The following is a 57,070-nucleotide window of genomic DNA, read 5'->3' on the forward strand; positions in this document are numbered from 1 at the left end:
GGGGGAGGTGTATAAGAGACAGCGGACGGCTTCGGCGATGGCACATCGGCGAGGAAGTCGAGCAGGCTGCCCACGGGCTCCCGCCGATAGGGCGGCTCGACGGGCGGGGTGGGCGTCGGCTCGGGCGGGGTGGACGTCGGCTCGGGCGACTCGGCGTGCCACGTGTCCGTCCGAGGCGTCCGCACCGGCTCTTGGCGCGCCACGATCGGTTCGGTGTCGTCTTCCTCGACCCCGAAGGCGACAGGCGCGACGGAAGCGACCGGAGCGACGGAAGTCACGGGCGCGGCCGGGGTGGGCGCGTTGACCGGTGCGGGCTCGTCGTGCGCCACGGTGAATTCGACGTAGTGATCGTCGTCGACGTAGGGATCGTCGTGGTCGTCGCCCCAATGGTCGTCAACCAGGTCGGGACGCTGCGGCATCGGGGCGGCCGGATTGGCGAAGCCGAGAAGGAACAGCGCCGCAACCACCCCGAAAAGCGCGACGAACGCGGGCAGCAGCAAGGACTGCGACATCGCGGCCGCAAACGGTTCGTGCAGGTAACCGGGCAACAGGGTGGCTGCACCGTCGCCGCCGGGTCCGTCGGCGGCCATCGGCAGCTCGGCGCTGATCCGCGTCGTCATGAACGCGGCCATGCCCGCACTGCCCAGCACCGAACCCACCTGCCGGGTGGCGTTGTACACACCCGAACCGGCGCCTGCCACATCCAGTGCGAGATTGCGCGTCGCAGTCGCCGCCAACGGCGACCAGATGAAAGCCATGCCGACGCCAGTCGCCGTCAGCGGCAACACGATTCGCCAGATCGGCGTGTCTGGTGTCATGTCGACCGACAACCACGTCAACGAAATCGCCAGCATCGAGAAGCCGAACCCGATGATCGGCCGGGGGTGGTACCGGTCGACGATCCTGCCGACCCACGGCGCAAGCACGCCGGACGCGATCGCCATCGGCGCCGTCAGCAGCGCCGCGCGCGTCGGCGAGAGGCCGCACACCGCCTGCGCGTAGAACATCACCGGCACGATCATCGCGGTGACGACGAAGCCGATGGTCGCGACGCCGAGGGTGGACAGGCCGAAGTCGCGGTCACCGAACATGCGCAGTGGCACCAGCGGTTCGTTGCGGTTGGCCTGTTGCCAGAACACGAACGCGGCCATGAAGCCGACACCGCAGGCAAGCGTGCCCCAGACCCACGGCGCCCAATCGTGGCTCTGCCCTTCCTGCAGGGCGAAGACGACCATGAACATTCCGATGCCGGACAGCAGCACGCCGATCGGGTCGAAACCGTGCTTCTCGGTCGCGAGTTCTGGAACAAACCAGAACGCCAGGCCCAACCCGACGATTCCGATCGGCACATTGACGAAGAAGATCCACTGCCAGCCAAGCCCGTCAACCAGAACACCGCCCGCCAACGGCCCCACCAACGTGGCGACCCCGGCGGTGGCGCCCCACACGCTCATCGCCACGCCGCGTCGCTCGGCAGCGAAGATCCGGGTGATCGTGGACAGGGTCTGCGGGGTCAGCAGCGCAGCCCCGATGCCCTGCACCACCCTGGCCGCGATGAGCATGCCGATGGTCCCAGACAGGCCACACCACAACGATGCGGCCGTGAACACGGTCAGCCCGATCAAGTAGAGGTTCTTGGGCCCGTATCGGTCGCCGAGTCGGCCCGCCAGAAGCAGAGGTACCGCGAAGCCGAGCAGGTAGGCGCTGGTCACCCAGATCACAGCGTCGTAGCCGGCGCCCAGCTTGACCATGATCGACGGGTTGGCGACCGCGACGATCGTCGCGTCGACGAGGATCATGAAGAAGCCGACCATCATCGCCCAGAGCGCGCGCCACGGGTCAGCGGCCGGCGCGGTCGCACCCGCGAACCTGCCTCGCAGCGCCGTGGTCATATCCCCACCTCGTCTCGGCTCCTACCGATGGTGTCGACTTCTGCCGCCCAACGCCAGCGCATCAGGCCCATTCATGTGGACTTTACGAAGCCTGGCAGCCGGGGCGATTCGCCCGCCCGACGCGGCGAGCAAATCCCATCAGCGTCCGCCAATCACTGGCTGACGCGACGCTGACGTGCTTCAAGATCCCTGATTCGATTAGGACGTCCTCGGACGCAGCTATGCGGCCGCGCACCCGATCAGCGATTCACTCCGCCTGAAGGGATTTGCCACGACGGTACGGGCCGATCGCGACCCCGACAACTACGCCGGATCGGCGAGCGCGCCCCCGACAACGGTGTCGTCGGCGTCGTCGGTTGTCGAAACGCCGACCGCGAGAAGCGCCAGCAGCGCGACCAGCGTGCTCACCGCCATCACCACCGACAGCGCCAACTCGTCGTTTCCGAGCACGCCGACCAGCGGAGCCACCGCGGCACCCAGGCCGAACTGCGCAGCGCCCAGCAGCGCCGCCGCGGTTCCCGCAGCGTCTGGGTGCCGCGACAGCGCGACGGCAGGCGCGTTGGGAATGACGAGGCCCATCGCGGCGAGAATCGCCCACACCGGCACCACAAAGCCGGCAAGCCCGCCGACATGCGCCGCGGAAAGCCCGACGAAGACGCCGCCGGCCAGCAGTGCGGCGGCCAGTGCCCACAGCGTGATCGTCTGCGGCGAGAACCGCCTCAGCAGCACGACGTTGAACTGCGTCGCACCGATCAACGCGACCGCGCCTGCGCCGAACACCAATGCGAAGGCCTGCTGGTCGAGTCCGTAGATGCCCTGCAGGACGAACGACGCCCCCGCGATGTAGGCGAACAGGCCGGACATCCCCAACGCGGCGACAAGCACGAGGATGACGAACCGCTTATCGCGTAGTAGTTCCACATAGGTTGCGGCGATGCCGCGCACGCGCAACGGTCTGCGGTGCGACGGTGGCAGCGTCTCGGGCAGCGCCAGCGCGGCCACTAAAAGCAGCACACCGGCCAACACCACCAGCGCGGCGAAGACCCAGTGCCAAGACCCGTGCAGCAGCACGGCCGCTCCAAGCGACGGCGCGACGACCGGCGCCACTCCGAGCACCAGCATCAGCCGAGAAAGCACGGTAGCGGCGGCGTTATCGGCGAACAGGTCACCGACGACGGCGATCGCCACCACCATGGCCGCGGCCGCCCCGGCGCCCTGCAGGACACGGGCCAGGCCAAGCACGGCCAGGCTCGGCGCGAGCACGCAGAGGAGCGACGCCGCGATGTGCAGCACGATGCCTGCCATCAGCGGGCGCCTGCGGCCGAGCGAGTCGGACAGCGGGCCGACGATCAACTGGCCAAGCGCCAATCCGGCCAGCGTGCCCGTCAGGGTGAGCTGCACAACCGATGAGGACACCGAAAGGTCGTCGGCGATCTTCGGCAGAGCGGGCAGATACATGTCGATGGTCAACGGGCCCAGCGCGACCATGACACCGAGCACCACGATCATCCGGGTGCGGCTGGGTGTCTTGACGTCCACAGCGAGGGATGTTGCCATGCAAATGGTTAGCACGCTAAATCAATATTTTCTTCCCGAGGCGGCCGCGGTGACCGGTATCACCGCGTTGACCGCGCACCTCGGGCGCGCGGCGGGCACCACCAGCCTCAGTCGTTCGTTGACCAACCGTTAACCTGAAGAAACGCCCACGCCCATCCCAGGAGGCCGCCATGAGCGCTCGGTCCAAGGACAAGAGCCAGCTCCCGGCTACCAGGACCAACACCGACGAGCATCCCGGGGCCGCCGCGCGTGCCTTGTCGGAGATCATCGAACGCGGCGCCAGGGTGCAGGGCCCAGCGGTCAAGGCTTACGTCGAGCGCATGCGGGACGGCAACCGGGACGCGACACCCGCCGAGATCGTCACCAAGCTGGAGAAGCACTACTTGGCCGCGGTGATGGCCAGCGGCGCAGCCGTCGGTTCCGCGGCGGCCTTCCCCGGCATCGGCACGCTCGTCGCGCTTTCGGCGGTGGCGGGTGAGACGGTGGTATTCCTCGAAGCGACGGCCGTGTTCGTGCTTGCCGTGGCCGAGGTGCACGGCATACCGGCCGAGCACCGCGAACGCAGGCGCGCGCTGGTGTTGGCAGTGCTGGTCGGCGAGGACAGCAAGAATGCCATCGCCGACCTCCTCGGCCCCGGCCGGACCAGCGGCGCGTGGCTCAGCGACGGCGCGGCAACACTGCCGCTGCCTGCGGTATCGCAGCTGAATTCGCGGCTGCTGCGGTTCTTCGTCAAGAGATACGCCCTCAAGCGGGGAGCGATCGCCTTCGGCAAGATGTTGCCGGTGGGCATCGGCGCGGTCGTCGGCGGCGTCGGCAACCGTTTGATGGGCAAGCGCATCATCTCCAACGCCCGCATGGCTTTCGGGTCCCCTCCTCCGCGCTGGCCGCAGAAGATCCACGTGCTGCCGTCACCGCAGCGCTGAGAACGGCTCGGCGATTAGCGCTCTTGTTGCGTCCGCGCATTCGCGAAAGCGCTAGCCTTTAGGCGGCGTAGATGCGGGGTAACCGCAGGCTGGAAGGAACACAGAGGGGCAGGTGTCCGTTCGGGCACTTGCCGAAGGCGAAGGAATCGAGGCGAGTAGCTGCCGTGAGCAGTTCAACTTCACCATTCGGACAGAACGAGTGGTTGGTCGAGGAGATGTACCGCAAGTTCCGCGAGGACCCCTCCTCGGTTGATCCGAGTTGGCATGAGTTCCTCGTCGACTACGCACCCGAATCAACGTCAGGCACGACGAGCGACACCGGCGACGGACGAACATCGGCACCTTCCGCGCCGCGCGAACCGGGGCCCGCGCCGAAGGCTGCCACCGCCAACGGCGCCCCCGCCAAGTCCGAACCCGCCAAGTCCGAACCCGCCAAGGCTGAGCCCGCCCCCGCCAAGTCCGAACCCGGCAAGGCTGAGTCCGCCCCGGCGAAGGCCGAGTCCGCGCCTGCCAAGAAGCCGGCACCGCCTGCCGTGACGCAGCCGCCGGCCGCCAAAACCGATGTGACACCAGCCAAATCCAAGCCCGCGGAAGCGAAGTCGGCCACGCCGGCCGCCGAAGGCGACGAGGCGCAGGTGCTGCGCGGCGCGGCCGCCGCTGTCGTCAAGAACATGTCGGCGTCGCTGGACGTGCCGACTGCGACGAGCGTGCGCGCCATTCCGGCCAAGCTGATGATCGACAACCGCATCGTCATCAACAACCACCTCAAGCGGACCCGCGGCGGCAAGATCTCCTTCACCCACTTGATCGGCTACGCGCTCGTGGCTGCCGTCAAGAAGTTCCCGAACATGAACCGCCACTTCAGCGAGGTGGACGGGAAGCCGAACGCGATCACCCCCGCGCACACCAACCTGGGGTTGGCGATCGACCTGCAGGGCAAGGAGGGCACCCGCCAGCTGGTGGTGGCCGCCATCAAGGGCACCGAGGCGATGCGCTTCGGTCAGTTCATCGCCGCCTACGAAGACATCGTGCGGCGCGCCCGCGACGGCAAGCTGACCGCCGAGGACTTCTCCGGCGTGACGATCTCGCTGACCAACCCCGGCACCATCGGCACCGTGCACTCGGTGCCCCGTCTGATGCGCGGCCAGGGCGCCATCATCGGCGTTGGCGCGATGGAGTACCCCGCCGAGTTCCAGGGCGCCAGCCAGGAACGGATCTCCGAACTCGGCATCGGCAAGCTGATCACGCTGACCTCCACCTACGACCACCGCATCATCCAGGGCGCGGAGTCCGGCGATTTCCTGCGCACGGTGCACGAGCTGCTGCTCTCCGACGATTTCTTCGACGAGATCTTCGTCGAGCTCGGCATCCCGTATGAGCCCGTGCGGTGGCGCACCGACAATCCCGATTCGATCGTCGACAAGAACGCACGCGTCATCGAGCTGATCGCGGCCTACCGCAACCGCGGACACCTGATGGCCGACATCGACCCGCTGCGGTTGGACAAGAGCCGGTTCCGCAACCACCCCGACCTCGACGTCACCACCCACGGGATGACGCTGTGGGACCTGGACCGGGTGTTCAAGGTCAACGGCTTCTCCGGCGCGGAGCACAAGAAGCTGCGCGATGTCCTTGGCCTGCTTCGCGACTCGTACTGCCGCCACGTCGGCGTCGAATACACCCACATCCTCGAGCCCGACCAGCAGAAGTGGCTCGAGGAGCGCATCGAGGTCAAGCACGAGAAGCCCACCGTTGCGCAGCAGAAGTACATCTTGAGCAAACTGAACGCCGCAGAAGCGTTCGAGACTTTCCTGCAGACCAAATACGTTGGGCAGAAGCGGTTCTCGCTCGAGGGCGCGGAAACCGTCATCCCGATGATGGATGCGGTGATCGACCAGGCCGCCGAGCACGGGCTCGACGAGGTGGTCATCGGCATGCCCCACCGTGGCCGGCTCAACGTGCTTGCAAACATCGTCGGCAAGCCCTACTCGCAGATCTTCAGCGAGTTCGAGGGCAACCTCAACCCGTCGCAGGCGCACGGCTCCGGTGACGTGAAGTACCACCTCGGCGCCAACGGCACCTACCTACAGATGTTCGGCGACAACGACATTGCGGTGTCGCTGGTTGCCAACCCGTCACACCTCGAGGCGGTCGACCCGGTGCTCGAGGGCATCGTGCGGGCCAAGCAGGACCTACTGGACAAGGGCGACGGGCCCGACGGTTTCACGGTCGTGCCGCTGATGCTGCACGGCGATGCGGCCTTCGCAGGACAGGGTGTCGTCGCCGAGACACTGAACCTCGCGTTGCTGCGCGGGTACCGCACCGGCGGCACGATCCACATCATCGTCAACAACCAAATCGGTTTCACCACTTCACCTTCCGACGCCAAGTCGTCGGAGTACTGCACCGACGTCGCGAAGATGATCGGTGCACCGATCTTCCACGTCAACGGTGACGATCCCGAAGCGGCGGTGTGGGTGGCACGGTTGGCGATGGACTTCCGGCAGAAGTTCAAGAAAGACGTCGTCATCGATATGCTGTGCTATCGCCGCCGCGGACACAACGAGGGTGACGACCCGTCGGTGACACAGCCGGCGATGTACGACGCCATCGACACCAAACGCGGTGTCCGAAAGACCTACACCGAATCGCTGATCGGCCGCGGCGACATCTCGATGAAAGAAGCCGAGGACGCCCTGCGCGACTACCAGGGCCAGTTGGAGCAGGTGTTCAACGAAGTCCGCGAGCTCGAGAAGCACGAGATCGAGCCGAGCGAGTCGGTGGAGAGCGACCAGATGCTCCCCGCAGGCATGAACACCGCCGTCGACAAGTCACTGCTGGCCCAGATCGGCGACGCCCACCTCGCGGTGCCCGACGGCTTCACCGTGCACTCGCGGGTCAAACCGGTGCTGGAGAAGCGCCGGGAGATGGCCTACGAAGGCAAGGTCGACTGGGCCTTCGGTGAACTGCTCGCGCTGGGCACACTGATCGCCGAGGGCAAGCTGATCCGACTGTCCGGCCAGGACACCAGGCGGGGCACGTTCACCCAGCGGCACTCGGTGGTCATCGACCGCAAGACCGGCGCCGAGTTCACCCCACTGCAGCTGCTGGCGGTCAACGCCGACGGCCAACCGACCGGCGGCAAGCTGATGGTCTACGACTCGGCGCTGTCCGAGTACGCAGCGGTGGGCTTCGAATACGGTTATTCGGTCGGCAACCCCGACGCGGTCGTGTTGTGGGAGGCGCAGTTCGGCGACTTCGTCAACGGCGCGCAGTCGATCATCGACGAGTTCATCTCCTCCGGCGAGGCCAAGTGGGGTCAGCTGTCCGACGTCGTGCTGCTGCTGCCGCACGGTCACGAGGGCCAGGGTCCCGACCACACCTCGGGCCGCATCGAGCGATTCCTTCTGCTGTTCGCCGAGGGCTCGATGACGATCGCGATGCCGTCGACTCCTGCGAACTACTTCCACCTGCTGCGCAGGCACGCGCTGGACGGCATTCACCGCCCGCTGATCGTCTTCACGCCGAAGTCGATGCTGCGTAACAAGGCCGCCGTCAGCGACATCCGCGATTTCACCGAGCAGAAATTCCGCTCGGTCATGGAGGAGCCGACCTATACCGACGGCGACGGCGACCGCGACAAGGTCAAGCGAATTCTGTTGACCAGCGGCAAGCTCTACTACGAGCTGGTGGCCCGCAAGGCCAAGGACAACCGCCACGACGTGGCGATCGTGCGCATCGAGCAGCTCGCGCCGCTGCCCAAGCGGCGGCTCAACGAGACACTCGACCGCTACCCCAACGCCGAGCAGTACTTCTGGGTGCAGGAGGAGCCTGCCAACCAGGGCGCGTGGCCGAGTTTCGGCCTGACGATGCCCGAGCTGCTGCCCGAGAAGTTGACGGGGCTCAAGCGGATATCGCGGCGCGCGATGTCGGCGCCGTCGTCCGGCTCGTCCAAGGTGCACGCCGTCGAGCAGCAGGAGATCCTCGACGAGGCGTTCAGCCCCTAACCCCTTCCCCGCGAGCGTGCGTGTCTGCACCCGACACGCCGCGAAATGGCGGCATTCTGCGCACGCTCGTGGCCGACGAGAGGCCGGATTAGCCGCTACCGGCGGTACCGATTAACCTCTTCCCGAGTTAGTTCACACCTGGGGGTGCGTGCATGAAGGGTTTCACCGACAAGGTCGCCGTCGTGACAGGCGCCGGGTCCGGCATCGGCCGGGCGCTGGCGATCGAGCTCGCGCGCTCCGGTGCAAAGCTGGCGATCAGCGACGTCGACACCGAAGGCCTCGCGGCGACCGAGGAGCGGCTGACGACCCTCGGGGCGCCGGTGAAGGCCGACCGACTCGACGTCACCGAGCGCGAGGCGTTCGAGCGGTACGCGGACGCGGTCAAGGACCACTACGGCACCGTCAACCAGGTCTACAACAACGCGGGCATCTCCTTCATGGGCAGCATCGAGGCCAGCGGATTCAAGGACATCGAACGGGTGATGGACGTCGACTACTGGGGCGTGGTCAACGGCACCAAGATCTTCCTGCCGCACCTGATCGCCTCCGGCGACGGCCACGTCATCAACGTCTCCAGCGTTTTCGGGCTGCTCGCCGTGCCAGGGCAGGGCGCCTACAACGCGGCCAAGTTCGCCGTGCGCGGCTTCACAGAAGCCCTCCGCCAGGAGATGCTCGTGGCAGGCCATCCGGTGAAGGTGACATGCGTGCATCCCGGCGGCATCAAGACCGCGATCGCCAGGAACGCCGCCGCCGTCGAGGGCGTGGATCAGGAAGAGCTGGCGAATTTCTTCGACAAGAAGCTGGCGAGTACCTCGGCGCGGAAGGCCGCCCTCGTCATCCTCGACGGCGTGCGCAAGAACAAGGCGCGGGTGCTCGTCGGCTATGACGCGAAGGCTCTCGACCTTCTCGCCCGCGTAACCGGTTCGGGATATCAGCGGGTGGTTGCGGCGGTCACGTCGCGCCAAGGACCCACCAGCAAAATGGCGTAGGCATGGCCGACTTCGCGCAGAAGGTCGCCGCGGTCACGGGTGCCGGTTCGGGCATCGGGCAGGCGTTGGCGATCGAGCTGGCGCGCCGCGGTGCAAAGCTCGCGATCAGCGACATCGATATCGAGGGGTTGGCGCGCACCGAGAAGTCGATTCGGAGCATGGGCGCGCCGGTGAAGACCGACCGCCTCGATGTCACCGAGCGCGAGGCGGTCGTCGCATACGCCGATGCCGTTCAGGCACACTTCGGTGTCGTCAACCAGATCTACAACATCGCGGGCATCGCCTTCATGGGTGATATCGAGGTGACCGAATTCAAAGACCTCGAGCGCGTGATGGACATCGATTTCTGGGGTGTCGTCAACGGCACCAAGGCTTTCCTTCCGCATCTCATCGCCTCGGGCGACGGTCACGTCGTCAACATGTCCAGCATGTACGGTCTGTTCGCCGTCCAGGGCCAGGCCGCCTACAACTCCGCGAAGTTCGCGGTGCGAGGGTTCACCGAAGCGCTCCGCCAGGAGATGCTCGTCGCAGGCCACCCGGTCAAGGTGACGTGCATCCATCCCGGCTACATCAAGACACCGCTGATTCAAAATGCCACTGCCGCAGCTGGTTTGAACATCACTGCGTTAGACCAGATCTTCCAGAAGGTGGCGGTCACCGGCCCCCAGCGGGCCGCCACGATCATCCTGAACGCGGTCGCCAAGAACAAGGCACGGGTCCTGCCGGGCGCCGACGCCAAACTGTCCGACTTCGTCGTAAGAGCAACGGGGTCGGGATACATGCGAGTGTTCGTTCCGCTGTACCGACGACTGCTTCCGCCCAGCCGGTAGCGCTCGTCGGCCGCGAGCGCGCGCAAAATGCCACTGATCCGCGGCGTGTCGTGTGCAAACACTCAGCTCGAGGTGCCGAGGTGGCCGCTGAACGGCGTCAGCGGCTGGTGGCGCCCAGCGGGTGCTCGGCCAGAAATTCGTCGGCGACGTCGGCGGGATCGTCGCCCGCGGCGAGCCGTCGGCGCATCTGCACCAGCGCCGCGGTGTCCAGGACGCCGGCCACCTCGTTGAGTGCGAGCAGTTGCATTTCGGACAGCCCGTTACGGCGATACAGCGGCACGACGTTCTCGGCGCGGATCAGCGATGTGCGATCGGCCAGCACCACCGCGTCGGCAGGGATGTCCGGATCGGCCGTCGACGTCCACGCCGCATTGACCTGACCAGTTCGCAGCGCCTCGAAAAGGGTTGCGGCGTCGGGATATCCGCGCACATTGGCCGAACATGTCCCGATCGCCGACGGGCGCGGTGCATCCGCAACCCCGCCGAGCTTGAGCCTGTCGCAGTTGCGCACCGCCGCCGTCACGTCCCGCCCGCCCCATGCGTCGACGGTAGCCTCGGTGACCGCGAGCGCCGGCTTGTCCTCCGCCGATTCGGCGTAGTCACCCGCGGCGACGCCTTCCGGCAGAGCCGACACCATGTCGCGGTAGACCTGAACCGGTGCACGCGCCTTGCCGCCGGGCACGAAGGAAACCAGCAGCCGTCCGGTGAAACCCGGCGCCACCACGACGTCGCCGGTGTCCAGCCCGGTCACCGGATCGGGCACCACTTCGACGTGCGCGGCGGTGCCGTAGGTGTGCAGCGCCGCCGCATACAGGTGAGCCAGCAGCGTCGATTCCGCGTCGTCACGAGCCCCCACGGCGATCGACTGGCCCGTGGTCGTGCCGCCACACGCCGCCACAAAAAGCAGGGCGATCAGCGAGACGACGAGCCGACGGGCGGCGATCGAGCCGATCAGACGGCTCCCACACTCGATGCCGCCGCCACCGCCGCGGCCACGGCAGGCCCGACGCGCGGGTCCAGCGGGCTCGGAACGATGTATTCACGGGAAAGGTCGTCGCCGACGACACCGAAGATCGCCTCGGCGGCAGCGACCTTCATCTGCTCGGTGATCCGCCGGGCACCTGCGTCCAACGCGCCTCGGAACACACCGGGGAAAGCCAGCACATTGTTGATCTGGTTCAGAAAGTCGCTTCGGCCGGTCGCCACCACAGCGGCATACTTGGCAGCGATCTCGGGATGGATCTCCGGATCGGGGTTGGACAGCGCGAACACGATGCCGTCGGGCGCCATCGTCGCGATCAGCTCCTCCGGCACGATGCCGCCCGAAAGTCCGAGGAACATGTCGGCGCCCTTGAGCGCTTCGACCATGCCGCCGGAGAGCCCATCGGGGTTGGTGCGCCGTGCCAAATCGGACTTAACCGGCGTCAGGTCATCGCGGTTCGGATGCAGGATGCCGCGTGAGTCCAGCACCGTCATCTCCGAAACACCGGCGGCAAGAAGGATGTTCGCGCATGCCATGCCCGCCGCGCCGACGCCCGAGATGACAACACGCAACGAGGAGATGTCGCGGTCGAGGACCTTCGTCGCGCCCATCATCGCCGCAAGCACGACGATCGCGGTGCCGTGCTGGTCGTCGTGCATCACCGGGCAGTCGAGGGCCTCGATGAGGCGCCGCTCGATCTCGAAGCAGCGTGGCGCCGAGATGTCCTCGAGGTTGACCGCGCCGAACGTCGGCCGCAGCCGGACCAGCGTCTCGACGATCTCGTCAGGGTCCTTGGTGTCCAACACGATCGGGATCGCGTCCAGATCGCCGTACGCCTTGAACAGCCCGCATTTACCCTCCATCACCGGCAGCGACGCCGACGGGCCGATATCGCCGAGGCCGAGCACGGCGCTGCCGTCGCTGACGACGGCCACCAGCCGGCTCGCCCATGTGTAGCGGGCGGCCAGCGTCTGATCGGCCGCGATCGCCCGGCTGACCTGCGCTACCCCGGGGGTGTAAGCGATCGACAAGGCGCGCTGGGTGTCCAGCGGAGATTTCAGCTCGACGGAGAGCTTGCCGGCCACGTGGGCCTCGAAGATCTCCTCGTCCGTGACGACTATCTGCGGGTTTTCTGACTTCTCCGTCACGGAATCGAGGCTAACGACGAACTGGTAGGTAACCTAATCGACTTTTAGTCAGATCAAACCGAGCTCTTTGACCGCTTTGCGCTCGTCGGCCAGTTCTGCGGTTGACTTGTCGATCCGGCCGCGGGAGAACTCGTCGATCTCCAGCCCAGCCACGATCGACCAGTCGCCGTCCTTCGTCGTCACCGGGAACGACGAGATCAAACCCTCGGGGACGCCGTAGCTGCCGTCGGAGACGACCGCCATCGAGACCCAGTCGTCCTTCGCGCTGCCCAGCAGCCAGTCGCGGGCGGCATCGGTGGTGGCCGACGCGGCCGACGCGGCCGAGGAGGCGCCGCGTGCGTCGATGATCGCCGCGCCGCGCTTGGCGACCGTCGGGATGAAGTCGTTCTCGATCCAGTCCTGGTCGTTGACGACCTCGGCGGCGTTGCGGCCGCCGACCTCGGCGTGGAACACGTCGGGGTACTGGGTGGCCGAGTGGTTGCCCCAGATCGTCATCTTCTTGATGTCGGTGACCTTCGCACCGGTCTTGCGGGCCAGCTGGCTGATCGCCCGGTTGTGGTCGAGGCGGGTCAGCGCGGAGAACCGCTCGTGCGGGATGTCGGGTGCGTTGCTCAACGCGATCAGCGCGTTGGTGTTGGCCGGGTTGCCGGTGACCCCGATACGGACATCGTCGGCGGCGACCTCGTTGAGCGCCTTGCCCTGCGCCGTGAAGATCGCACCGTTGGCCTCGAGTAGGTCACCGCGCTCCATGCCGGGCCCGCGCGGCCTGGCACCGACGAGCAGCGCGAGGTTCACGCCGTCGAAGATCTTGTTGGCGTCCGCGCCGATCTGCACACCGGCAAGCAACGGGAACGCGCAGTCGTCGAGCTCCATGACCACACCCTCGAGCGCCTTCAGCGCAGGCTCGATCTCGAGCAGTCGCAGCTCGATCGGGCGGTCCGGGCCGAGCAACGAACCGCTCGCCAAGCGGAACAGCAGGCTGTAGCCGATCTGGCCGGCGGCTCCGGTCACCGCGACCTTGAGGGGAGAAGTGCTCACGTCGAAGGCTCCTTGGGAAGACAATGGTCCGCGACGAAACTAGCGCACCGCCGTCAGCCTCAAACCGCCGGTCCACAACCGTGCGCGCGTAGCATTTGTCCGAGGCTGAATCGGGCCGCGGCGAGGAGGTGAAGCGATGCCTTCATTCCGGGGCGCATTGCCTCCCGCCCTTCGCCCCGTCCGGACCAAGCACACACATCCCGACGCCAAATCCATCCATGTCCCCGTCGCGCGGGCGATGGTCGACTGCGCTGTCTACGTCGATGGCAGGCGGCTCACCGGCAAATACACCCACGCCGCAGCGCTGAACAAGGTGCATGAGCTGGAATCCGAGGGCAAGGAAGCATTCGTGTGGATCGGCCTGCACGAGCCCGACGAGCACCAGATGCAGGCCGTCGGCGATGTATTCGGCCTGCATGAGCTGGCCGTCGAGGACGCGGTGCACGCACATCAGCGGCCCAAGCTGGAACGCTACGACAAAACCCTGTTCATGGTCCTCAAGACGGTGAACTACATCGAGCACGAGTCGGTGGCCAAGGCCAGGGAGATCGTCGAGACCGGAGAGATCATGGTCTTCGTCGGCGCCGACTTCGTGGTGACGGTCCGGCACGGGGAGCACGGCGAACTGGCCGGGGTGCGACGGCGGGTCGAGGCCTCACCCGCGCTCCTCAAGCTTGGTCCATACGCGATCATGCACGCGATCGCCGACCACGTGGTCGACAGCTACCTCGACGTCACCGATCTCATCGAGGTCGACATCGACGCGATGGAAGAAGACATCTTCTCTCCCGTGACACACACCAACATCGAATGCATCTACCTGCTCAAGCGGGAGGTCGTCGAACTGCGCAGGGCGGTCAACCCGTTCACGCTGGCACTTCAGCGTCTCGGCACCGACCACAACGACCTGATCTCGATCGAGGTCCGGCGCTACATGCGCGACGTGCTCGACCACAACATCCAGGCCTCCGATCGCATCACCAGCTACGACGAGCTGCTCAGCTCGCTGGTGCAGGCTGCGCTCGGCAAGGTGGCCATGCAGCAGAACGTCGACATGCGCAAGATCTCGGCCTGGGTGGCGATCGCCGCCGTGCCGACCGCATTGGCCGGCATCTACGGAATGAACTTCGAGCACATGCCCGAGCTTCACTGGACGTGGGGCTATCCGGCGGTGCTGGTAGTGATGTTCTGCGTGTGTTCCCTGCTGTACCGGACGTTCCGTCACAACCACTGGCTCTAGCTCGCGAACGGAATTCCGGTAGGCCTCTTCTCGGGCGGATTCAGCTCGGCGCCGACGCGGGCCGCCCCGGGTCGAGCACGTCGACGCCATCGGTCCGCCACGCCTCCCGCATCGCTTCGGCGCCCTTGAGGCGGACCCAGGCCGCCTCCGTCGGGGTGATCGGAGTCGCCGACAGCACTGTCACCGGATCGAGTGGCGCGGGTAGCGCGATATCGCCGATCTCGGAGCGGTCCAACAGGAATGCGGTGAACGGCGCACCCTCCCACAGCGGTGAGCCGAGATCGACAAGCGAATCGGGAACCAGGACCAGCCCCTCCACGGCGGGCGCGGCGGCCAGCACCGCCACGCTGCGGGCCAGTCCCGACGGCGTTGGCCCGCGCAGTGAAACCGCCACTTCCGCGCGGGGGCCGCGCACCGGGTCTGCGGCGAGCTCTGCCGGGTCGGTCATCGGTTCGCGTGAACACCCAAGCGACACATAGTGAATGACGCCGCGGCCGTCGGGTCCGAACCGCAACACATCGAAGGACTGCGTGCCAAGAAACGTCACGCTCGCGGCGTCGGGTTCCCGGTCGAAGTGCGCGCTCAGCCGGGCGCGGACCTCCGCCAGGACATCGGTCACTCCGCGCCAGGCGCGGTCTGCTCTTCGGCGTCCGAAGGCGACGATGGTGGTGGCGGCGGTGGCGGGGCAGCCTGCTCGTCGCGCGCGCCCGCAGGCGGGATGGAGAGGTTTGCTCCGGTGTCGGCGTCGAAGATCACCATTTTTGTGGTATCCAGCGCAAGCTCGATCGTCTGACCAGGCGTCACCTTCGACTCGGTGGAAACCCTTGCCACGAACTCGTTTTCGCCGATACCCGACTCGGCGGCCAGCTCCGCGAGCTGCTGCGCCCGAGCACCGGCACCCTCGGCGGTGAAATGGACGTACTTGTCTGCGCCGAGCGATTCGACGAAGTCCGCCGTCACCTCGAACGTCAACGCACGGATCCGCGCATACGTATCGATCAGCGAAGCGTCCTCGAGATGCTCGGGCCGGATACCAACGATCACGTTGGGTGGGGTGTTGTGCTTGGCGAGCAGGTCGTGCACCTCTTGGGTCAGCGTGACGTCGCCGAACGGCAGTCGGACGCCGACATCGGTCATCGTGGCCGGGAAGAAGTTCATCGCAGGCGATCCGATGAAACCCGCGACGAAAAGATTGGCCGGCCTGGCGTACAGCTCCTCGGGTGTGCCGATCTGCTGCGCCTCCCCCGCGCGAAGCACGACGACGCGATCCCCGAGCGTCATCGCTTCGGTCTGGTCGTGTGTCACGTAAACCGTTGTGGTGCCCAACCGGTTCTGCAGGCGAGCGATCTCCGAACGCATCTGCACGCGAAGCTTGGCGTCCAGATTGGACAGGGGCTCGTCCATCAGGAAGGCCTTGGGATCGCGCACGATCGCCCGGCCCATCGCGACACGCTGGCGCTGACCGCCCGACAACTGGCCAGGCTTGCGGTCCAGCAACTCGGTGAGATCGAGAATTCTCGCGGTTTCCTCGACCTTTGATGCGACTTCGGCCTTCTTCACCTTGGCCAGGGTCAACGGGAAGGCGATGTTCTGCCGGACCGTCATATGTGGGTACAGCGCGTAGGACTGGAAAACCATCGCGATATCGCGATCCTTGGGAGCCTTTTCGTTGACCCGCTCGCCGGCGATCCGAAGCTCGCCTGACGAGATCTCTTCCAGCCCCGCAATCATGTTGAGCGTGGTGGACTTTCCGCATCCAGACGGGCCGACCAGGATGATGAACTCGCCGTCGGCGATGGTCATCGACAGATCCTTCACGGCCGTGGCGCCGTCGGGGTAACTCTTTGTCACCCGATCCAACACAATCTCGGCCATCGAACTACCCCTTCACCGCACCGGACGTCAATCCAGCGACGATCCGACGCTGGAAGATTAGAACAAAGATAACGATCGGAATCGTGATCACCATGGCGCCCGCCGCGATCGACCCGGTCGGCTCCTCGAATTGCGAACTGCCGGTGAAGTTCGCGATGGCCACCGGCGCCGTGATGGCACGCTGCGTGGCCGTCAACGACAAGGCGAGCAGCAGGTCGTTCCACGCGAAGATGAACACCAGGATGGCCGCCGTGACGATTCCCGGCGCCGCCAGCGGGGCGATCACTTTGCGGAACGCCTGAGCCGGTGTCGCACCGTCCATCTTGGCCGCCTTCTCCAGATCCCACGGGATCTCGCGGAAGAACGCCGACAGCGTGTAGATGGCCAGCGGCAGCGCGAACGTGATGTAGGGGATGATCAGGCCCGGCCAAGTGTCGAAGAGGCCGATGCTGCGCCACAAGTTGAAAATCGGTGTCACCAGCGAGATTTGCGGAAACATGGCGATCAACAGCGCGACACCGACCAGCAACCGCTTACCGGGAAGCTCAGTCGGGCGACAGCGTATGCGGCCATACCGCCGATGACCACCGCGATGACGGTGGTGATGAGGCCGATCCCGATCGAGTTGATCAGCGCTGAACTGAAGGCATTGCCCGAGAAGATGCCCTTGTAGTTGTCGAAGGTGATCTCCGACGGAATCAGCTTGCCGTCCTTGACCGTTGACGTCGGCTTCAGCGACAGGCTGAGGATCCACAGCACCGGGAACAGCGCATAGATGACGACCAGGATGTTGACGACGGTCCAGCCCGTCGCCCTGCCCGCACCGACCCGTTCAGTCATCAGCGCCTCTCCTCATCCGATCCTGGGGCCGACGCGCCGAAGATCGTGATGTAGATGAACGCGATCACCGCCACGGACAGGAAGATCAGCACACTGATCGCCGAACCCAGCCCGAGGTTGAACGCCTTGAACAGGTTGTCGTAGCCCAGGATTGACACCGATCCGGTGCTGTTGGCACCTCCGGTGAGCACGTAGATGTTGTCGAAGATCCGGAACGCGTCGAGGGTGCGGAATAGCAGCGCGACCAGGATCGCCGGTTTGATCAGCGGCAGAATGATTTTGACCAGCCGTTTCCACGCACCTGCACCGTCGACCTGCGCGGCGTTCAGCAGGTCCTGCGGCACCAGCGCCAGCCCGGCGAGCAGGAGCAGCGCCATGAAGGGCGTGGTCTTCCACACTTCGGCGAGGATCACTATCGCCAGCGAGGGCAGCTGTTCAGTCAGCGGGGCGCTACCCTCCGGCAGCAGGTTGGCCAGATAACCGGTGCCGGGAGTCCACGCGTAATACCAGCTGTACGAGGCGGCTACGGTCACGATGCCGTAGGGAATGAGCACCGCGGTGCGCACGACGCCCCTGCCGAAGATGGTCCGGTGCATCACCAGCGCCAGCACCATTCCGAGCACGAACTCGATCGCCACCGATATGACGGTGATCGCCAGCGTCACGATGAACGCGGTCCACCAGTACCGGTCCGTCAGCACGGTCTGATAATTGGCGAACCCGACGAACGCCGTGTCGTCGGGCGCGGCCAGGTTGTAGCGCTGCAGGCTCAACCACACCGCATAACCGATCGGGTAGGCGGTAACAGCCAGCATCAGGATCACGGCAGGCAAGATCAACAGGTAGGCAAGGCGGCGATCGGACTTGCTGTCGTCGCTACCGCCCGCCGTTTTCGCCGGTGCCTGCACGGTGGCCGTCACGGGATCAGCCCCTTGCCGTCGATGGCCTTTTGGACCTGCTCTGTCAGCTCATCGGCCATCTTGTCCGGCTCGATGTCGGTGACCGGCGCAAGCGTGGCCGAGATGCGGGTGGACACCGCCTGGTAGACCGGTGTTGCCGGCCGCACGGCGGCGTTGGTGAGCTGCTGTCGGATGATCGCGTACTGCGGGTACTTCTTCTGGAACGCCGGATCGTCATAGAGCGACGTCCGAACCGCTGGCAGCCCGCCCTCGACCGACGTGTACCGCTGGTTCTCCACATTGCGCAGGCACCGGATTGCCTCGAACGCCTCCGCCCTGTGCTGGGTTGTGCGGGCCACCGCCAGGTTGAGCCCGCCCAGCGTCACCTTGGCGTCCTGGCCCGGTTGCACCCCTGGATACGGCGCGAACCCGAACACCTTCTTGCTGGCAACGTATGCAGCCTCGAACTGTTCGTCGCTCGGCGAGAAGGTGCCGACGTCGTTGATGCTGCCTGCCAGCGCGGGATCCTTGTCGAGCGGCAGGAAACCGACTCCGCCCTTGACGGCGTTCTCCAGCATCGAGGGCAGTACGAACGGCCAGTTCACCTCGAGCGCGGCTTTGCCCTGCTCCAGTGCCAGGCGCGCGGTGCCTTCGTCGGTCTGGGTGATCGACGGGTCCGCGCCAGGCGCGGTGGCCACGGACTTCATGATCTGCAACGCCTTGACGGTCGCTGCGCGATGCTCGGGAGTGTCGGTCAGCGTGACGGTCTTGCCGTCATCGGAAAGCACCTGGCCGCCTGCGCTTTCCAGCAGGGTGTTGAACCACACCACCAGGCCCTCATACTGCTTGGCCTGCAACGCGATCCAGCTCGGCTTGTCCTCGGCGTGCAGGCGTGTCGCCTCTCCCACCATGCCGTCCCATGTGGTCGGCGGTTCGCTCATCAAATCGGCCCGGTACCAGAGCAATTGGGTGTTGGTGGTGATCGGGGCGGCATACAGTTTGTCCTGCCACTTCGCCGTCTCCAGCGGGCCGGGCAGTGTGTTGCTGGTGGCGTCGCCCTCGGCCTGGCCGGCCGGGTCGTCGGAAAGCGGCAATGCCCAACCCGCTTCGGCGAACTCGGCTGTCCACACGACATCGAGTGCCATCAAGTCGAGTGTCTTGTCGTTGCCCGTCAGCCGCCGGGCCAGTTGCAGGCGCTGGGCGTCGGCCTCTTTCGGCAAGCTGATCTGCTGGATCGTGAAGCGGCCGGCCAACTCCTCGTTGCACCGCTTGGCGACGGCGGTGAAGGTCGCCATCTCGCTCGCCGGTGTGTAGTAGTTGATGACAATTCCGCCGCCGCCCGAACTGCATGCCGTCACCACGGATGCCGTCGTCGCGGCCGCCAATGCCGCTGCACACAGTCGACGTGCGCGCACCACCCGCCTCCAGTCCGCGGGGGAATCGCCCGCGCCAGAACCGTAGAGCCAGGTGCGCGTGATTTGCAACACTTCCTGCGGCGCGTCGGCAGCCGCAGCACGATCGTGACCTGCGGCAGCGCCCGTTTTCGACGCTAGATGGTCAAGCGCGCCAGCAGATCCCGGCCCTTCTCGGCGCCCTGCGGGTCACACAGCACGTCGTAACGGCCCGCGACGAGTTGCATCGTGGAGCTGAAATCTCTTGTGCCGCGAGCCATCGCGTATGGGATCGCCGAGGTGATCAACCCGAAGAAAACGCCGGCGACGAGGCCGGTGATGAGCGACGCCCACGGGTTCTCGCTGAAGAAGCCCAGGATCAACCCGATGAACAGGCCCAGCCAGGCACCGGTGATCACGCCGCCGCCGAGCACCTTAGGCCAGGTCAGGCGACCCGTAACCCGCTCGACCTGCATCAGGTCAACGCCGACGATCGTCACCTGCTGGACCGGGAACTCCTGATCGGAGAGGTAATCCACCGCACGTTGCGCCTCGGCGTAGGTCGGATACGAGCCGATCGGCCAGCCCTTGGGAGGCGTCGGCAGCGCGGCGGGCCCGCGTGTCGCGGATGTCGGTGCACCAGGCGTCACGCCGGGGGTTTGTCCGGGCTGGAAGGGACTGGTCATCGAACCTCATTCTCCTTTATTCGCGCCGAGATTTCTTTCGGCCACACACGCTCAACGCTCCGGCGCGGGCGATGGTGCCCAGCAGCCACTCCGACGACGGGTACCAGCACATACGCTAGGTTGACAGCATGACAAATCCGGGCGCGGAGTCCTCCGAAACGCCAGCATCCGACCCCAGTTCAGGCTCGTCGGAGCCGACATCCGGTGGCTACGAGGCACCGTCGATCGAGCAGTCGCAGCAGCACGAGGAGCAGCCCGCGCCGCAGCCCGCCACGGAGCAATTCACCCCACCGGCCGCGCCCACCGAGCAGTATTTCCCGCCGGCCGCGCCCACCGAGCAGTACACCCCGCCCGGATACGCCACGCCGTCGACCGGTTACGCCCCGCCGTCGACCGGTTACCAAGCACCGCCGACCTATCAACCGCCCACCGACTATCAGCAAGGCGGCTATCCGCCACCCGGTTACCCGCCATCGCCCGCCTACCCGCCGCCGCCCAGTTACCCGACGCCGGACCCGCAGCAGCCTGGCTATCCGCCGCAGTACCCCGACCCGTCGGCCTTCGGTGGGCAGCCGGGCTACGGGGCCCCGGGCTATCCGCCTCCACCGCCGTCCTACGGCGCAGCGCCGGGCTATCCGCCGCCGCCGTCGTCGTACCAGCCGGGCGGCTACCAGGGATACGGCGCGGGCTATGGACAGCCGCCGCAGGCCGAGACCAACCAGATGGCGATCTGGTCACTGGTGGCCTCGCTGATCGGACTCCTGTGCGGGATCGGTGCAATCGTCGGGATCGTGCTGGGCGTGGTCGCGCTCAACCAGATCAAGGAGAGCCGTCAGGGCGGCCACGGGCTGGCGGTGGCGGGCATCGCCGTCGGAGTCGCATCGCTGATCATCAGCATCATCTGGACCGTGTTCGCGCTCAGCGGGTGACATGAACACGCCTCAAGACCAGCCGTTCCGCGGTGCCGAATTCCCGCCGTTGGAGCAGTCGGCACCACAGCCGGATCCGTATGCGCCCGTCGACTATCCGACGGGTTACCCGCCGTTGCCGCCGCCGGTCTACCCGCAGGGCGCCGGGTATCCGCCGCCCGGGTATCCGCCCGCGTATCCGGGATATCACCCGTATGACCCGTATCGGCCTGCCGCGCCGCTTGGCACCAACGGAAAGGCCATCGCATCGTTGGTCACCGCGCTGGCCGGCCTGATGTTCTGCGGGCTGCCGTCGATCGCGGGTCTGATCCTTGGCATCATCGCGATGCGCGAATGTCGACGCACCGGCCAGGACGGTTACGGTCTCGCGCTGGCGGGCACCATCGTCGGTGGACTGATCACCGCACTGATAGTGCTCTACTTCGTCTTCGTTATCGGAATCGCCGCATCTGGATGGCAGTGGGCGCCATAGGTTTTCACGCCTAGGTCGGGGGCTGGAAAGGCTCGGCGTTCCTCGTCATGCCTGCCGCGCGGCCCTTACCCGCAATCACCAAAGCCATCTTGCGGCTGGCCTCGTCGATCATCTCTTCGCCGAGCATCACCGCGCCGCGCGCACCGCCCTCGCGCGAGGTATGCCATTCATAGGCCTCGAGAATCAGCTCCGCGTGGTCGTAGTCGTCCTGACGGGGACTGAAAATCTCGTTGCCCGCGGCGATCTGGTCCGGGTGCAGCACCCACTTGCCGTCATAGCCCAGCGCCGCCGACCGGCCCGCCACCCGCCGGAACGCATCAACGTCGCGCACTTTCAGATACGGGCCGTCGATCGCGAGCACGCCGTTGGCGCGCGCGGCGATCAGGATCCGCATCAGCACGTGGTGATGCGCGTCGCCGACGTCATACCCCTCGGGCTGCTCGCCCACCTCGAGCGTGCGCATGTTCAGGCTGGCCGCCATATCCGCAGGGCCGAGCACCAGCGCCTGCACCCGCGGTGCCGCCGCGATCGCATCGATATTCGTCAGCCCCTGCGCGTTCTCGATCTGCGCCTCGACGCCGATCCGGCCGACCGGAAGGCCGTGCGTCGTCTCCAACTGGCTCAGCAGCAGATCGAGCGCGGTGATGTGGGATACGTCGGTGACCTTCGGCAGCACGATGACATCGAGTGACGCGCCTGCGGTGGACACCACCTCGATGGTGTCGCTGTGGGTCCACGGCGTCGTCCAGTCGTTGACCCGTACCCCGCGCAGCTGTCCGGCCCAGCCCGATTCGGCCAGTGCCCTTGCCGCCTGGGTGCGTGCCTGTCCTTTGGCTTCCGGTGCGACGGCATCCTCCAAGTCGAGGAACACCTCGTCAGCGGGCAGGGTTTTCGCCTTCTCGATCATCTTGGCGCTGCTGCCGGGAACCGAAAGGATCGTTCGGCGGGGTCGATACCGGTTTTCCACAACCACACTCTCTACCCTTTGAGTCATGGCGGCGGTGAACAGGGTCTACGTAGCCCGACTTGCGGGAATGGTGGTCTTGGGCCCCGACGGCGAGTCCATCGGTCGTGTCCGCGACGTGGTGATCAGCATCAGCATCGTCCGCCAGCAACCCAGGGTTCTCGGACTCGTCGTCGAACTGCTCACCCGCCGACGCATCTTCGTGCCCATCGGGCGGGTCACCGCGATCGATCCCAGCGCCGTCACGCTGATCACGGCCAATGTCTCGTTGCGCAAATTTTCGCAGCGGCCCGGCGAGGTGCTGGTGCTCGGCCAGGTGGTCGAGACCCGCGTCCGTGTCGACGATCCCGACCTGCCGGAACTCGACGGGGTTGACGTCGTCGTGATCGATCTGGGCATTCAGCAGTCACGGACCCGCGACTGGCTGGTCACCAAGGTCGCCGTGCGGCCGCTGGGGCGCCGGCTGGGCCGCCGCAGGAACATCGACATCGTCGACTGGCAGCGGGTGCACGGCTTGACGCCGTCTGGGCTGGCGATGCCCGGGCAGGGCGTGGCCCAGCTGCTGGAACAATTCCAGGGGCAGCGCCCGATCGAGGTGGCCGAGGCGATCCGCGAGCTGCCGGAGAAACGTCGATTCGAGTTGGTCAGAGCCCTCGACGACGAACGGCTCGCCGACGTGTTGCAGGAGCTGCCCGAAGAGGAGCAGGCCAACATGCTGCGCCAGCTGGAGCCGGAACGGGCGGCCGATGTGCTCGAGGCGATGGATCCCGACGATGCGGCCGATCTGCTTGGCACGATGACCCCTGCCGATGCCGAGCTGTTCCTGCGCCGGATGGATCCAGAGGATTCCGAAGACGTGCGTCGCCTGCTTGCTCACTCGCCCGACACCGCAGGCGGTTTGATGACCTCCGAGCCGATCGCGATCGCGCCGGACACCACCGTCGCCGAGGCGCTGGCCCGCGTGCGCGACCCCGATCTCACCCCGGCGCTGGCCTCGCTGGTCATCGTGGTGCGGCCACCGACGTCGACGCCGACCGGCCGCTACCTCGGTTGTGTTCACCTGCAGCGGCTTCTCCGTGAGCCGCCCGCCGCTCTGGTCGGCGGCATCCTCGACACCGACCTGCCCTATCTGGGCCCCGAGGACCCGCTGACTGCCGTCACCCGGTACTTCGCTGCCTACAATCTGGTCTGCGGGCCGGTGGTAGACGACGAAAACCACCTGTTGGGCGCGGTATCCGTCGATGACGTGCTCGACCATCTGCTGCCCGACGACTGGCGCGAGCGCGAGGAACCTGAAATGTCGAGCACCGAGGGCGGCACATGAGCGAAGCTTGCGAGCGAATCATCAGCCCTGAATGTGGCGGCCTCGCTTGCGAGGGCGGCACATGAGCGAACTGACTGCGCGCCAGCGTCTCGACACCCCGCGCGCGTCACCGCGCCGATTCTCGTTCACCGTCGACGCCGAGACCGTCGGCCAATTCAGTGAATCCATCGCCCGATTCCTCGGCACCGGGCGCTTCCTGCTGTGGCAGACGATCCTCGTCGCCGTCTGGATCTCCCTGAACTTGTTCGCGGTCAAGCTGCGCTGGGATCCCTACCCGTTCATCCTGCTCAACCTGGCCTTCTCGACGCAGGCCGCTTACGCGGCGCCACTGATCCTGCTGGCCCAGAACCGGCAGGAGAACCGCGACCGCGTGTCGCTGGAAGAGGATCGTCGCCGGGCCGAACAGACCAAGGCCGACACCGAGTACCTGGCGCGCGAGCTCGCCGCGCTGCGGCTGGCTGTCGGCGAGGTCGCCACCCGCGACTACCTGCGCCGCGAACTCGACGAGCTGCGCGACATCCTGAACGAATTGCGGCCGACGGGATCCGCCGACGGCGACAGCGACAGCGCTGGCACGGGCACGGGCGCCGGCAAATCCCATACCAGCGAACGTCGAGCCAAAAAGCTCAGTTAACCCAGGCCAAGCATTGTTGTAACACGCCTGCGGCCGACTAGGTATGGTGACTTGGTTCACAAGCCAACTCGAACCTAGGACAGTTGAGTGCACGTAGGGCGAGGGACCGCTCTCGCGGCAGTGCGCAGCCGCGCTGCGCGGGTGATGCGCTCACCCGCGCTGGGCATTGTCGCCATCACCCCCATCGTCTTCGCCGGAGCGGTCGGCGCCTCGCCGACGACGGCGGCACCCATTCGCGATGCCGCGGTGACACCGTTGGCGGCCGTCGCCCTGTCGAACATCGATCCGTCCGGCCCCTCGGTCGTGGCGGCCACCAAGACACCGACGGCGTTCCACATTGCCTCCACCACCAACATCTCCGGCCCGCCACCCGCTGTGGTGGTGAGTTCGCCTGGCACGCTTCGCATTCCGATGATCGCCCTGAACGCGTATCAGAACGCCGAGCGAATGATGGCCGCTTCGTACCCGGGCTGTGGTATCAGCTGGAACCTGCTCGCAGGCATCGGGCGAATCGAGTCGATGCACGCCAACGCGGGCGCAACCGATGCGTCAGGCTCCGCGGTGCGGCCCATCTACGGGCCCTCGCTGGACGGCACATTGCCCGGCAACGAGGTCATCGAGCTCAGTCGAAGCACCAACCGGGTCACCTACGCAAGGGCGATCGGTCCGATGCAGTTCCTGCCTGGCACCTGGTCGCGTTACGCCTCCGACGGCAACGGCGACGGCAAGGCCGACGTGCAGAACGTGTTCGACGCCAGCCTGGCCGCGGCCCGCTACCTGTGCAGCGGCGGGCTGAACCTGCGCGATCAGTCGCAGGTGATGACCGCAATCCTGCGCTACAACAACTCGATGGCGTACGCACAGAACGTGCTGGGCTGGGCGGCCGCCTATGCGACCGGGGTCGTGCCGGTGGACCTGCCTCCGATCACCGGGCCGATTCCGCCGATCGCCGATATGCACCTGGACAACTACCAGGGCCTTGGACCCGGCTTGCCGATGAACGTGCTCGGCCTGCCCGCCGACGATCCGCTCGCGATGGTCCCGTTGGTCAGCATGGGCCGCACCGACGTCGCAGGCCAGATGATGTTCGGGCCACTTCCTGGGCCGGCGCCGGAGGCAGGAATGCCGGGGATGCCCGGGATGACCATGCCGGGACCCGCACAGGGGCTGCCGCCGGGGATGGTGCCGCCGGAGCAGAACTGCGCGGTGTTCTGCATCGGCACCAATCCGCCTGCTGCGGTGCAGCCACAGCTGCCACCTGAGGCGCTGCCCCCTGGCGTGATCCCGCCGCCCGCTGCGCCGCCCGAGCTCGCTCCAGGCCCGGCCGCCGAACTCGCGCCACCACCGCCGCCGCCTGCCGGTGCTCCTCTGGAGCCGGTTCCCCCGCTGCTCGGTCCGCAGGGCGTGGGGCCTGCGCCTGGCCCGCCCGCCTGACCGGAGTCCCGCCCGCGCGCGAATCCGCCCGGATGACGCCGCCTACACTCGGCGGTGATGTCAGAACGTCCTGAGCTTCAGACCGCGGTCCGCGCCGCGCTTGCCAAAGTGATCGACCCCGAGTTGCGGAGGCCGATCACCGAACTCGGCATGGTCAAGAGCGTCGACGTGGACGCCGACGGCGGCGTGCATGTCGAGATCTATCTGACCACTGCGGCGTGCCCGAAGAAGGCCGAGATCTCCGAGAAGGTCACCGCGGCGGTCGCCGACGTGCCTGGCACGGGTGGCGTCAAGGTGAGCCTCGACGTGATGAACGACGAGCAGCGCACCGAACTGCGCAAGCAATTGCGCGGCGACGCCCGCGAACCCGTCATCCCGTTCGCCCAGCCCGGCTCGCTGACACGGGTGTATGCGGTGGCGTCCGGCAAGGGCGGGGTCGGTAAGTCCAGCGTGACGGTGAATCTCGCGGCGGCGATGGCGACCCGCGGGCTGTCGGTCGGCGTGCTCGACGCCGATATCTACGGGCATTCGATTCCGCGGATGATGGGCACCGACGAACGCCCCACCCAGGTCGAGTCGATGATCCTCCCGCCGATCGCCCACGACGTGCGGGTGATCTCGATCGCCCAGTTCACTTCGGGCAATACGCCGGTGGTGTGGCGCGGGCCGATGTTGCACCGAGCACTTCAGCAGTTCCTGGCCGACGTGTATTGGGGCGATCTGGATGTGCTGCTGCTCGATCTGCCGCCGGGCACAGGCGATATCGCGATCTCGGTGGCGCAGTTGATCCCCGGGGCCGAGATTCTCGTGGTGACGACACCGCAACTGGCGGCGGCCGAAGTCGCCGAACGGGCAGGCGCGATCGCGCTGCAAACCCGTCAACGCATCGTCGGCGTGGTGGAGAACATGTCGGGGCTGGTACTGCCCGACGGCACGACGATGCAGGTGTTCGGTGAGGGCGGCGGTCGCCAAGTCGCGGAGCGGCTGACGACGGCTGTCGGCGCTGACGTGCCGCTGCTCGGCCAGGTGCCGCTGGATCCCGCGCTCGTCACCGCAGGCGACTCCGGGGTACCGCTGGTGCTGAGCGCACCGGATTCGGCTGCGGGCAAGGAGTTACGGAGCATCGCCGACGCGATCTCGAGCCGCAAGCGCGGGCTCGCAGGCATGTCGCTTGGCCTCGACCCCGCCGGTCGCTGACAACATCATCCGCGAAACGACAATCCGGGCGGCCCCTACTCGAAGTTCCGCTGCTGGAATACAGTTTCGCGGATGGATTCTGAACAAGTCATCCGAATTGCGCTGACGGTCGTCACGCCGATTCTGACGGCGGGTATCGGGATCGTCGCGCTGGTGATCGGCGACTGGCGTGAACGCAGAACGCAAGCCGGACGGCGCAAGCTTTCGTTCGAAGATGCCAGCAGGCAGGTGGAGTTCGCCGCTGACTGGTTCAAGGCCAGCAAGGAGATAGCACCGCACGCCGAAGCGGAAGCCGCCGCCCGAGCGCAGGCCTGGCTCGATGAGGCGACCGAACTCATCACCGAGACCAAGCCACCGCCGCCCGAGGAAGAGAGGCGGTCGGTCACCGTCCGCCGGCTATTGCTGGCCTACCCGATGCAGCGTCGTGGCGCCCGAGTGCTGCGCGGCTTCTACTACTTTTTCCTCGGCATGGTGATTTTCCAGATTTCCGGGGCGCTGGCCGCCGCCTTCGGCAGGACGGACACACTCGGCGTTCCCAATTACTTCAGCGGTGGATTGATCTACGCCGACCTGCTCGGCATCGTCTTGTACACCCTCATCGCGATGGGCTTCCGGTTCTGGTCGCTGCGCGCCGAAGAATCACGAGCGCCCGCGCCGCGAGACCGAATGACGATCCGGCGCGCGTTGTTGTTCTATCGATTCACCGGGTCTCGGGCGAAGCTTGCCCGTTTCGTCTTCCACCTTTGGGTGCTGTTCACCATCATCGTCGTCGTGGCGACGGTGGTGAGCAGTGTCGACGACCCGAGGACGTTGCCGTCCAACCTCATCGCGATGCTCGGGTGGCTCGGCTGGGCGGCGGGCATGCGATATTGGGCCGTCTCACGCGACGAACGGGCGAGGGCCTAGGTCGCGTCGGTGTCGAACGGTGTCGCGAGCGGCTTGGTCGCAGGCGGCGGCGGCGGCGTCGGCTCCTGGGGGGCAGGCTGGACGGCGGGCTTGTTGGCTGTCTCGTCAAACCTGCCGGTGAAGATCGAATCGTCGCCGTCGAGAAGGTGTTTGGTCAACGCCGCGCGCGGCGTCATCCCGCGCAACTTTTGAAGCTCGCTCAACGGCTCGCGGAGGTCGTCGAACTCGGGGCCGAGGTCGTCACGCAGTTGCTTGGTGGCCCCGCTGACGTAGTCGCGCGCCTGGCGCAGCGTGCCGGACGTCCAGCGGATGGCGCCGGGTAGCCGCTCGGGCCCGAGGATCACCAGACCGGCGATCACCAGGACCAGCATCTCGCCCCAGCCGACGTTGGCGAACATTACGTGCTGTTGTCTGAACCGGGGTTCACGGTCAGCGTCATGTGACGACCATCGCGGACCACCTCGATCGGGGCGTCCTGACCGATCTTCAACAGCCGCACCGCGACTACGAATTCATCGGCATCGGCGACCGTACGGTCACCGACCTTGACGACCACGTCGTTCTCCAGGATGCCCGCCTTCTCTGCGGGGCCGCCCGCTTTGACGTTTGCCACCTGTGCACCCGACGCGAGATCGTTGCTCACCGAACGGGCGGTCAGCCCCAGCGTCGGGTGGGCGATCTTGCCGTCCTTGATCAGGGCGTCGACGACGTTCTTCACCTCGTTGACCGGGATCGCGAAGCCCAGACCGCTTGCGCTGTCGGACAACGACTTTCCAGCCGTGTTGATGCCGATGACGTCGGAGTTCATGTTGATCAGCGGACCACCCGAGTTGCCGTGGTTGATGGCCGCGTCGGTCTGCACGCCGTCGATGACGGTGTCGGTGTCGGAGCCGTCGCCGGAGAGCGGGACGGGCCGGTGCAGCGCGCTGATGATGCCCTGGGTGACGGTGCTGCGCAGGCCGAGTGGCGCGCCAGCCGCGATGACTTCGTCACCGACATGCAGCTTGTCCGAATTACCCAGCTTCGCCACGGTCAGGTTGTCGACGTTGTCGACCTTCAGCACGGCCAGGTCGGTTTTCGGATCGCGGCCGACGAGGTTGGCAGGCACTGACTTGCCGTCGTTGAACACCACCGACAACTTGTACTGGCTTGGGTTGGTTGCGGCCTCGGAGATCACGTGGTTGTTGGTAACGATGTAGCCGCGGCCGTCGACGACGACGCCGGACCCCTGCGCGCCTTCGTTGTCGCCGACCGCTTCGATGGTTACCACCGAATCAGCCACGGAGGCGGCGACTTTCGCGAAGCGACCTTCGGGTTGTTCGGAGTTGCCGTCGGTGTGCAGCGTCACCTTCGACGTGGTGAACGCCTCGACGACCTCGGCGGTCTTACGCCCGACCCAGCCGCCGGCCAAACCGATGACCAGGGCGACGATCGCCAGCACGGCAAGCGCGACATAGGACACTCGGCCGCCGAAGAGGACGTCGCGGACGCCGAGCTTGCCGACGTCCGCGGCGGCGGGTGCGGGTAGCGGCGTCGGCACTGCCGGGGTACCGAGCGCGGCCGCCGCATTCGGATCCCGCCACGGATCGTCGGGCTCTTCCGGCTTGTTCCTGTCCCGCTCGGCTTCCAGCGCGCCGATATCTGCGGGATGGCGTTGCAGTGAGTCGCCGCTGCCGTTCGGCCGTCCGAACGCCTCGTTGAGGACGGGATCGGGCGCCTGATTGGTCGGTGTGTACTCACCCTGATCGGGCTGGCCGTCGACGCCGACGAAGGAGCCGTCGACGCCATGGGGCCTGCCGAATGCCCGGGTGGTGGACGGGTCGACAGGTGGGCGTGAGACAGGGCGGGGCGCGACCCGGTGGCTACCTTCGGACTGGTCCTGCTTGGTCACCCGCGTATCACTCTCTGTTTGGTCGCCGCTATTCGCCGGCGCGCGTCGATGCTTGGTTTGTTTTACACACTACCGGCGCTTGCGCCGGCCGCGGATCGAGCCATCAGCAAAGTCGGTCTGGTTATCTTCGGGGGGCTGGACCTGCGCAGTGTCCTGTGGGATCTGCGACAGCAGTCCAAGTAGCGAACTGGGAATGGCGATAGGACGGGAGTCTCGCAATGCGGAGCGGGCCTGACGCTGGGCGTCCACCTCGGCGGCGCACTGCGGGCACATCGAAAGGTGGTGCGCGGCGCGCAGGTGCGCGGTCATCCGTAGTTCACCGTCGGCGAAGGCGGCGACCGCCTCGGTGGACAGGTGCTCGGTTGAGCCGAACTGACGTGGCCCTACCGGCGCATCGCTTTGCGAGGCGAACTGGGCGGGCAGCCAGGAGAACGCACGACGGAACACATGCCCTGGATCGGCCATCACCCCGCTCCTCTCGGCCCATCATCTTCGCGATAGACGGTGCTTCTTTGAATGTAGCGCGGGAAGCTGCACCCGACACCCGGGAACGGTCAGGCTGACTGGGCCGTGTCGGCCGAGTGGAGTGCCAGATAGTCCCTCAGCGCCTGTCGACCACGGTGGATCCGGCTGCGCACGGTTCCCAGCTTCACGTCGAGCGTTGCGCCGATTTCCTCGTAGGACAGACCTTCGATGTCGCACAGCACCACCGCCGCGCGGAACTCCGGCGCCAGCGAATCGAGGGCGGCCTGCAGGTCAGGGCCGAGCCGCGAGTCGTGGTAGATCTGCTCCGGGTTGGGTTCGTCGGCAGGCACCCGGTCGTAGTCCTCGGGCAGCGCTTCCATGCGGATGCGGCCACGCCTGCGGACCATGTCCAGGAACAGGTTGGTGGTGATGCGGTGCAGCCAGCCCTCGAACGTGCCGGGCTGGTAATTCTGCACGGACCGGAAGACGCGGATGAAGGTCTCCTGGGTCAGATCCTCGGCGTCGTGCTGGTTGCCCGACAACCGATAGGCCAGGCGGTACACCCGGTCGGCGTGCTGACGCACCAGTTCATCCCATGACGGCATGGTGGAGTGGTCACCGGTGGCGTCGAAGACCGCGGTGCCCTGTGGCTCTTCGGAAGGCTCAACCCACTCCCCGTCGGTGTACTGCTCGAGATGGGACATCGACACAGGGGTCAGATGGGGGGCCGTTGTGGTTGTGGTCGTCGGATCCTCCAGATCACAGCGTTCACCGCTTACCGGGAACGCGACATCGTTGGCAACACGACGATCGATTTGGTTATTCCCAGAGCGCCAGCGTCCGCCGTGTTCCATGCGGTTACCGTCCCCGACCGTCGTGTGGTTGGCATATGAGGCGACTGAACTTTCCCTGAGAAACCTGATTGTTACCCATCTCACGCTCGTTTTAACCAGGGCAAATCAAACGAGTTCCACGCGATTTCGGCGTCGTGGAGCGGGCGTGTCGCGGTGGTGGCGCAATGGCCACCGCTCTACGCTGCGGGCATGGCCGATGATCCGACGAGCCAGCCGCAGCCCAGCCGCGCCGAGTCCGTCGTCAATCACGCCGAAAATTCGATCTCCGAGGATGCCATCGTGGCCGCCGCGCGCGACCGCGCCGTCGAGACCGGGGCCGGCGCCGTCACCCCCGCCGTTGGCGCCCTGCTCAGCGTGCTGGCCAAGCTCAGCGGCGCGAAGACAGTCGTCGAGGTAGGTACCGGAGCCGGTGTCAGCGGGCTGTGGCTGCTTTCCGGAATGCGCGCCGACGGTGTGCTGACGACGATCGACGTCGAGCCCGAGCACCAGCGGCTCGCCAAGCAGGCGTTCAGCGAGGCGGGCATCGGGCCGTCGCGGACCAGACTGATCAGCGGGCGGGCCCAGGAAGTCCTCACCCGGCTGGCCGACGAGTCCTACGACCTGGTGTTCATCGATGCCGAGCCGGCCGACCAGCCCGACTTCGTGGTCGAAGGGGTGCGGTTGCTGCGGCCCGGCGGTGCGATCGTCGTGCACCGGGCGGCGCTTGGCGGGCGGGCCGGCGACGCCAAGGCCCACGATGCCGAGGTCACCGCCGTCCGTGAGGCCGCACGGCTGATCGCCGAGGACGAGCGCCTGACGCCGGTGCTGGTGCCGCTGGGCGACGGGCTGCTGGCCGCCGCGCGCGACTGGCCGTCACCCGACGACGCCTAGCTGTTCACTCGCGAGCTGGGCCCACCTTCTCCCGCGCCTTCCCTCGCGAGCAGACGCAAAAGTCCCCTTTTGGAGCGCTTTTCGGGTACTTATGCGTCTGCTCGCGAGGGAGAAGTGGCGGCATTTTTACGGAACCTTGACGGTTATCCGCTTGACGATCGGCTGAACGCGCGTTTAGCGTACTAAACATGCGTTCAGCAGACGATCTGACGGCTGTCGCAAGGATCCGCGATGCCGCGATCGACCAGGTGGGCCAGCACGGCTTCAATGTCGGGCTGCGTGCGATAGCCAAGGCGGCAGGTGTGAGCGCCGCGCTGGTCATCCACCATTTCGGATCCAAAGACGGTCTGCTGCGAGCGTGCGACGACTACATCGTCGAGCAGATTCGCCAGTCGAAATCCGAATCCCTGCGTTCTGCGGATGCGACCACCTGGTTCTCGCAGATGGCCGAGATCGAGTCGTACGCGCCGATGATGGCCTACCTGGTGCGCAGCATGCAGTCTGGTGGCGCGCTCGCCAAGACGTTCTGGCAGCGGATGATCGACAACTCCGAGGAGTATCTCGAAGAAGGCGTTCGCGCAGGCACCCTCAAACCCAGCCGCGATCCGAAAGCCAGGGCCAGGTTTCTCGGCATCAACAACGGCGGCGGCTTCCTGCTGTATCTGCAGATGCACGACAACCCAACCGATCTGCGGGCGGTGTTGCGCGACTACGCCGAGGACATGGTGCTGCCCGCGCTGGAGCTCTACTCCAACGGTTTGATGGCCGACTCGTCGATGTACGAGGCGTTTCTCGCCCAACGCGAACAAGGCATTCCGTTCACCAAATCGACTGGAGGAGGACACGATGACGACGGCGTCACTGCAACGGGCTAACACGAGCGGAACCACCCAGCCAGCTGTCGAAATCCGTGGCCTGGTCAAAACATTCGGGCAAACCAAGGCCCTCGACGGCCTCGACCTGACCGTTGCGCCGGGTGACATCAGCGGCTTTCTCGGACCTAACGGCGCGGGCAAGTCCACCACGATTCGTGTGCTGCTCGGCCTGCTGCGCGCCGAGGGCGGCACGGTGCGACTTCTCGGCGGAGACCCCTGGCGCGACGCGGTCAACCTGCACCGGCGCATCGCCTATGTGCCCGGCGACGTGACGTTGTGGCCCAACCTGACCGGCCTGCAGGCGATCGACTTCCTGGCGCGGCTGCGCGGCAAGGAGGCAGTCGACACCCGCCGGCGCGATGAGCTGATCGAGCGGTTCGAACTCGATCCGCACAAGAAGGCCCGCACCTACTCGAAGGGCAACCGGCAGAAGGTGGCCATCGTCGCGGCCTTCGCCACCAACGCCGAACTCTACATCCTCGACGAGCCCACTTCCGGCCTGGACCCGTTGATGGAGAAGGCGTTTCAGACCTGCGTCGCCGAGGTTGCCGCCCACGGCGCGGCCGTGCTGTTGTCCAGCCACATCCTTGCCGAGGTCGAGGAGTTGTGTAAAACGGTCACCATCATCCGGGCCGGCCGGGCGGTGCGGTCGGGCACGCTCGACCAGCTGCGGCACCTGATGCGGACCACAGTCAAGGTGCGCACCCACAGCGACGGCCAGAGACTTCAGTCGACGCCGTTCGTCCACGACTTCTCGATCGACGACGGCCACTACGTCTTCTCGGTCGACCGCAACGACCTGGACAACGCGATGGCGCTGCTGACCAACTTGGGGATCATCGATTTGACCGTCACGCCTGCGTCCCTGGAAGACATGTTCCTGCGCGAGTACCAGGGAGCAGGTCGATGAGCACGGCGACGCTGGCCCCGCATCCAGGAAGGCATGAAGCGCCGCCGCAGGCGTCGCGATTCACCGGTGTCGGCAGCCTGATCAGGCTGGCTCTGCGGCGTGACCGTGTGCGGCTGTCGATCTGGATCTCCACCCTGACGTTGATGATGGTGTACACGCCCAATGCCATCAAGCTCGCCTACCCCGAAGAGGCGCAGCGCGTCGCCCGGGTCAACCTGATGAAGACACCCGCCGGAATGATCTTGAGCGGCCCCATGTTCGGCGTCAACGAAACCGATCTCGGCGTGATGATGGCCAACGAGCTGATGCTCACCCTCATCATCGCAGCGTCGATCCTGTCGATTCTCACCGTGATTCGGCACACCCGCGCCGAGGAGGAAAGCGGTGCAGCCGAACTGGTGCTGTCATCCGTGGTGGGCCGCCACGCCAGGACCTATGCCGCGTTGGCCGTGGTGGGCGGCGTCAACGCGATACTCGCGGTGACCATGACGGCGGCGATGGCAGCGACCGGGTTCGGTGTCGTCGACACCGCGGCGATGTGCCTCGGAGTCACCGGTGTATCAATGGTGTTCGGCGCCGTCGCGGCGGTGACCGCACAGTTATGGCGGCAGCGACGCGCCGCAACGGGTGCGGCGATGGCCGCGCTCGCGCTTGCCGCATTGGTACGCGGGGTCGGCGACGTCATCGAGAACTCCGGCAGCGCGCTGTCCTGGTTCTCCCCCATCGCGTGGGCGCAGCAGATGCGCCCGTTCGTCGACCTGCGCTGGTGGCCGTTCGCATTGCTGGTCGTGCTCGCGGTCGGCCTCATCGTGTCGGCTTCGTTGTTGGAGAGCAGCAGGCAGTACGACGACGGCGTCGTCCCGTCCAGCGGTGAGCATCCGAACGCGCATCCCATCAGAAACGTGTTCGGCCTGCACCTGACACTGCAACGCGGTCAGACGATCGGCTGGGCCGTGGGACTGTTCCTGTCCGGCTTGGCATTCGGGTCGATGACGAAGTCGCTGCTCGATGCGGCCGAGGGTAACGAACTCCTGCAGCGCGTGCTTGCCCAGCAGGGTACGGACGGCGTGTACACCACCTTGACGCAGTTCCTTGCCGCAGGGGCCACCGCCTATGTCGTCTCCGCGGTGTTGCGCGTATGGGGCGACGAAGAGTCCGGGTTGGGCGAGGCGGTTCTGGCCGGGGCGGTGTCGCGGTGGCGGTGGCTGGTCACCGCCGTCGTAGCCACCGCCGTCGGGTCAGCGGTGCTGATGTTCTTCGCCGGTCTCGGAATGGGTCTCGGCGCGGGCATCACGATCGGCGACCCGCCGACCGTCTGGCGCCTGACGCTTGCCGCACTTGCGTTCGTCCCCGCGATGGCGGCGATGGCCGGCGTCGCCGCCCTGGCGGTCGCGCTGAAGCAGCCGTGGATCGGTTGGCTGGCAGTGACGTTCGTGGTCACCTCGCTGTACCTCGGCGCGCTGCTGCGATTGCCGCAGTGGCTGCTCGATGCGTCGCCGATCGGCCAGACAAAGGCGCCGAGTGAGTATTCGGTCATCGCGTTGACCGTCATGGTGATCGCTGCGTTAGCACTGACGTGTGTCGCAGGCGCGATCTACCGCCGTCGCGACGCCGCCTGAGGTCGCGACGCCGTCTGAAAAGGAGGAATCAGTGAAGACCACTCTTCTGATGCTCTGGTACGCAGTCTTCAGCATCGTCTTCTTCGGGGTACTGCTGTTCTGGCCCGCAGGCACGTTCGACTACTGGCAGGCTTGGGTTTTCATCGCCGTTTTCGAGGTCGGCACGATGATCCCGACGATCTATCTGGCCGTGAAGTACCCCGATGCGTTCAGACGACGCACGCGCACAGGCCCACTGGCGGAATGCCGAATGGTGCAGAAGCTCATCAATGTCGGGATCATCCTGACAACTGTGGCCGCGGGTGTCATCAGCGCTCTTGACCACCGATTCGGGTGGTCCACCGTGCCGACGGCGGTCGTCGTGGTGGGTAATGCGCTGGTCTTTGCCGGGCTTGCAGTGGCCGAAGTCGTTGTCATACAAAACAACTACGCGGCGGCGACCATCACGGTCGAAAAGGAGCAGCCGGTGGTGTCAACGGGGCTGTACAGCCTTGTCCGCCACCCGATGTACGTCGGGGCGCTGATCCTGGTCGTCGGCATGCCGCTTGCCCTCGGCTCGTATTGGGGCCTGCTGACGATGATTCCCGGCGTGCTGATCTTCGTCGCTCGCATCACCGACGAGGAGAAGGCGCTGCGCCAGGATCTCGCCGGCTACGACGAGTACATCGAGAAGGTTCACTACCGCCTGGTCCCCGGGGTGTGGTGAACCATGAAAATGCTTATCCAAGCGGCAGTTACCTCCGTTATCGGGCTGGTGGTATTCGGCCTACTGGTGTTCGTACCCGCGGGCACGTTCCACTACTGGCAGGGGTGGGCGTTCATCGCGGTGTTCGCGGCGGCAACGCTGATACCGAGCACCTATTTGGCAGTGAAGAATCCGGCGGCCCTTCGACGACGCATGCAGGCGGGCCCTGGCGCCGAGACACGGCCCCTGCAGAAAGTCATCATCGCCGTCGCGTTCTCGTCCATGGCGGCGATGATCGCGATCAGCGCGCTCGACCATCGCCTCGGCTGGTCGGCGGTGCCCGCGGCGGTGTCGGTAGTCGGACTCGTCCTCGTCGCCGTCGGCCTCACCATCGCGATGCTGGTGACGATCCAGAACGGTTATGCCGCAGCCAATATCACCGTCGAGTCCGGCCAGCAGCTGTCGTCGACGGGCTGGTACGGATTCGTCAGACACCCGATGTACTTCGGCAACGTGATCCTGATGGTCGGCAGCCCGCTGGCGCTCGGCTCGTACTGGGGCCTGTTGATCGTCGTCCCCGGCCTTGCGGTGCTGGCGCTGCGCATCAACGACGAGGAGGCCATGCTGAAGCAGGACCTGGCGGGATACCGCGAATACATGGACAAGGTCCATTACCGGCTGATGCCCTACGTGTGGTGAGGCCGCGCCGCCCGCCACACGAACAGGAACACCGCCACCACAGTGAAGCGCAGCACCGTGTTGGCGATGACCGTGGCGTTCGGCCCGGCCGCCGCCATGTAGACGAGATCGAGCACGCCGCTGGCACCGTGCAGGACGACGAACGTCGTCACGACAAGACGCAGCGCCGCCTCGTCGGTCAGCCGGGTGGCGCCGAACGACAGCACGGCGACAGCGAGTTCTGCTGCACCGACGAGGTAGACGAGCAGATACTCCTGCCGCTCCAACGTGATTCCCACCGCCGCTGGGATCGCGGTCGGGGTCACCGTCAGCACAACTGCTCCTGCGAGCGTGATCAGGCCGTGCGCCACGAACACCGCGCGCAACAGCCTCGGCGCCCGCATCGTCGTCTCGGTCATATGCCGTCCTCCCGTTTCGTCATAGCTATGACGGACCGCGGCAGCAGATTATGACTTCTGAAGAGGAGACGGCAGGTGAAAGACTTCGAGGAGCATCGCGCGCATCTTCGTGCGGTCGCCTACCGGATGCTCGGCTCGGCGCCCGAGGCCGAGGATGCCGTCCAGGAGGCCTGGCTGCGGATGGACCGCGCTGACATCGTCGACGTGCGCAACATGCGCGGCTGGCTGACCACCGTCGTCGCTCACATCTGCCTCGACATGCTGCGCGCCCGCAGCGCCAGACCCGAGCAGCCGCTCGACGAGGCCGTGGCGGGTACAGGCATCGCGACCGCCGAACCGGTCGACCCGGAACAGGAGGTGCTGCTGGCCGACTCGGTCGGCGCGGCGTTGCTCGTCGTCCTGCAGCGGCTGTCACCCGCCGAGCGGCTGGCGTTCGTCCTGCACGACATGTTCGACCTGCCGTTCGCGGAGATCGCACCGATTGTGGGCCGGTCGGAGAACACCACCGCACAGCTCGCGGCCCGCGCCCGGCGCCGAGTGCGCGGCCAGACTCCCGATGCCGCAACGGATCTGGTCGCCCAGCGCCGGCTCGTCAATGCGTTCCTGACCGCGGCCCGCGACGGTGACTTCGACTCGCTGCTCGCCGCGCTCGACGCCGACGTGGTGCTTCGGGTCGACGCCGCCGCCGCGGGCACCGCGACGACCATCCGCGGAGCGCGGGCCGTCGCCGCCAATGCGCTCGCTTTCTCGGCCAACGCCCGCTTCGCCGAGCCTGCGCTGGTAGACGGCGCGGTCGGCGTCGTCGTCGCCCCAGGAGGCAGGCTGGCGCTGGTGCTGCGGTTCGGCGTCGTCGGCGACAAGATCACCGAGATCGACATCGAGGCGGACCCGCACCGCTTGCAGGGTCTCGAATTGGCCGTCCTGGAGTGAACCCTTCTCACAAGGCGTAGGGCGGACGAATGTCGGTGGCGGCGCTTACTTTGCGAGTATGTCGAGGTTTCGGTTGTCGCCACCACTGCGCAAGAAGTGATTCTCTTGGAGCACTGTCGCGACGCACGCTACCTGTGGGATCTCGCGGTTGAGCAGCAGCAGCGTTGGCAACCAGGCCGCAAACCACATCACCTTGTGCGGCTCAACCGCCGGCTCGGTCGGGTGTGGGTGCCCAAGGTGGGCTGGGTGCGGTTTCGGCTGTCGCGCCGCGTGCCAGCGGGTGTCAAGTCCTAGACCACCACTGACATCGCGCGCCGCTTCGACACGATCCGGATCGAAGCCCTCGACGTGCGGGCGATGACTCGCTCCGCGCGAGGGACCGTCGATCAGCCGGGTGTTGGTGTTGCTCAGAAGCGCGGATTGAATCGGGCGATCAGCCGCAGCGGTTGGGGGCTTCTCGCCGCCCGGTTGCAGCACAAGGCTTACGGTCGGGTCGAGCAGATCCCGGCCGCGTACACGTCGCAACGATGCTCGGTGTGCGGGCACACCGCACCTGAAAATCGCAAGAGCCAAGCGGTCTTCGAGTGCCAAGCCTGCACAGCGGGCCGATGCAGCGCCGACGTCAACGCTGCACGCAACATCGCCGCCGGACGGGCGGTGACAGCACGGGGAGACCTCGCCAAGTGGCGGTCTACGAACCGTGAACCTCAACTCTGCACTCCTGCCGCCTAAATCAGTGGGACAGAGCTGGAATCCCCGACATCAGGCCGGGGAGGACGTCAAAATGCATATGTGGAACTGCTGACCGGCCTTGGGCTGGCCACTGCGTCGGGACTGAACGCCTACATCCCGCTGCTGGCGCTGGGCCTGCTGTCCCGGTTCACCGACCTGATCACGCTGCCGCACGGCTGGGCCTGGCTGGAGAACGGCTGGGTGATGGCCATCGTCGCGGTGCTGCTGGTCATCGAGATCGTCGCCGACAAGATCCCGGCGCTGGACAGCGTCAACGACGCGATCCAGACGTTCGTCCGCCCGACGTCCGGTGGCATCGTGTTCGGCTCGGGCACGGCCGCCCAGACTCACGCCGTCACCGATCCGGGCGCGTTCGCGCAGTCGGGCCAGTGGATCCCGATCGTCGTCGGTGTGCTGGTGGCACTTGTGGTGTCGCTGACGAAGTCGGCGGTGCGGCCCGCGGCCAACGTCGCGACCGCGGGTGTCGCGGCGCCGGTGCTGTCCACCATCGAGGACGGCATCAGCATCGGTCTGGTGTTCCTGGCGATCCTGATCCCGGTCGTGGTGCTCGTCGTGATCGCCGCGCTTGCCTGGGCGTTCTTCAAGCTCTGGCGACGACGGCGGCAGAAAGCAGCGCAGCCGAGTTAGATCCGAGTTGGACCCAGACGCCCTTCCGGCGAGCTGCTCAGGTCAGCCGACCGGCGCGGGCTCGGGATCCGGATCCGGCAGGGTCGGAAGCTTGGTCGGCGGTTTCTTGGTCGGCTTGGGGGCCGAGCCTGCGTCGACGTCGGGATCGGCGTTGACCGCCGATGGTGCGCTCGGCGTGTCGGAAGCTGCTACCGCAGGGGGAGCCCCGCAACCGCCCGGGACCCCCCCGTCCACTACGCCGCCGGAACCAAAGCAGCAACGTATGAACTCGTAGTCGCGCTCTAGGGGGGTGATGTCGCCGGCCATCTCCATGTCAATTGCGTTGTTCATGCAGTTGTCGTACTGTCCGATGTCCCATTCGGCGCTCGCCGTCGCAGGATTCGCACCGAGTGTGGCTGCCGCCGCCAGCAGCAAGGCAGGTGCCAGGCGACGGATCGCCAGTGGGACGAGGGTTTGCATGATTGCTCCTAATCTGGTCCCCGACCGTCCGGCGCACGACCGCGCGCAGTGGGTTCGACGCTATGCGCAGCAAACGTCCGAAGGAATAGGGCGTTCGCCTATGGATTTGCCATATACCGGCCCAGTTCGGCCCGCGAATGGATGCCGAGCTTGCGGTAGATGCGGGTGAGGCTGGCCTCCACCGTCTTCGGGCTGATGAACAGTGCAGCCGCGACCTCTCGCCGCGTCATGCCCGACGCGAGCAGTTCGGCCACCCGCCGCTCGGACGGCGTCAACTCGGCGGTGGGACGAGCACCGGTCTTGGCGCGGGCCAACTCGACCTGAGCCCGATCCACCCACAGCGGAGTGCCGAGCTCTTCGAATACGTCGAGCGCCTCGCGCAGCGTGGCAGCGGCGGCGTCCTTGGCTCGCCGGCGGCGCTGGATCTGACCGAGCAAGAGCAGCGACCTTGCCCGTTCGAATGGCATGGGCAACCGCTCGTGTTCTCTCAACGCACGCTCGACCGCCTTTTCGGCTGCGTCGACATCGCCCCTGGCGGCCAGCAGCATTGCCCGACACCGTGCACCCGTCGCGAGCATCCATGCCCGGTCCAGTCGGCTCCCGTTGTCCTCGATCATGCGGATCACGGGTTCGGCGTCATCGAGACGCCCAAGGTGCACCAGGGCTTCGACCGCATCCGGGACGAACCCCGCAACGAAGATCTCCGTTGAGCGTGGGGTCTTCATGATTCGGGCCAGAGCCGGTTCGAAGATCCGCAGGGCCGATTCATAGTCGCCTAGCGACACCTCGAGAAAGCCCGAAGCCGACCCGAGCCACGCGATCAGGTAGTGGGACCCGCTGTGGTTGATCGCCTCGGTGGCCTCGTCGATATGTCGACGCGCGTCGAGTTCGCGGCCTGCATACGCATCGAGAGTGGCCTGCAGCATCAGGGCCACCCCGAGCGGCAAGACCCCGTTCAGGTGCATCGCCCTTTCGAGGGCATCGGCGACCACCGCCCTGGCCGTGGCGAAGTCCGCTCGCCATATCTCGTTCAGGACGCTGGTAAACGCGACGAACATCAACTCGCTTTCCTCGCCGCGCTCGATCAAGTCCTGTCGGATGGCGAGGAACCGGTCGTGGGCGGCATCATGCTGCCCGGTCCACCCGAGCAGCGAAGCGCAGTGCACGGTGGGGCGCAGTTGCACCCAGATCGGCGGGTCGCGCCGTTCCAACGCCACCGCGCGGCTCAGCAGTTCGTTGTCAACACCGTTGCCCCGCAGAAAGTCGACGATCACGCGCATGCTGAGCGCTTGACTCAACAGCTGGTCATCCCCGAGTCCGGTCGCGTCGGCGACCGCATCGGCGATCGTGCGTGCCGCCGCCTCGAACTGTCCGCCGTTGAGCTGAGCCAGCGCCCACGGAATCAGGATTCGCACGCGCAGCGCCAGGTCGCCCAGCGCCTCGCCAAACGCCTGCTCGAGCAGCTCGGCACCTGCGACCCAGCTGCCGTCGGTAAGGCTGAGCACCGCGAGCAGCGTCAAGGCCTCTGCACGCACCGCGTCGGGCACCGACCCCGCGACGACTCGGTCTAGTTGCACGCGTGCCTGAGCGCTGTCGCCGGCAGTGAACTGGTTTCTTGCCAACAGGATTCGGCGCTGTGAGCTATCGGCACCTAGCGCAATGGCCAACTCGATGAGCTCTGCCGCCGCGGCGGGGGCTCCGCGATGCCGGGCCAGCTCGGCAGCCGTATCCAAGGACTGCAAAGTTTCCTCGTCCGGGCCGGTGGCCGCCAAGGCGAGGTGGCGGGCCCGCAGTTCAGGCTCGTCGACGACGGCGGACAGTCGCCGGTGCATCATCCGGCGCGCACCCGGGTCCGCGTCGGTGTAGACACCCCACGCCATCAGGGGGTGGGTAAAGCGGACGGCGGCACCGCGGACAGTGACGATCTCCTTGACCGCGGTCGATTCCAGCAGCTCGACGGCAATCTCGGTCGTGCTGCCGACGGCCTTGGCGACCAGCTCGACCGTCGGCGACGACACAGATGCTGCAGCAAGCAAGGCGGCGTAAGCGTCTGAATTCAGTTCCCTGATCCTGGTCCGAACCAGTTCGGAAAGTGTTGCTGGCAAGGGCATTTCAAGTGGGCCCTGCTCGTCGTCGATGGCGTGCGCCAGCTCCAGGGCGAAGAACGGATTTCCGCCGGATATCTCGTGAATGCGCACCATCGTCGGCCGGGCGAACGAACGACGAGTGGCTTGGGAAACCACCGCACGCGTCCCCGCTAAGTCAAACGGACACAACCGAACTCGGCGCAGTTGCTCCGACTCGCCGAGTCGTACAAGGGTTCCCCCACTTGAGCCGACACTATCCACACGCGCCGCGCCCAGGAACGCGACGTGTCCGCACAGCCGGCGCACGGCGAATGTCAACGCCGCCTCGCTGGACGAATCGAGCCATTGCATGTCGTCGACGGCCAACAGAACCGGCGACTGCGTGGCCAGGCGTTCCACTACAGACAGGAATCCGGCAGCTACCGCCCGCGGGTCCGTTGCACCGCCGTCCGCGTTCGCGCGCAACAACACCCTATCGAGGGCAAGCTGCTGTGGTGCGGGAAGGTCGGCCCAATGCGCGGCGTCGACTCCGGCCAACATGTCGGCCAGCGATGCGTAGGCAAGCACCGACTCCGACGCGGCCGGGCGCGTCGACAGCACTTGGAATCCCTCCTCGCGGGCCAGCTCCAGAGCCGTCGACCACACAGTGGTCTTGCCGATCCCGGACTCGCCTTCAAGTAGCAGACGGGACGGCTCGACTCGGGCCGAGGACAAGAGGTCAGCAACTGCCGAGAGTTCCACGGAACGGCCCACGACCCGCTCTTTCACTGAGCAAGTATCTCACTCTGCTACCAGGTGCACGCTCATTGCGCCGCTCGTTGGCGTCTGACTGTTGGCCTGAGCTGCCGCCGGCGCAGGTGCCGGTTTCCGGGCGGGCGCGTTCGCGCAGTCGGGCCAGTGGTTTTCGATCCCGGTCGTGGTGCTCATCGTGATCGAATCGTGTTGGAACACCATCGTTGGCATCAGCGGCCATCGACATCATTGTCCTTTGCATCATTCGGCTGGCTTGTCGAACTGTGCTCGGATCGCCTCGGCGGCTTCGGGATTAGCCTCCGCAAGCCGCTGTAGGTATGCAACCACATCGCCGACGGTGCGCAGGCCTGCAAGGTCTTCGTCTGGAATCTTGACTCCGTATTTGTCTTCGGTCTGTACCGCGATCTCGACCATTGACAGCGAGTCGATATCCAAGTCGTCTACGAATGACTTTTCGATCGTTACCTCGGAGGGTTCGATTCCCGTGACCTCCTCGATTATTTCGGCGATACCAGCGATGAGTTCGTCTTGCGTGATAGCCATGTGGAGCCTCTCTGTTCGATGGCACTGTCGGTTTCGGTGATGTGGTCGAGGGGTGTCACTTTGTGCGGCGGCGGCTCAGGGATTGACGGGCGTGGTGTGCAACAACGTGGGCCAGAACCTTCGGTTCGAGCAGTCGCTGTGGTGGGTCGATCAGATTGGCCACGCGCATGAGACGTTCGGTGATAACGATGTCGTCGACCGCGGCTTCGAGGATCTTGCGCCGACTCCATCGAACTGCTCGCTGGCGCAGCGACGTCGCGGCCCTACCGGGCGTGCGGCCGGAGGGCTGCTCGGCATTGGCGGCCCAGACGGGTTTGATCACCGCGGCAATGGATGTGTAGAACGCCTGCGGATCTACCGGATTGGCTCGACGCAGTTGAGTGCGCAGGGTGTGCGCGTGCAAGGTGGCCATGGCCATGCCTTGACCGTTGATGGGATCCAGGCAGCACAATGCGTCGCCGATGACCAGAAGCCCTTTCGGGTATCGAGTCATGCGGTCATAGCGACGCCACACGCCGCCGGGATATCGGTATGTCGACACCTCCGTCAGTGGTTGCGCGCGCCGGAGTGGCTGCTGGATATGGGCGGGCACGAAATCCTCGGCGAGGGTGAGCATTTCACCGAAATCCGTTGGTGCATACCCTAAGTCGTCGGCGCGGCTGGCGATGGTCAACGTCCATCTGTTGTTCTCGCAGGCCACCAGCCCGCCGCGTTGGGCCTTTCCCTCGGGCAGGACGAGAATCATCCGCTCCCGAAAATCGTCCTGGTCGGGGATGGCGATCTGTTGGCTGTAGTAGACGCCGTCGACGGTGAATGTCTGTTCGGAGGGTCGGGTGTAGCCGAGCCGTTCCAGGAGAAACGGTGTGCGGGTGGCGCGGCCGGTGGCGTCAATGATCAGATCGGCGTTGAGAGCCTCGGAGCCTGCAGCGTCGCGGGCGTGGACGGTGACGCCGGTGACGCGCTCCGGTTGCGCGGCGAGCAGGTCACCGACGTCTCGGCCTTCGAGGAACAACACGTTGCTGAGAGTGGCGACGCGTCGGCGCAGGTGAAACTCGAGGAAGGGTCGGCTGACCAGGTAGGTGGTCAACGCGGCAGGATCGGCGGCGGGATCGTTGCGGTTGAAGGTGTACGGGCCTATCCGGCTATAGATGCGACTCATGTCGACGTCATCGAGCACCAGGGCGCCCGCCGCGCCGAGATCGGCTAGAAACCCCGGGAGTAGTTCCTCGATGATTTGTGAGCCTCGGCTGAGCAGGCTGTGCAAGTGGCGGCCCTGGGTTACGCCGCGCCGATCAATTGGAGTGTCCGGCAGGCGATCTCGTTCGACTATCGACACAGTCGAGAAGCGTTCGGCGAGTACCGCAGCTGTTATCAATCCGCCAATGCCAGCGCCAAGGACGACAGCGTGACCGGTCATGCTCGTGCACCTCCCTTCCCGCTCGAGAAATAGCGCCGATAGCTGTTCCGTGAGGGGCCAAGCTCGGACAGAACTCCTCCGCGATTCCGAGCTGTTCGTCGTTGACCGACTCTAAGTCGGTATTAGACTATTAGTCGATGAGTATCATCGCGAAGGTGAGCGACGTCAAGGTCAGCCGACGCGAAAGATATGCCGCGTTGACCTGTGAAGCCGTGCTCGATGCCGCGAGGACGCTCTTCGTCTCCAAGGGCTTCGACGCGACATCCGTCGACGAGATCGCCCGGGCAGCGCAGGCCAGTAAGGGCGCCGTGTATCACCATTTCCACGACAAGCAGGCGATCTTCACCGCACTGTTTCGGTCCAGCCAGCAGGCGGTTACCGCCAAGGTCATCGACGCAATGTCCACCGAATCCGAAGCTCAGCCGTGGCGCACGGTTGAGACTGCGATCGGCCTGTTCCTACGCAGCTACGTCGCTGACGACGAAGCCCGCGCACTGCTCCGTCAGGTGGTCAGCGTTTTGGGTTGGGATCGGGTACGGGAACTCAACGAGCAGCAGACCCTCCCGTTCCTACGTTCGACATTGCAGAGCTTCATAGCGGACGGGTACGCGCGCCCAGTCCCGATTGAGGCCACCGTCGAACTCTTCTTCAGCATGTTCTACAACGCCGTCCTATACATCACCGATGCGACGGACCCCGAGATAGCCTCACGCGAGGCCGAGACCGTCATCTTGTGCGCACTTGAAGGACTCAAACGCCCTTTGGCAGGAGATGCCCTTCGCGTCAAAGCAGGCACCGAGGACACAGCCCCGGGCAGGTGAAGGTGGGATGTCTGATAAGTCGGGTTTTCGTGGCACCGAAGCACGGCGGCGCTATCTGGCGGTCTATGACCGCGTGCGGTCACTGAGCCCCGCCCCGGATGCTGTCCACGATGTGGCGACTGAGTTCGGTCTCGTGCGGGGGTATCAGCATGGGCCTGATGGCGGGGTTCCGCTGGTGTTATTGCATTGCTTTTGGGCCACGTCCGCAATGTGGGCGGAGCACATACCTGCCCTGGCGGGCGAATTCACGGTCTATACCGTCGACATGCTCGGCCAACCCGGCGCAAGTGTGCAGACCAAGGCGATGGTAACGGCGGATGACTGTGCTCGGTACATGAACGAGGTCCTCGACGGGCTGGCCCTGGACGGCGTGCATCTTGTCGGACACTCGTATGGGGGTTGGACGGCTGCGCAGACGGCGGCACGCAAGCCCGGCCGGTTGGCGTCGGTGACCCTCATCGAGCCGTGCAACACAGTTGCTCGATTGTCCGGGAAGTTCTGGCGCGACGGAGCCCTCCTGCTGGTTCCAGGCGCCGAACGCAAGCAGCGCACCGTGGCAGAGTTACTCGGTCACCCCGTGCGGGACAGCTTGCTCGATAGCGTGATGCAGCTGGTGATGGCAGCGGGGTCAGCGTTCGCTTCGTTCGGCACCCCGTTTCCGCGATATAGTCCCGATTCCCTGCTGCGATCGGTCGATGTGCCTGTGCAGGTTCTGTTGGCTGGAAACACTATTCACGATTCCGCGAAGGGAATCGACCGGATGCGTAGCGTTGTGCCGTCGTGGCGTTATCGACTGTGGCCGGAGGCGACACATATGTTGCCGTGTGAGGCCGTTGAGGACGTCACTGCTTGCATCCGCGACTTCGCGCAGCAACACGCCGCGGGATAGTAGGCGCAGGGTGTCAGCTTGGCGGCACCAACGATCTGAACGGCACCTTGGCGCTGATGATTTCATTCCGGCGTGCTCGGCGATCGAAGCTTGAGAATCAACTTTGTCAGGTATAACCTGACACGGTAACGTCAGGGTTATCCTGACACGCTGGGGAAGGTAGGGATAGTGAGCAAAGCAGTGGCAGCAGTGATGTACTGCTCGTTCTGCGGGCGTGAATCTCGTCAAGTCAAGAAGCTGATCAGCGGTCTTGGCGTGTACATCTGCGGCGACTGCGTTGCCAAATGCGTTGCTATTGTCGAAGATCGGCCCGACCGGGACACGCCCCCGCTGCGCGATCGTGAGGAATACTCCGATGACGAATTGCTCGACGAAATCCCGCGCGTCGCAGCTACTACGGCCAACGTCGAGGCAGATCTGCGCGCTCGCGTGAACGAGCTTCGGCAGCGTGGAGTTACTTGGTCCCGGATTGCGGCGGCATTGGGCGTCACACGCCAATCGGCATGGGAACGCTTCACTCACCCTTAGCTCGGCTCCGGGACCTCCGGCACCGATCCGGGCGCGTTCGCACAGTCGGGTCAGTGGATCCGATCAATGAGGCATTCGCCCCATGATTCGACCGCCCTCCGCCATAGAACATTGCCGGAGGAAAGGAACAATTATGAACGCCATCGGAAAAGCTACGATCGCCGGATTGGCAGCCGTTTTTGCCTTCTCGTTCCCCGCGACTTCGAGTGCAGCCCCTAGGGAATGGGATATCGGCGAGTACGACAGCTGCATCAAGAAGGTGGCCGACAGAAATGCCGCAGGCATCACCAACGACGCGCAGATGCTCGACGAGGCCAAACACTGCTGCGCAATGTCGGGTGGTGAATGGGATATTCATGCCGCAGGGCCGGCAGGCAAGTGCGTCGCTCCGCCGAAAGAACAGGCCGGCCCACGCACCCTGCCGTCAGGGGCGCCGGTTCAGACCTTCCAGCCCGCTCCCGCACCCGTCCAAGACCCTGGAGACGTCACGCAAACGTTCGCGCCGGCGTCAGTCGACTAGATCGTCGGCCGACTAGATCCAGATCCCTTTACCGACAGCGACCACACCGCCGGCGCTGATGGCGAACCGTTCGCGGTCCTTGTCCAGGTCGACACCGACCATCTCGCCGGGCCCGACGACGACGTTCTTGTCCAGGATGGCGTGGCGCACCACGGCGCCGCGGCCCACCCGGACGCCGGGCATCAGCACGCTGCCCTCCACGATCGCGCCGTCGTCGACGACCACGTTGGACGACAACACCGAATTGCGCACCGACGCCGCCGAGATGATGCTGCCCGCTCCGACGACGGACTCCTGCGCGGAGCCCCCGTTGACGAACTTGGCCGGGGCCAGGTTGTCCGACTCGCCCCTGATCGGCCAACGCTTGTTGTACAGGTTGAACACCGGGTGCACCGACACCAGGTCCATGTGGGCGTCGTAGAACGCGTCCAGCGTTCCGACGTCCCGCCAGTAGCCGTGGTCGCGCTCGGTGGCTCCCGGCACCTCGTTGCTGTTGAAGTCGTACACCGAGGCCATCCCGTCGCCCACCAACCGGGGGATGATGTCGCCGCCCATGTCGTGGTCGGAGTCGTCGTCGTCGGCGTCGGCGCGGATCGCGTCGATCAGCACCTTGGTGGTGAAGATGTAGTTGCCCATCGACGCGAACGTCTGCTCGGGATCGTCGGGGGTGCCCGGCGGGTCTGCGGGCTTTTCGACGAACTCGCGGATGCGGCCGGACTCGTCGGCGTCGATGCAGCCGAACGCGGTGGCCTCGGCCCGCGGCACCCGGATACCCGCGACCGTCGCGCCCGCCCCGCTCTCGATGTGGAACTGCACCATCTGCTCGGGGTCCATCCGATACACGTGATCTGCACCGAACACGACGATGTAGTCGGGGTCCTCGTCGTAGATCAGGTTCAGCGACTGATAGATCGCGTCGGCCGACCCGGTATACCAGCGCGGCCCGAGCCGCTGCTGCGCAGGCACCGGGGTGATGTATTCGCCAGCGAGACCGGACAACCGCCAGTTCTGCGAGATGTGCCGGTCAAGGGAGTGTGATTTGTATTGCGTGAGAACACATATGCGCAGGTATCGGGCGTTGACGAGATTAGACAACACGAAATCGATCAGCCGGTAGGCACCGCCGAAGGGAACTGCAGGCTTTGCTCGGTCCGCTGTCAGCGGATAGAGCCGCTTGCCTTCCCCGCCTGCCAGGACGATGCCGAGGACGTGGGGCAACTCCCTCATAGTGCAAACCTATCTGCAGGTTCCCACCGTGACCAGGCATTGGCACTTTTGGACCTGCAACTGTTCGTCAAAGTAATTGGCGAATACCCCAATCCGCGTTCCCCACACGGCTGCGGCGCGCGGCGACGGACACTACGGTCGTAGACATGCGGGTGGCGATGATGACGCGTGAATATCCCCCCGAGGTGTACGGCGGCGCCGGTGTCCACGTCACCGAACTCGTTGCGCAGCTACGCAGCCTGTGCGAGGTCGACGTGCACTGCATGGGCGCCCCGCGAGACGGAGCATTTGTCCACCAGCCCGATCCGGCGCTCAAGGGCGCCAACCCCGCGCTGGCGACGCTGTCGGCCGATCTGGTGATGGCCAACGCGGCTGAAAGCGCCACTGTCGTGCATTCACACACCTGGTACACCGGGCTGGCCGGGCACCTCGCGGCCCTGCTGTACGGCATCCCGCACGTGCTGACCGCGCACTCCCTCGAGCCGATGCGGCCGTGGAAGGCCGAGCAGCTCGGCGGGGGTTACCGCGTCTCGTCCTGGGTGGAACGCACCGCCGTCGAGGCGGCCGATGCGGTCATCGCAGTCAGTTCCGGCATGCGCGACGATGTGTTGCACACCTACCCGGCGTTGGATCCTAGCCGGGTGCACGTGGTGCGCAACGGAATCGACACCGAGGTGTGGTACCCGGCGGCGTCTGAGTCCGACGAGTCGGTGCTGACCGAACTGGGGGTCGACCCGGCCCGCCCGATCGTCGCGTTCGTCGGACGGATCACCCGGCAGAAGGGTGTTGCGCACCTGGTCGCGGCCGCACACAAGTTCGCGCCCGACGTGCAGCTGGTGCTGTGCGCGGGCGCGCCGGACACCCCGGAGATCGCCGCCGAGGTGACGTCCGCAGTGCAGGAGCTGTCCCGCTCCCGCACCGGCGTGTTCTGGGTGCGCGAAATGCTCCCGATTGGGAAGATCCGTGAAATTCTTTCCGCTGCAACAGTTTTCGTGTGCCCATCGGTGTATGAGCCGCTGGGAATCGTGAACCTCGAGGCGATGGCATGCGGGACGGCGGTGGTCGCATCCGATGTCGGCGGCATCCCCGAGGTGGTGGCCGACCATCAGACCGGGCTATTGGTTCATTACGACGCGAGCGACCCGGAGTTTTTCGAGACGCGGCTGGCAGACGCCGTCAACGCGTTGGTCGCCGAACCGGAGCGGGCCCGTCAGTACGGCGTGGCAGGCAGGCAGCGGTGTATCGAGGAGTTTTCCTGGGCGCACATCGCCGAGCAGACCCTGGAGATCTACCGGAAGGTCTCTAGCTAGCTGGTGACACCCTTGAGTTCGTCCCCGAGTGCCGCAGCCTCATCGGGGGTGAGTTCGACGACGAGTCGGCCACCGCCTTCTAGTGGTACCCGCATCACGATGCCGCGCCCCTCCTTGGTTGCTTCCAGAGGACCGTCGCCGGTCCGGGGCTTCATCGCCGCCATCGAGTGCTCCCTCCAACATGAGCCGGCTGCCCACCCGTCGACAGCGCCCGGCACTGAACTGCTTCTGAACTTTCCCCATTGTTCCCTATCCGCGGCGTTGCGTGTGCAAAGACCCGGTCAAGATCGCTTCTAGGGGCGGATCAGGCTGTGGCGGGAACCCAGCAGGAGGCCATGTGGTCGTCGACCATCCCGGTGGCCTGCATCAAGGCGTAGGCCGTTGTCGGGCCCACGAACTTGAACCCGCGGCGCTTCAATTCCTTGGCCATCGCCTTCGATTCGGCGGTGACGGCAGGCACCTCGGACATGTCTGCTGGGCGCGGTCGCGGCCCAGGCGCAAACGACCAGAGCAATTCACCGAGGTCGACGTCCAGGTCGGCGACAGCGCGCGCGTTGGCGATGGTCGCCTCGATCTTCGCGCGGTTACGCACGATCCCCGCGTCGTTCATCAGGCGCTCGATATCGCGGTCGGTGTAGCGCGCGACCTTGTCGATGTCGAACCGGTGGAAGGCACGCCGAAAGTTCTCCCGCTTACGCAGGATGATCAGCCACGACAGCCCACTCTGAAATGCCTCGAGGCTGACCCGTTCGAACAGCGCCTTCGACCCGTGCAGCGGCTGACCCCACTCGGTGTCGTGGTAGTCCCGGTAGAGGATGAAATCAGCTGGCGCCAAACGGGATTGGTCGATCCAACCGCAACGGGTGCGGCCGTCGTCTTCCGGCACGACCGTCACGAATCGGCCTTGTCCTCCGACGGCAGCGCATGCGCGCCGCCCTCGATCGGTTCCTCGTCGAGAATCTCGTCGTCGAGAATCTCGTCGCCGCCTGTTCGGGTCGCCTGCACGGCCGCCAGCTGGCCGCGCAGCAGGTCGAGTTCCTGCCCCAGCCGGTCGAGCACCCAGTCGACCTCACTGGTTTTGTAACCGCGCAGCGCCTGGGCGAACTTGACCGCGTCGACGTCCGCGCCGGTGACGCCCGAGGCGGGCAACACCGTCGCGGTGGTGGCGCTGGGCAGCGGCGGCAGCACCTCGCCGCGGCCGAACAGCACACTGCCCACACCGAACAGCACGATGGCCACCAGGATCAGCACCACGAGGTACAGGAGGATCAGGGTCACGCTCTCGATACTGCCTCACGGGTCCGACGGCGACGCGCAACCACCCTCCCGCTAGCGGGGTCGAAGCGAAATCATCGGCGGCCGGTCGGCCAGGGACACCTCCGATGAGCGGGGCGTGTAGTCGTTGCCGTCGGCGAAGAACTGCGTCAGGCCGACCCCCGAGTCGGGAATTCCGCAGCGCGACAGCAGGGTGGCGATGACCTGCCTGCTCATCGAGGCGAGCTCGGTCAGCGGCCGGTTGCGGTGTTCCCGCACGCCGAGGTTGACCTGCGCGATCGCGTCAAGGCCGAGCCGGTCGTACGTGTCGATCAGCAGGCCGATCTCCACGCCGTAGCCGGGGGCGAACGGCACCGAGGTCAGCAGCTCGCGGGTGCCCGCGTACTCGCCTCCCAGCGGCTGCATGACGTACATCAGCTCGGGCCGCAGCGAGGCCAGCAGGGGGCGCGCCACCAACTCGGTGACCCGGCCGCCGCCGTTGGCGTCCTCGCTGCCGCTGACCTTCAGCGGGCGTCGGTAGAACCCCTTGACCAGGTGCACACCGTCGACGGTCAGCAGCGGGCCGAGCAGTTTCGGCACGAACATCGGGTCGGGGTCGATCAGGTCGGAGTCGACGAACACGACGATGTCGCCGGTGCTCACCGCCAGCGAGCGCCACAGCACCTCGCCTTTGCCGGGCTGCGGTGCGACCTCGGGCAGCGCGACCTCGCGACTAATGACCCGCGCACCGGCCGCCAACGCGCGGATCTCGGTGTCGTCGGTGGATCCGGAGTCCAGCACGATGATCTCGTCCACCAGGCCGCCGAGCAGCGGTGTGATGGTCTCGACGACGGAGCCGACGGTCTCTTCCTCGTTGAGTGCGGGCAGTACCACCGAGATGGTGCGACCGCGCTTGGCCGCCTCCAGTTGGGCAATGGTCCACGTAGGTCGGCTGAAGCTGTGGTCGTTCAACCATTGGCCGGCGACGACGTCTGTGCCGGGAAGTTCTGGTGACAGGGTCATCGTTCGACTCCCCCTCGCTCCGGTCCTCGCTCGTCCCTCGCTGCGATCCTCACTCGGATTCGTCTCAGTGTCATGCCAGTCCCCTAACCGTGCGCGTGGGCGAACGCACGCCCTGGATCGACGCGACCATTTCGAGAACGCGCCGCGTGGGCCCGACTTCATGTACCCGGAACATCGCAGCGCCTTCCGCGGCGGCCAGCGCCGTCGCTGCGAGGGTGCCTTCCAAGCGTTCTGTCAGGTCCACACCGAGAGTTTCCCCGACGAAATCTTTATTGCTCAGCGCCATCAGGACCGGCCATCCAGTTTTTACAAGGTCTTTTACATGGCGCAACAAACTAAGGCCGTGATAAGTGTTTTTGCCGAAATCGTGAGTCGGATCGATTAACACCGCGTCTCGCGCCACTCCGGCGGCCACCGCCCGGTCGGCCGCGGCGGTCACCTCGGCGATCACATTGTCGACGACGCCGCGCTCCGATATCCCGTAATTGACCCGGAACGGACGGGTCCGCGGTGTCGCGCCGCCGGTGTGCGAGCACACCAGCCCCGCGCCGAACTCCGCAGCGACCTCGGCAAGGCCGGGGTCGTGGCCGCCCCACGTGTCGTTGATCAGGTCGGCGCCTGCTGCGCAGGCCTGTTTGGCGACGGCAGAGCGCCAGGTGTCGACGCTGATCAGCTGGTCGGGGTAGCTGTCGCGGAGCCATTCGATGAACGGCACCACCCGCGCGATTTCCTCGTCGACGCCGACGTCGTCGCCCGGCCCGGCCTTGACCCCGCCCACGTCAACGACATCGGCGCCGTCGGCGATGACGCGATGAGCTGCGGATTTGGCCGCCTCATCGGTGAAGGTGGCGCCGCGGTCGTAGAACGAATCCGGCGTGCGGTTGACGATCGCCATGATCAAGGCGCGATCGCCGGCCACCGGACGGCCGCAGAAGGTCGACTGCACGCCTACCAGGCTACGGGCCTGCGATTTCGGCGCGCTGACGTGCGCTGAGCGTCGATCAGCGCGCCGAAATCGCTACTACTTCGGCTTCTTGCCGTCCTTCACCTCGGCGAGGTAGTCGTCGTAGTACTCGACGTAGCCCTCGTCGCGGCCGGACAGCACATAGATCGGGTCCTCGATGTCGTTGGCCTCTTCGTCGCCCTCGCCCGAGTTGCCGCCGTAGCCTTCCTTGCGCAGATCCACCTTCTGGCTCTTGAACGTCGACGTGTGGGCAAGCTCCTTGACGATCCGAACGAACAGCGGCACCGCGTAGCCGGGCAGGTTGTCGTAGGCCGCCTTGGCGAGCGCCTTTCCGTCGAACTCCTGGCCTTCCTTGAGCTGCAGGGCGACCATGCCCGCCCGCCCGCCGACGTCGGGCACCTCGACGCCGAACACCGTGGCCTCCTCGACCTGCGGGTCGGTCGACACCGCGGCCTCGACCTCGGTGGTGGCGACGTTCTCGCCCTTCCAGCGGAACGTGTCGCCGAGCCGGTCGGTGAACGCCGCGTGGCCGAAGCCCTGCGAGCGCATCAGGTCGCCGGTGTTGAACCAGACGTCGCCTTCCTTGAACGCGTCGCGGACAAGCTTCTTCTCGGTGGCGTCCTTGTCGGTGTAGCCGTCGAACGGCTGGAAACTGCTGACCTTTGAGATCAGCAGCCCCGGTTCGCCGGTCTTCACCTTGCGGACCCGGCCGTTGTCGCCGCGCTTTGGCTCGCCGGTCTCCCCGTCGTATTCCACGAACGCCACCGGCGTGGGGCAGATGCCGGTGCTCTTGTCGACGTTGAGCACGTTGACGAACGCGGTGTTGCCCTCGCTTGCGGCGTAGAACTCACACACCCGGTCGATGCCGAACCGCTCGGTGAACTTGTCCCAGATCGCCGGCCGCAGTCCGTTGCCCGCGATCACCCGCACCTTGTGCTTACGGTCGGTGTCCTTTTCCGGCTGGTTGAGCAGATAGGCACAGATCTCGCCGATGTAGACGAATGCGGTTGCGTTGTAGCGGATCACGTCGTCCCAGAATTTCGACGCCGAGAACGACTTGCCGAGCGCCAGCGTGGCGCCGGAGTTCAGCACCGACGACAGCGCGACCGTCAACGCGTTGTTGTGGTAGAGCGGCAGGCAGCAGTACAGGGTGTCGTTGCTGTTGAGCCGCATCCCGAGGCCGCCGAAGCCGGCAAGCGCCCGAAGCCAGCGGTAGTGCGTCATGATGCTGGCCTTCGGCATCCCGGTGGTGCCAGAGGTGAAGATGTAGAACGCCTTGTCCTTGGCGAGCACGGCCGAGGCGGTGGCCGGGTTACCGGTCGGCGCGGTGTCCGCGAGGCGCTTGAACTCGTCGAGTTCGACCACCGCGTCGGTGTCGGCGCCACTTTCGGAGATCGGGTCGATGAAGTCGGGATCGGCGACGAGCACCTTCGCGGACAGCAGGCCGAGGCTGTGCTTTAACACGTCGCCGCGCTGGTGGTAGTTCAGCATTCCGGAGATCGCGCCGCATTTGACCGCGGCCAGCATCAGCAGCACCGGGTCGACCGAGTTGCGCAGCATGATGCCGACGACGTCGCCGTGGCCGACACCGCGCGCGGCGAGCACCGCGGCATAGCGGTTGACGGTCTCGTTGGCTTCCCGGTAGGTGAGTTCCTGATCCCCGAACGTCAGGAACAGCTTGTCGCCGTACTGGGCGGCGCGGTCCTGGAACACCTTGCCGATGGAGGTCTTGGCCGACGGCCGGGCCCCGAATCCGGTGATCACACCGCGCAGAATTATCGGCGCGTCTGCGATCAACCCTGGTACGCGGGTAGCGATGTCGAGCAGTCCAACGCTGCTACGGGTCCCAGACTTCTCGTCGGTCATGTGGCGATCCCCCTCCGGTGTCGTCTGACCGACACCCTAAATGCATGGGGGTGATCGCCATCACCTGGCCGGTGCGCAGGCAGCCAGCGCATCGTCGACGTCGTCCACCACCACGAGCCTGTCCAGCGCGTTCTGGCTGACGTACCCGCTGTCGATGAGGCCGTTCAACCAGGCGCGCAAGCCGTCGTAGTGCCCGAACGGGTCGAGCATCACCACCGGCTTGTCGTGCATACCCAGATAGCCGGCCGTCCATGCTTCGAAGAATTCCTCGAGCGTGCCGATACCGCCTGGCAACGCGATGAACGCGTCGGCCCGGTCCTCCATGACCTGCTTGCGTTCCCGCATGGTCTCGGTGACGACGAGTTCGTCGGCGTCGATGTCGGCGAGCTCGCGGTGCACGAGTGCCTTCGGGATCACCCCGATGGTGCGGCCTCCGCGCTCCCTGGCCGCGACGGCCACGGCGCCCATCGCCGATACGTTTCCCCCGCCCGACACCAAGGTCCAGCCGCGCGCGGCGATGGCGGCGCCGACCCGGCCTGCCAGCTCGAGCAGATCGGGGTGCGTTGGCCCCGACGCGCAGTAGACACAGACCGCCCATTCGCCGTAGGGATCCCGGGACACCCCGTCAACGTAGACGAGTACGGCCCGGCCGCCGCGGCCACACCCTAAACTCCGGCGGGTGGCCGTGGACTGGAAGACCGTGCCGCCCGAGCCGTCAGCGCAACACGTCGAGTCGGCGGTCGCCGACCGCGGCGGGGCCGTGATCATCGCGCCCGTCGGGGCGGGGAAGACGACGGTGGCCCGCGCGGCGAGCGAACGCATCGGCGGATCGGTCTGGGTAACCGGCACGGTGTCCGACCGCGTCGTCCCTTTCGCCGCGGTGCACGACCTGATCGAGGTTCCCGACGACGGTAAGACGGCGGCGGTGCTAAGCGCCGCCCGCGAGTCGGTGGCCGACGGCACGCTGTTGGTCGTCGACGACGCGCACCTGCTCGACCACCTCTCCGCCACTTTGGTGTACCAACTCGCGGTCAGCAGGGCGGTGCGGCTGATCGTCACCGTGGATCCCGACGAGGGTGCGCCGGATTCGATCACGGCGCTGCAACTCGACAACGTGCTGCCGCGGATCGAGCTCGACGCGCCGAATGTGGACCGCAAGCGGTTGGATGCCTCGGTGCGGGACTTCGTCGCACAGCTTCCCGCCGACGCCCGTTCCGCGCTCGAGTTCCTTGCCGTTGTCGACCCGATGCCGCTGGCCGACCTGTCGGCGCTGGCCGGCGGCGACGCGGTGGCTGCTGCGCGGGCCGCCGACGCGGTCATCGTCGTCGGCGAGGCCGTGCTGGCAGCGCATCCGCTCTATGGCGACGCGACGCGCGCGCAGATGTCCGCGGAGGGTCTGCGTGCGCGGCGAACCGCGCTGTACGAGAGGCTGTCCGCCCGGCCCCCGCGCGATGTCGTCGACCGGTTGCGGCTGGCTGTGCTGGCGCTCGACAGCGACAACCCGCAGCCGGTGTCCGTCGTGGTGGCCGCGGCGGCCGACGCGCTTCGGCTCGGCGACCTGGCGTTGAGCGAGCGGCTGGGCCAGGCGGTGCTGGCGCGCGACCCCGACCTGGACGCGCGGCTGACGTTGGCCCAGGCGTTGGCGTGGCAGGGCCGCGGCAGGGAGGCCGACGAGG

55 protein-coding genes and 1 pseudogene (1 of these 56 cut by a window edge) are annotated in these 57,070 nt (G+C 66.1%); 27 read left to right on the top strand and 29 right to left on the bottom strand.

All coding sequences use genetic code 11. From position 1 onward, the window contains the following. Positions 1–1,892: MFS transporter (locus D6M19_RS11195; protein ID WP_123025299.1), on the bottom strand; the 1,892-nt coding region annotated here is incomplete at its 3' end. A 303-nt stretch (positions 1,893–2,195) separates the two neighbouring features. Next, complete coding sequence (locus D6M19_RS11200; protein ID WP_123025300.1) at positions 2,196–3,449, bottom strand: multidrug effflux MFS transporter; 1,254 nt, start codon at positions 3,447–3,449, stop codon at positions 2,196–2,198. A 170-nt stretch (positions 3,450–3,619) separates the two neighbouring features. Between D6M19_RS11200 and D6M19_RS11205 the strand changes: the two genes are divergently transcribed. The 4 genes from D6M19_RS11205 (at position 3,620) to D6M19_RS11220 (ending at position 10,198) form a co-directional block, all read left to right on the top strand. Continuing rightward, positions 3,620–4,372 carry a hypothetical protein gene (locus D6M19_RS11205; protein ID WP_123025301.1) on the top strand — a complete coding sequence of 251 codons (753 nt, stop codon included), beginning with the start codon at positions 3,620–3,622 and terminating at the stop codon, positions 4,370–4,372. 164 nt (positions 4,373–4,536) lie between these two features. Further along, entirely contained in the window at positions 4,537–8,379 is a 3,843-nt protein-coding gene (locus D6M19_RS11210; RefSeq protein ID WP_206428504.1) for a multifunctional oxoglutarate decarboxylase/oxoglutarate dehydrogenase thiamine pyrophosphate-binding subunit/dihydrolipoyllysine-residue succinyltransferase subunit, read from the top strand. Between the two features lie 152 nt (positions 8,380–8,531). Then, positions 8,532–9,368 carry an SDR family NAD(P)-dependent oxidoreductase gene (locus D6M19_RS11215; protein WP_123025303.1) on the top strand — a complete coding sequence of 279 codons (837 nt, stop codon included), beginning with the start codon at positions 8,532–8,534 and terminating at the stop codon, positions 9,366–9,368. Between the two features lie 2 nt (positions 9,369–9,370). Further along, positions 9,371–10,198 (top strand): SDR family NAD(P)-dependent oxidoreductase, encoded by an 828-nt coding sequence (locus tag D6M19_RS11220; protein WP_123025304.1) that lies wholly within the window; start codon positions 9,371–9,373, stop codon positions 10,196–10,198. Positions 10,199–10,295: 97 nt separating this feature from the next. Here the strand turns inward: D6M19_RS11220 and D6M19_RS11225 are convergent, their stop codons facing one another. Genes D6M19_RS11225 through D6M19_RS11235 form a run of 3 tightly spaced genes read right to left on the bottom strand, consistent with a single transcriptional unit; the run spans position 10,296 to position 13,366 of the window. Next, positions 10,296–11,141, bottom strand: coding sequence for a glycine betaine ABC transporter substrate-binding protein (locus D6M19_RS11225; RefSeq protein WP_123025305.1), 846 nt, complete (start codon positions 11,139–11,141; stop codon positions 10,296–10,298). A gap of 8 nt (positions 11,142–11,149) precedes the next feature. Beyond that, the gene (locus D6M19_RS11230; protein ID WP_123025306.1) at positions 11,150–12,328 is read right to left on the bottom strand and encodes an NAD(P)-dependent malic enzyme; all 1,179 of its coding nucleotides are present in this window, start codon (positions 12,326–12,328) and stop codon (positions 11,150–11,152) included. A gap of 48 nt (positions 12,329–12,376) precedes the next feature. Continuing rightward, the gene (locus D6M19_RS11235; protein WP_123025307.1) at positions 12,377–13,366 is read right to left on the bottom strand and encodes a malate dehydrogenase; all 990 of its coding nucleotides are present in this window, start codon (positions 13,364–13,366) and stop codon (positions 12,377–12,379) included. Positions 13,367–13,502: 136 nt separating this feature from the next. Here D6M19_RS11235 and corA point away from each other — a divergent pair, with 136 nt between their 5' ends. Further along, a complete protein-coding gene (corA, locus tag D6M19_RS11240; protein WP_123025308.1) occupies positions 13,503–14,606 on the top strand; it encodes a magnesium/cobalt transporter CorA in 1,104 nt (367 codons plus the stop codon). Positions 14,607–14,646: 40 nt separating this feature from the next. Here the strand turns inward: corA and D6M19_RS11245 are convergent, their stop codons facing one another. The 6 genes and pseudogenes from D6M19_RS11245 to D6M19_RS11270 form a co-directional block, all read right to left on the bottom strand. Next, positions 14,647–15,225: a suppressor of fused domain protein gene (locus D6M19_RS11245; protein WP_123025309.1), complete on the bottom strand. Its 579-nt coding sequence runs from the start codon at positions 15,223–15,225 to the stop codon at positions 14,647–14,649. After that, positions 15,222–16,481, bottom strand: a complete 1,260-nt coding sequence (locus D6M19_RS11250) for an ABC transporter ATP-binding protein (RefSeq protein ID WP_123025310.1) — start codon at positions 16,479–16,481, stop codon at positions 15,222–15,224. The genes D6M19_RS11245 and D6M19_RS11250 overlap by 4 nt, the downstream gene beginning before the upstream one ends. Before the next feature lie 4 nt (positions 16,482–16,485). Continuing rightward, positions 16,486–17,321: pseudogene (locus D6M19_RS11255) on the bottom strand (carbohydrate ABC transporter permease). Next, positions 17,321–18,241 carry a carbohydrate ABC transporter permease gene (locus D6M19_RS11260; protein WP_123025311.1) on the bottom strand — a complete coding sequence of 307 codons (921 nt, stop codon included), beginning with the start codon at positions 18,239–18,241 and terminating at the stop codon, positions 17,321–17,323. The pseudogene D6M19_RS11255 and the gene D6M19_RS11260 overlap by 1 nt, the downstream one beginning before the upstream one ends. Next, a complete protein-coding gene (locus D6M19_RS11265) occupies positions 18,238–19,635 on the bottom strand; it encodes an ABC transporter substrate-binding protein (protein WP_123025494.1) in 1,398 nt (465 codons plus the stop codon). The genes D6M19_RS11260 and D6M19_RS11265 overlap by 4 nt, the downstream gene beginning before the upstream one ends. A gap of 134 nt (positions 19,636–19,769) precedes the next feature. Then, the gene (locus D6M19_RS11270; RefSeq protein ID WP_123025312.1) at positions 19,770–20,297 is read right to left on the bottom strand and encodes a YflT domain-containing protein; all 528 of its coding nucleotides are present in this window, start codon (positions 20,295–20,297) and stop codon (positions 19,770–19,772) included. A gap of 128 nt (positions 20,298–20,425) precedes the next feature. On the opposite strand from D6M19_RS11270, the gene D6M19_RS11275 reads away from it, so the two are divergent. Then, positions 20,426–21,226, top strand: coding sequence for a DUF4190 domain-containing protein (locus D6M19_RS11275; protein WP_123025313.1), 801 nt, complete (start codon positions 20,426–20,428; stop codon positions 21,224–21,226). A gap of 1 nt (position 21,227) precedes the next feature. Continuing rightward, positions 21,228–21,698 carry a DUF4190 domain-containing protein gene (locus tag D6M19_RS11280; RefSeq protein ID WP_123025314.1) on the top strand — a complete coding sequence of 157 codons (471 nt, stop codon included), beginning with the start codon at positions 21,228–21,230 and terminating at the stop codon, positions 21,696–21,698. A 10-nt stretch (positions 21,699–21,708) separates the two neighbouring features. On the opposite strand, the gene D6M19_RS11285 is transcribed toward D6M19_RS11280, so the two are convergent. Then, positions 21,709–22,665: an HpcH/HpaI aldolase/citrate lyase family protein gene (locus tag D6M19_RS11285; protein ID WP_123025315.1), complete on the bottom strand. Its 957-nt coding sequence runs from the start codon at positions 22,663–22,665 to the stop codon at positions 21,709–21,711. A gap of 25 nt (positions 22,666–22,690) precedes the next feature. On the opposite strand from D6M19_RS11285, the gene D6M19_RS11290 reads away from it, so the two are divergent. From D6M19_RS11290 to D6M19_RS11310, 5 genes are all read left to right on the top strand, one after another. After that, positions 22,691–23,986: a magnesium transporter MgtE N-terminal domain-containing protein gene (locus D6M19_RS11290; RefSeq protein WP_123025316.1), complete on the top strand. Its 1,296-nt coding sequence runs from the start codon at positions 22,691–22,693 to the stop codon at positions 23,984–23,986. 61 nt (positions 23,987–24,047) lie between these two features. Then, positions 24,048–24,620: a DUF1003 domain-containing protein gene (locus D6M19_RS11295; RefSeq protein WP_123025317.1), complete on the top strand. Its 573-nt coding sequence runs from the start codon at positions 24,048–24,050 to the stop codon at positions 24,618–24,620. Between the two features lie 144 nt (positions 24,621–24,764). Continuing rightward, on the top strand, positions 24,765–26,054 hold the full coding sequence (locus D6M19_RS11300; protein WP_123025495.1) for a lytic transglycosylase domain-containing protein: 1,290 nt from the start codon (positions 24,765–24,767) through the stop codon (positions 26,052–26,054). Positions 26,055–26,111: 57 nt separating this feature from the next. Further along, positions 26,112–27,251, top strand: coding sequence for an Mrp/NBP35 family ATP-binding protein (locus tag D6M19_RS11305; protein ID WP_123025318.1), 1,140 nt, complete (start codon positions 26,112–26,114; stop codon positions 27,249–27,251). A gap of 72 nt (positions 27,252–27,323) precedes the next feature. Then, positions 27,324–28,157: a hypothetical protein gene (locus D6M19_RS11310; RefSeq protein WP_123025319.1), complete on the top strand. Its 834-nt coding sequence runs from the start codon at positions 27,324–27,326 to the stop codon at positions 28,155–28,157. Here the strand turns inward: D6M19_RS11310 and tatB are convergent. From tatB to sigE, 4 genes are all read right to left on the bottom strand, one after another. Further along, positions 28,154–28,555, bottom strand: coding sequence for a Sec-independent protein translocase protein TatB (gene tatB / locus D6M19_RS11315; protein ID WP_123025320.1), 402 nt, complete (start codon positions 28,553–28,555; stop codon positions 28,154–28,156). The two genes, D6M19_RS11310 and tatB, sit on opposite strands and share 4 nt — an antisense overlap. Continuing rightward, positions 28,555–30,048, bottom strand: coding sequence for a serine protease HtrA (htrA, locus tag D6M19_RS11320; protein WP_123025321.1), 1,494 nt, complete (start codon positions 30,046–30,048; stop codon positions 28,555–28,557). The genes tatB and htrA overlap by 1 nt, the downstream gene beginning before the upstream one ends. Before the next feature lie 69 nt (positions 30,049–30,117). Then, on the bottom strand, positions 30,118–30,513 hold the full coding sequence (rseA, locus tag D6M19_RS11325; RefSeq protein ID WP_123025322.1) for an anti-sigma E factor RseA: 396 nt from the start codon (positions 30,511–30,513) through the stop codon (positions 30,118–30,120). A gap of 89 nt (positions 30,514–30,602) precedes the next feature. Beyond that, positions 30,603–31,367 (bottom strand): RNA polymerase sigma factor SigE, encoded by a 765-nt coding sequence (sigE, locus tag D6M19_RS11330; protein WP_123025323.1) that lies wholly within the window; start codon positions 31,365–31,367, stop codon positions 30,603–30,605. 189 nt (positions 31,368–31,556) lie between these two features. Here sigE and D6M19_RS11335 point away from each other — a divergent pair, with 189 nt between their 5' ends. The 6 genes from D6M19_RS11335 (at position 31,557) to D6M19_RS11360 (ending at position 37,025) form a co-directional block, all read left to right on the top strand. Beyond that, the gene (locus D6M19_RS11335) at positions 31,557–32,237 is read left to right on the top strand and encodes an O-methyltransferase (RefSeq protein ID WP_123025496.1); all 681 of its coding nucleotides are present in this window, start codon (positions 31,557–31,559) and stop codon (positions 32,235–32,237) included. Between the two features lie 188 nt (positions 32,238–32,425). Continuing rightward, positions 32,426–33,112: a TetR/AcrR family transcriptional regulator gene (locus D6M19_RS11340; RefSeq protein ID WP_123025324.1), complete on the top strand. Its 687-nt coding sequence runs from the start codon at positions 32,426–32,428 to the stop codon at positions 33,110–33,112. Beyond that, on the top strand, positions 33,084–34,022 hold the full coding sequence (locus tag D6M19_RS11345) for an ABC transporter ATP-binding protein (protein WP_123025325.1): 939 nt from the start codon (positions 33,084–33,086) through the stop codon (positions 34,020–34,022). Before D6M19_RS11340 ends, D6M19_RS11345 begins: the two co-directional genes overlap by 29 nt. Further along, a complete protein-coding gene (locus D6M19_RS11350) occupies positions 34,019–35,641 on the top strand; it encodes an ABC transporter permease (RefSeq protein WP_123025326.1) in 1,623 nt (540 codons plus the stop codon). Before D6M19_RS11345 ends, D6M19_RS11350 begins: the two co-directional genes overlap by 4 nt. A gap of 31 nt (positions 35,642–35,672) precedes the next feature. After that, the gene (locus D6M19_RS11355; protein WP_407665323.1) at positions 35,673–36,347 is read left to right on the top strand and encodes a methyltransferase family protein; all 675 of its coding nucleotides are present in this window, start codon (positions 35,673–35,675) and stop codon (positions 36,345–36,347) included. Between the two features lie 3 nt (positions 36,348–36,350). Continuing rightward, on the top strand, positions 36,351–37,025 hold the full coding sequence (locus D6M19_RS11360) for a methyltransferase family protein (RefSeq protein ID WP_123025327.1): 675 nt from the start codon (positions 36,351–36,353) through the stop codon (positions 37,023–37,025). On the opposite strand, the gene D6M19_RS11365 is transcribed toward D6M19_RS11360, so the two are convergent. Further along, the gene (locus tag D6M19_RS11365; RefSeq protein WP_123025328.1) at positions 37,013–37,423 is read right to left on the bottom strand and encodes a hypothetical protein; all 411 of its coding nucleotides are present in this window, start codon (positions 37,421–37,423) and stop codon (positions 37,013–37,015) included. The two genes, D6M19_RS11360 and D6M19_RS11365, sit on opposite strands and share 13 nt — an antisense overlap. A 75-nt stretch (positions 37,424–37,498) precedes the next feature. Between D6M19_RS11365 and D6M19_RS11370 the strand changes: the two genes are divergently transcribed. From D6M19_RS11370 to D6M19_RS11380, 3 genes are all read left to right on the top strand, one after another. After that, positions 37,499–38,353 (top strand): sigma-70 family RNA polymerase sigma factor, encoded by an 855-nt coding sequence (locus D6M19_RS11370; protein ID WP_268812305.1) that lies wholly within the window; start codon positions 37,499–37,501, stop codon positions 38,351–38,353. A gap of 357 nt (positions 38,354–38,710) precedes the next feature. Beyond that, positions 38,711–39,085 (top strand): zinc ribbon domain-containing protein, encoded by a 375-nt coding sequence (locus D6M19_RS34795; RefSeq protein ID WP_234834813.1) that lies wholly within the window; start codon positions 38,711–38,713, stop codon positions 39,083–39,085. A 60-nt stretch (positions 39,086–39,145) separates the two neighbouring features. Then, the gene (locus D6M19_RS11380) at positions 39,146–39,733 is read left to right on the top strand and encodes a DUF4126 domain-containing protein (protein WP_123025329.1); all 588 of its coding nucleotides are present in this window, start codon (positions 39,146–39,148) and stop codon (positions 39,731–39,733) included. A gap of 42 nt (positions 39,734–39,775) precedes the next feature. Here D6M19_RS11380 and D6M19_RS11385 read toward each other — a convergent pair whose 3' ends face one another. From D6M19_RS11385 to D6M19_RS11400, 4 genes are all read right to left on the bottom strand, one after another. After that, positions 39,776–40,192 (bottom strand): hypothetical protein, encoded by a 417-nt coding sequence (locus D6M19_RS11385; RefSeq protein WP_123025330.1) that lies wholly within the window; start codon positions 40,190–40,192, stop codon positions 39,776–39,778. A gap of 98 nt (positions 40,193–40,290) precedes the next feature. After that, entirely contained in the window at positions 40,291–43,032 is a 2,742-nt protein-coding gene (locus D6M19_RS11390) for a helix-turn-helix transcriptional regulator (protein WP_234834814.1), read from the bottom strand. 240 nt (positions 43,033–43,272) lie between these two features. Continuing rightward, positions 43,273–43,575 carry a meromycolate extension acyl carrier protein AcpM gene (acpM, locus tag D6M19_RS11395; RefSeq protein ID WP_123025332.1) on the bottom strand — a complete coding sequence of 101 codons (303 nt, stop codon included), beginning with the start codon at positions 43,573–43,575 and terminating at the stop codon, positions 43,273–43,275. A 55-nt stretch (positions 43,576–43,630) separates the two neighbouring features. Then, positions 43,631–44,992, bottom strand: a complete 1,362-nt coding sequence (locus D6M19_RS11400; RefSeq protein WP_164478435.1) for an FAD-dependent oxidoreductase — start codon at positions 44,990–44,992, stop codon at positions 43,631–43,633. A 137-nt stretch (positions 44,993–45,129) separates the two neighbouring features. Between D6M19_RS11400 and D6M19_RS11410 the strand changes: the two genes are divergently transcribed. The 4 genes from D6M19_RS11410 (at position 45,130) to D6M19_RS11425 (ending at position 47,750) form a co-directional block, all read left to right on the top strand. Then, on the top strand, positions 45,130–45,813 hold the full coding sequence (locus D6M19_RS11410; protein ID WP_123025335.1) for a TetR/AcrR family transcriptional regulator: 684 nt from the start codon (positions 45,130–45,132) through the stop codon (positions 45,811–45,813). Between the two features lie 7 nt (positions 45,814–45,820). After that, entirely contained in the window at positions 45,821–46,702 is an 882-nt protein-coding gene (locus D6M19_RS11415; protein ID WP_123025336.1) for an alpha/beta fold hydrolase, read from the top strand. A 168-nt stretch (positions 46,703–46,870) separates the two neighbouring features. Continuing rightward, a complete protein-coding gene (locus D6M19_RS11420) occupies positions 46,871–47,230 on the top strand; it encodes a ClpX C4-type zinc finger protein (RefSeq protein WP_234834815.1) in 360 nt (119 codons plus the stop codon). Between the two features lie 133 nt (positions 47,231–47,363). After that, a complete protein-coding gene (locus D6M19_RS11425; protein ID WP_123025338.1) occupies positions 47,364–47,750 on the top strand; it encodes a hypothetical protein in 387 nt (128 codons plus the stop codon). Positions 47,751–47,762: 12 nt separating this feature from the next. Here D6M19_RS11425 and glgC read toward each other — a convergent pair whose 3' ends face one another. After that, positions 47,763–48,977: a glucose-1-phosphate adenylyltransferase gene (gene glgC / locus D6M19_RS11430; RefSeq protein WP_123025339.1), complete on the bottom strand. Its 1,215-nt coding sequence runs from the start codon at positions 48,975–48,977 to the stop codon at positions 47,763–47,765. A gap of 146 nt (positions 48,978–49,123) precedes the next feature. Between glgC and glgA the strand changes: the two genes are divergently transcribed. Further along, positions 49,124–50,287 carry a glycogen synthase gene (glgA, locus tag D6M19_RS11435; protein ID WP_123025340.1) on the top strand — a complete coding sequence of 388 codons (1,164 nt, stop codon included), beginning with the start codon at positions 49,124–49,126 and terminating at the stop codon, positions 50,285–50,287. Here glgA and D6M19_RS11440 read toward each other — a convergent pair. From D6M19_RS11440 to D6M19_RS11470, 7 genes are all read right to left on the bottom strand, one after another. Further along, positions 50,284–50,451: a DUF3117 domain-containing protein gene (locus tag D6M19_RS11440; RefSeq protein WP_003406247.1), complete on the bottom strand. Its 168-nt coding sequence runs from the start codon at positions 50,449–50,451 to the stop codon at positions 50,284–50,286. The genes glgA and D6M19_RS11440 overlap by 4 nt on opposite strands. Before the next feature lie 140 nt (positions 50,452–50,591). Next, complete coding sequence (locus D6M19_RS11445) at positions 50,592–51,173, bottom strand: DNA-3-methyladenine glycosylase I (protein ID WP_164478450.1); 582 nt, start codon at positions 51,171–51,173, stop codon at positions 50,592–50,594. 5 nt (positions 51,174–51,178) lie between these two features. After that, complete coding sequence (locus D6M19_RS11450) at positions 51,179–51,565, bottom strand: DivIVA domain-containing protein (protein ID WP_123025341.1); 387 nt, start codon at positions 51,563–51,565, stop codon at positions 51,179–51,181. 51 nt (positions 51,566–51,616) lie between these two features. Then, entirely contained in the window at positions 51,617–52,564 is a 948-nt protein-coding gene (locus D6M19_RS11455; protein ID WP_123025342.1) for a glucosyl-3-phosphoglycerate synthase, read from the bottom strand. Positions 52,565–52,634: 70 nt separating this feature from the next. Next, positions 52,635–53,459: a dihydropteroate synthase gene (gene folP / locus D6M19_RS11460; protein ID WP_234834822.1), complete on the bottom strand. Its 825-nt coding sequence runs from the start codon at positions 53,457–53,459 to the stop codon at positions 52,635–52,637. A gap of 126 nt (positions 53,460–53,585) precedes the next feature. Then, positions 53,586–55,394 (bottom strand): long-chain-acyl-CoA synthetase FadD6, encoded by a 1,809-nt coding sequence (fadD6, locus tag D6M19_RS11465; protein ID WP_123025344.1) that lies wholly within the window; start codon positions 55,392–55,394, stop codon positions 53,586–53,588. A gap of 60 nt (positions 55,395–55,454) precedes the next feature. Next, entirely contained in the window at positions 55,455–56,015 is a 561-nt protein-coding gene (locus D6M19_RS11470) for a cytokinin riboside 5'-monophosphate phosphoribohydrolase (RefSeq protein WP_164478436.1), read from the bottom strand. A 58-nt stretch (positions 56,016–56,073) separates the two neighbouring features. On the opposite strand from D6M19_RS11470, the gene D6M19_RS11475 reads away from it, so the two are divergent. Next, on the top strand, positions 56,074–57,070 hold the 5' end (the start) of the coding sequence (locus D6M19_RS11475; RefSeq protein WP_123025345.1) for a P-loop NTPase family protein. The gene runs 1,088 nt beyond the window's last position; 997 of the gene's 2,085 nt are visible here — the first part of the coding sequence; its start codon is at positions 56,074–56,076; its stop codon lies off the right edge, out of view.

The sequence above is a fragment of the Mycolicibacterium stellerae genome (genome assembly GCF_003719305.1).
Taxonomy (GTDB): Bacteria; Actinomycetota; Actinomycetes; order Mycobacteriales; family Mycobacteriaceae; genus Mycobacterium; species Mycobacterium stellerae.

Excerpts from the sequence above, each read along its gene's own strand:
- D6M19_RS11200 (WP_123025300.1), bottom strand. The coding sequence starts at position 3,449 with ATGGCAACATCCCTCGCTGTGGACGTCAAGACACCCAGCCGCACCCGG.
- D6M19_RS11205 (WP_123025301.1), top strand. The coding sequence starts at position 3,620 with ATGAGCGCTCGGTCCAAGGACAAGAGCCAGCTCCCGGCTACCAGGACC.
- D6M19_RS11215 (WP_123025303.1), top strand. The coding sequence starts at position 8,532 with ATGAAGGGTTTCACCGACAAGGTCGCCGTCGTGACAGGCGCCGGGTCC.
- D6M19_RS11220 (WP_123025304.1), top strand. The coding sequence starts at position 9,371 with ATGGCCGACTTCGCGCAGAAGGTCGCCGCGGTCACGGGTGCCGGTTCG.
- corA (WP_123025308.1), top strand. The coding sequence starts at position 13,503 with ATGCCTTCATTCCGGGGCGCATTGCCTCCCGCCCTTCGCCCCGTCCGG.
- D6M19_RS11250 (WP_123025310.1), bottom strand. The coding sequence starts at position 16,481 with ATGGCCGAGATTGTGTTGGATCGGGTGACAAAGAGTTACCCCGACGGC.
- D6M19_RS11270 (WP_123025312.1), bottom strand. The coding sequence starts at position 20,297 with ATGACCAGTCCCTTCCAGCCCGGACAAACCCCCGGCGTGACGCCTGGT.
- D6M19_RS11275 (WP_123025313.1), top strand. The coding sequence starts at position 20,426 with ATGACAAATCCGGGCGCGGAGTCCTCCGAAACGCCAGCATCCGACCCC.
- D6M19_RS11280 (WP_123025314.1), top strand. The coding sequence starts at position 21,228 with ATGAACACGCCTCAAGACCAGCCGTTCCGCGGTGCCGAATTCCCGCCG.
- D6M19_RS11290 (WP_123025316.1), top strand. The coding sequence starts at position 22,691 with ATGGCGGCGGTGAACAGGGTCTACGTAGCCCGACTTGCGGGAATGGTG.
- D6M19_RS11295 (WP_123025317.1), top strand. The coding sequence starts at position 24,048 with ATGAGCGAACTGACTGCGCGCCAGCGTCTCGACACCCCGCGCGCGTCA.
- D6M19_RS11300 (WP_123025495.1), top strand. The coding sequence starts at position 24,765 with ATGCGCTCACCCGCGCTGGGCATTGTCGCCATCACCCCCATCGTCTTC.
- D6M19_RS11305 (WP_123025318.1), top strand. The coding sequence starts at position 26,112 with ATGTCAGAACGTCCTGAGCTTCAGACCGCGGTCCGCGCCGCGCTTGCC.
- D6M19_RS11310 (WP_123025319.1), top strand. The coding sequence starts at position 27,324 with ATGGATTCTGAACAAGTCATCCGAATTGCGCTGACGGTCGTCACGCCG.
- tatB (WP_123025320.1), bottom strand. The coding sequence starts at position 28,555 with ATGTTCGCCAACGTCGGCTGGGGCGAGATGCTGGTCCTGGTGATCGCC.
- rseA (WP_123025322.1), bottom strand. The coding sequence starts at position 30,513 with ATGGCCGATCCAGGGCATGTGTTCCGTCGTGCGTTCTCCTGGCTGCCC.
- sigE (WP_123025323.1), bottom strand. The coding sequence starts at position 31,367 with ATGGAACACGGCGGACGCTGGCGCTCTGGGAATAACCAAATCGATCGT.
- D6M19_RS11335 (WP_123025496.1), top strand. The coding sequence starts at position 31,557 with ATGGCCGATGATCCGACGAGCCAGCCGCAGCCCAGCCGCGCCGAGTCC.
- D6M19_RS11340 (WP_123025324.1), top strand. The coding sequence starts at position 32,426 with ATGCGTTCAGCAGACGATCTGACGGCTGTCGCAAGGATCCGCGATGCC.
- D6M19_RS11345 (WP_123025325.1), top strand. The coding sequence starts at position 33,084 with ATGACGACGGCGTCACTGCAACGGGCTAACACGAGCGGAACCACCCAG.
- D6M19_RS11350 (WP_123025326.1), top strand. The coding sequence starts at position 34,019 with ATGAGCACGGCGACGCTGGCCCCGCATCCAGGAAGGCATGAAGCGCCG.
- D6M19_RS11360 (WP_123025327.1), top strand. The coding sequence starts at position 36,351 with ATGAAAATGCTTATCCAAGCGGCAGTTACCTCCGTTATCGGGCTGGTG.
- D6M19_RS11365 (WP_123025328.1), bottom strand. The coding sequence starts at position 37,423 with ATGACCGAGACGACGATGCGGGCGCCGAGGCTGTTGCGCGCGGTGTTC.
- D6M19_RS34795 (WP_234834813.1), top strand. The coding sequence starts at position 38,711 with ATGACTCGCTCCGCGCGAGGGACCGTCGATCAGCCGGGTGTTGGTGTT.
- D6M19_RS11385 (WP_123025330.1), bottom strand. The coding sequence starts at position 40,192 with ATGCAAACCCTCGTCCCACTGGCGATCCGTCGCCTGGCACCTGCCTTG.
- acpM (WP_123025332.1), bottom strand. The coding sequence starts at position 43,575 with ATGGCTATCACGCAAGACGAACTCATCGCTGGTATCGCCGAAATAATC.
- D6M19_RS11400 (WP_164478435.1), bottom strand. The coding sequence starts at position 44,992 with ATGACCGGTCACGCTGTCGTCCTTGGCGCTGGCATTGGCGGATTGATA.
- D6M19_RS11410 (WP_123025335.1), top strand. The coding sequence starts at position 45,130 with ATGAGTATCATCGCGAAGGTGAGCGACGTCAAGGTCAGCCGACGCGAA.
- D6M19_RS11415 (WP_123025336.1), top strand. The coding sequence starts at position 45,821 with ATGTCTGATAAGTCGGGTTTTCGTGGCACCGAAGCACGGCGGCGCTAT.
- D6M19_RS11425 (WP_123025338.1), top strand. The coding sequence starts at position 47,364 with ATGAACGCCATCGGAAAAGCTACGATCGCCGGATTGGCAGCCGTTTTT.
- glgC (WP_123025339.1), bottom strand. The coding sequence starts at position 48,977 with ATGAGGGAGTTGCCCCACGTCCTCGGCATCGTCCTGGCAGGCGGGGAA.
- glgA (WP_123025340.1), top strand. The coding sequence starts at position 49,124 with ATGCGGGTGGCGATGATGACGCGTGAATATCCCCCCGAGGTGTACGGC.
- D6M19_RS11440 (WP_003406247.1), bottom strand. The coding sequence starts at position 50,451 with ATGGCGGCGATGAAGCCCCGGACCGGCGACGGTCCTCTGGAAGCAACC.
- D6M19_RS11455 (WP_123025342.1), bottom strand. The coding sequence starts at position 52,564 with ATGACCCTGTCACCAGAACTTCCCGGCACAGACGTCGTCGCCGGCCAA.
- folP (WP_234834822.1), bottom strand. The coding sequence starts at position 53,459 with ATGGCGATCGTCAACCGCACGCCGGATTCGTTCTACGACCGCGGCGCC.
- fadD6 (WP_123025344.1), bottom strand. The coding sequence starts at position 55,394 with ATGACCGACGAGAAGTCTGGGACCCGTAGCAGCGTTGGACTGCTCGAC.